Raw genomic sequence first — 57671 nt, forward strand, 5'->3', positions numbered from 1 at the left:
TCCGTCCGCCGGCTCTCCACACCTCTATCGCATCGTGCAGTCCGGACGCCGCCGCGGCTCCGTCGCAGAACCGCCGGTCCCCATGCTCACAGATTGATCTGATTCCCCTCGGCGAACAGCGAATCGAAAAGCTGACAGAGTTCCGACTCCAGCTCCTCTTCGTCCAGATCGCCGTTCAGGGTGAAGAATTTTCCCTGCGGGGTGCAATACCGCACCGTGCTGACGGCCTCGCAGGACCCCGCGCCGCAGACAACGACCGCATCGACATCGTCCTCGTGGCGCAGCATGGCGTTGTAAAACGCCAGCAGATACCGCGGGGCGCTGATCGACGGAACCATCACCATCGTCCCCGAGGCATCGAATTTGTCGGGCGAATTTATCAGTTTCAGACCGTAGCGGTCTGCGATCCTCCCGGCCGTCGCCGCCGGAACTCCGTACAATACGATATTCATAACCATTCGATTGAAAAAAAGGCGCGGCGACTACTAATCTCTATGCAATGACTTGTTATGGCAGTAACGGGTCTTTGTTCGCCGCGCCTTTTTGGGTTTATCCGAAAATCAGTATCAAAAGTTGGGCCGCCAGCACCCGCAGGAACATCGACAACGGGTAGACCGTGGCATATCCCACCGAAGGGGCGTCGGAGGTGGTCTGTTCGGTCGAATAGGCCAGCGCCGGCGGATTGGTCGAGGCGCCCGAAAGCACGCCGATCAGCGTATAGTAGTTGAGTTTGTAGCGATAGCGTCCGAAAATGCCCGCCAGCAGCAGCGGCACGACCGTGATCACGGCGCCGTAGGCGATCCAGACATATCCGCCCGCGACGAGCGTCGGCACGAAATCCTCGCCCGCACCCAGCCCCACGCCCGCGAGGAAGAGCGAAATGCCCACTTCGCGCAGCATCAGATTGGCCGACATCGTCGTGTAGGTGATGAGCCGGTAATGCGGCCCGTAGCGGCCGATCAGGATGGCGACGATCAGCGGACCGCCGGCCAGCCCCAGTTTCACGGGCTGGGGAACCCCCGGAATCCAGAACGAAATGCTGCCCAGGACGACACCCAGCGCAATGCCGATGAAAATGGGGATCAGATTGGGATGGTTGAGCCGTTTGAGCGAGTTGCCGAAAAGCCGTTCGGCATGGGCCACCGACAGTTCGGGGCCCACGACCGTCACCCGGTCGCCCAACTGCAACTGCAAGTTCCCCGCCGCCACCAGGTCGATGCCCGAACGGTTGATGCGCGTGATGGTGACGCCGCTCGTCGAGCGGACGCGCAGTTCGGCGAGCGTCTTGCCGTTCAGCTCGGGTTTGGTGATCAGGATGCGCCGCGAGATCATCTTCGGGTCCTGTATCATCTGCTCGGCGTCCACTTCGCGGCCGAGCAGAGCGACCAGCGCCTCGACATCCTTGGGCGCCGCCACGAGCAAAATCCGGTCGCCGCAACGGAGCGTCGTCGCAGCGTCGGCCAGTTCGGGAGCTCCGCCCGGACGGCAGATGCGCGACACGACGAAGTCGCGCAAGGCCAGATGCCGTATTCCGGAGATGCTTTTGCCCTCGATGGCCGGATTGCAGACTTCGACGGAGATCCGCCGGGTCGTCAGGTCTTTCAGAACGTCCGTGCCCAGCCCGGCCGCCTCTTCCTCCTGCCGCACGTCGATGCGCAGCAGATAGCGCAGCGCCAGCAGGGTCAGGATGGCCCCGATGACTCCGAGCGGATAGGCCAGCGCATAGCCCGTCGCAATATCCGGCGCATCGGCTCCGGCGTGCAGGTCGCTGAAAGCCTGCTGCGCGGCGCCCAGGCCGGGCGTATTGGTGACAGCGCCCGACATCACGCCGACCATCGTGCTCATCGGAAGGCCCGTCAAATAATAAAGGACGACCGTCGTGACGACCCCGAGCGCGACGACCAGGGCGGCCAGCTTGTTCAGCGTGACGCCGCCCTTGCGGAACGAGGAGAAAAAACCCGGTCCGACCTGCAAGCCGATCGAATAGACGAAGAGAATCAGTCCGAATTCCTTGAGGAAGTGCATCAGATGCTCGTCGATGTTCATGCCGAAACAGCTGAAAGCGATACCGACGAACAGAATGCCCGTCACGCCCAGCGACACCCCGGCGATCCTGATCTTGCCCAGCATGATGCCAAGGGCTATGACCAGCGCCAGAATCATCACCGAGTGGGCGACGCCGCCGCCCCAAAGCGAATCGGAGCCAAACAACAAACGTTCGATCAATTCCATACCGAATCCCGTTTTTATGCCGGACCGTCACCGCAAAGCGAAACCCTGTGCCGGAAAAGCACAATGCACCCTGCAATCGGGCCGGACTCAAAATATATCAGGCAATACACCACCGAAATCAAACGCCCATCCCTCGGGGTCCTTTGACATCGAATCGACTTGGCAGGTCTTCTGACTGACTCCTGTTCCGAAGCCTTCCCGACCCTTGCGGATCAGTGGCTGAGATGTTCGGAACCTTCGCGGAGCTTCACAGCAGCGGGACTGTCCGGGATTTGCACCCGATTCCCTTTTCATTTCCTCCCCGGCACGGGGAACGGAAAACCAAATCTGAGGGCAAAGATAGGGGTTAATTCCGAAAAACGGCATACGGAAACTGATTATTTTCAGAAATCGGCCTTACGAGCCGGCGAGAGGCCGATTTTCGCTCCGGAGATTTTCCGAGCGGGAAGAGGCGGCGAACGACTTTCCGGGAGCAGGGCTTCGGCATGCCGCGGCAATCCCGGCGGCCGGGAAACGCGCGGACACCGGGTGCAAAACAAAAATCGCCGACAAGTCATCCATTGACTGTCAGCGATTTACCTTGTACCCGGAGCCGCATTTGAATATATTAAATCCTATTAAACTTAAATAGAAGTAAAAAATGAATAAATTTGTATTTATTTTATTTATTATCAAGAGTATATAAATATTCAATCATTTTACCTGATAAATTCCAATTGAACATATTTTAGCAGATGTGGGGAAAATGTGGGGAATTTTTCGTATTTTTGCTCTGTCAATCCGGAATCTGGGTACTATGAAAATAACTCTCATCATCAAAAAGAGCGTAAAACGCTATGATACAGAATCGAAAGCGACCATTTACGCACGTCTGCGGGATGGCAGGCAGGTAGATATGGTCGCACCGACCCGGCTCACCATCAATCCCAACCTTTGGGATGACAAGGCCGAACAGGTCAAAAGCAAAATCGTTTGCGACGACGAAATGCGTTCCTATTACAACGATGAAGCCCGAAAACTCAAATCCCACCTCGAAAGAGCCTATCAGTCCCGACAGACGGCAGAACCGCAGAAAGAGTGGCTGAAAGAGGCATTGGAACAATATTACAATCCGCAAAAATACAATGTCGAAACGGCCTCAGAAGAAACCGCCAAGCCGACGTTGATCGCATTGTTCGACGAATTTCTCGAAAAGCACCGTCTTTCCGATGTCCGCAAAAAGAATTACCGGGTCATCAAACGAGGATTACAGCGGTATGAACTTTATGTCCGGACAACCAAGAGGGGGCAAAAAGCATTCGTATTGGACATAGACCATGTAACGGCCGACACCTTGCGGGATATTTGGGAATTTTTGGAAAATGAATACCGCTACCGCGCTCTTTACCCGGAAATCTACGAAGCTATCCCCGAAGCACGCACGCCACAACCCAGAGGGAAGAATACTTTATTGGATTGTTTCTCGCGCATCCGGACTTTCTTCTATTGGTGCAACAGCAACAAAAAGACCCGCAACCGACCGTTCGACGATTTCCCGTTGGAGGAATGCACATACGGAACGCCTTATTATATCACGATCGAAGAGTTGCACAAGATTTACGGCACGAACCTGAAGCGGCATCCGCAACTGGCCGTTCAGCGCGACATCTTCGTTTTTCAATGTCTGATCGGCTGCCGGGTGGGCGATCTGCTGAAAATGACGAAATCGAATCTGATCGACGGAGCCATCGAGTACATACCGCGCAAGACCAAGGAAGGGCGACCGCTGACCGTGCGGGTTCCGCTGAATCAGACAGCCAAAGAGATCGCAGCCCGTTACAAAGGTCTGGACGGCGACAAACTGCTGCCGTTCATCTCCGAGCAGAAATACAATATGGCGATCAAGCGGATTTTCAAAGCCGCCGGATTGAAGCGGTTGGTTACGGTCATAAACCCCACCACCCGCGAAGAAGAAAAAAGGGTACTTTACGAGATCGCCTCGTCGCATCTGGCCCGCCGGACATTCGTCGGAAATCTGTATAAGCAGGTCAAAGACCCCAATTTGGTCGGAGCTTTGAGCGGACATAAGGAAGGCAGTAAGGCTTTCGCACGTTATCGCACCATTGACGATGAAATGAAGCAACAGTTGGTCGATTTGCTGAAATAATATATTGCTTTTTAGAATTTACTGAAAAGAATCCATATTTTTGTCCTAACAAATTGAGAGCCGCATTATGTTAACACAGAAACAACTGGTACAAATACTTGGCAATCCGGAAAGCTACAACATCGAGATAACGACCTCGACAACCAATATGGACAAATTTTGCCAGGCGATTTGTGCTTTTTCCAATGATTTACCCGGCGATGACAAAAGCGGCTATCTGATTATAGGAGCCGAAGACAACGGGAAGTTATCCGGCCTGCGTGTCGATGATGGTCTACTACTCAAAATGACCAATATCCGCACCGACGGCAATATTCTCCCGCAACCGGTAATGACTGTCGAGCGCTTTGTTTTGGAAGGTGGCGATTTACTCGTGGTCGAGGTCAAACCGTCCGAATTTCCTCCGGTCAGATACCGGGGACGTATTTGGGTACGGATAGGTCCGCGCAAAAGCATCGCATCGGAAGCCGAAGAAAAAATATTGATGGAGCGAAGAATCTCTAATATTCGAACGTTCGATGCCATGCCGTGTATCGGAACGACGCTTGCCGACATTGATATAAACCTTGTTCGGTCAGAATTTTTACCAAAAGCCGTAGCCAGTGAAATTCTTGCAGACGATAAGCGCCCTCTTGAAGAACAGTTGGCATCACTCGGATTTTTCGACTTGCGATATAACTGTCCGACGAACGGATGCATTATTCTGTTCGGGGGAAATCCGGGGCGCTATTTTCCGGGAGCTTATGTCCAATATGTCCGTTTCAAAGGTGTGGATCGTGCAGGGGAAATCATCAATGAACACAAGTTCGGGAATAACCTTTGCCATGACCTCATTAAAATAGACGCATTCGTCGAAACGAGTGTGTCGCAAAAACGCCCGATTCCGATTAGTGTTCTCCGGGAAGAAACCGTTGCGAATTACCCATACTGGGCAACGCGGGAACTTCTGATGAATGCGATCATGCACCGGGATTATGAAACGAATGCCCCGATACAATTCTATGAATACGATGATCGTATTGAAATACAAAATCCCGGCGGTTTATATGGAAAAGTCAGTCCGGAGAATTTTCCGAATGTAAGCGATTACCGCAATCCGTTCATTGCCGAAGCGATGAAAATTCTCGGTTATGTCAATCGTTTCAGCCGAGGTGTTTATAGGGTTCAAAAAGAGCTGACGGAAAACGGCAATGAAAAAGCCGAATTCGACTTTTCATTTGTCACGGCATTTCGGGTAATTGAAAAAGCATCGAAACGATATTACGATGCAGGCTTCGGTGCTGAGAGAAACCCACAAGAAACCCACAAGAAACCCACAAGAAACCCACAAGAAACACCCCAAAATATTCGGGAAAGGATCATCTACGAAATCCAAAAGAATCCGGCAATCTCCGGCAGGGAATTGGAAGCGTTATTAGGACGTACCTCGAATAGCATTAAGCATTATCTACTGCAAATGAACAAAGAGGGGATTATCAGTCATGAAGGGCCGACAAAAGGCGGCAGATGGGTTGTCTTAAAAAAGTAGTACAATACTATGGGCCAGCAGGAATACGAGGCTTTCAAAGCGAAGTTGCGGGAATGGATGAACACCCACCCCGACGAATACGCCGCATTCGAAGAGGCGATGAACGCCCGTGACTATGCAGGGTGCCAGTCGGTCATATTCCAAGCCATGTCCCTTATCCCCCGGTACCGGCGCCTCATGTCCGACAAAGCCAATGAAGGACTGTTCGATCATGTCGATGAGATCGAACAGGCGGCCCGACAACACGACCTTGCCGGCAAGATCATCCGGGAGTGCGAACAGCCCGGCAAGGATTCCACACTCCCGGCAATGCTTTGCTGGCTCTACTTCGGCAAGAGTTTCGAACGGATGGTGGAGCGTTGCGAAGAGCTGCGGCGCTCGCCCGATCTGGGATTCTTGCAGAAGATGACCATGAGTGCCACGATCAGACTGCTGATCTCCCGCTCCATCAAATTAGAACTGCGCACCAAGCAGGACTGGGATGCCCACCGCGAAGCGATGCGGCTGGCCGAAAGCGACCGGGTGCTGGAATGGGCTACGGGTACTCCTCCGGCCGAAGATGCAGGTGAAAAGAGGAAACCCGGCCGGCCGAGTACGACCAAATCATTGATGGACATGTTTTCACCGGCTGTCACGCATCCCGACGTGTTGCGGCAAAAGATCGGCGAATACATCACGAAGAGACACACCCAGACCGACATCGCACGGTTGAAGATCGCACTCGATGAATTGCGCTATCTGGTAGTTCCAACCAACATCAAACCGTTCCGCGATGCCCTGCAAGCGGAATACGGCTCTGACATCCGCATCGTCCACGAGCGGGGCATACAGGAAGCATACAGCCGCCTGACGGAACCGCTGCTTATCGGATCGGCCGTCAGCAGTCGGGGCAGCGAGGCCCTTATCATCCGGGAAATAAAAGATTTTCTATCGCAATAAGGCTCGTTAAATTCGCCTTAACACACCGCGAATTAAACGCTTAAATATCGCTCAATCATAACATTATATTTGCGCCGTCGCTCGGATTTCCGGGCGGCGGCGTTGCTTTCCCATCCGCCGGAAGGCTGCGCCTCACAACGGGCGGAAAGCAATGTATGAAAGATTTGTTATCCATCCTCCGGGATGCTCCGGGCAGCATCCGGCTGGAGGTAAGCGGCGAGGATCTGTTGGCTTTCTCCAACAGCCTTATCGACCGTGCCAAAGAAGAACTGGCCGCACAGGTCGCCGAAGCCCGCAAGGAACGTTACCTGACCAAAGAGCAGATCAAAGAGCTATGCGGCGTTTGCGATGCGACGCTCTGGCATTGGAACCGCAAAGGGTATCTGAAAGCTGTAAAGGTCGGGAACAAGGTTCGCTACCGCACCTCGGACATTCAACGGATTCTCGGCGAACAAGATGGCAAATAAGGTGTCAGACAGCGTTGCAGTCCCCGGCAAGCAGTCCCGGAACGAGCGTATCGAGGAGTTCCTGCGGGAGCATTACGCCTTTCGCTACAACACAGTCAAAAGCCGTGCGGAGTTCCGCAGCAGCGACGGCGAGTTCCTCCCCGTGACCAAATACCGGCTTAACTCCTTCCGCCGGGAGCTCGACCGCACCATCGGCATCTCCACCTCGGCGGAGAACCTGCGCAGCATGCTCGAAAGCGACTTTTCCGAGCGTGTGAATCCCGTGCAGGCGTATTTTCATAAACTGCCGCCAGTAACGGGAACGCAGGCCATCGACGAACTGGCCGCGACCGTCACCGTGCGCAACGCCCTGCATTGGTCAGAATACCTGACCAAATGGCTCGTCGGCGTGGTCGCCAATGCGATGAACGATGTCGGGTGTCAGAACCATGTATGTCTGGTATTGACCGGCGAACAGGGAAAGTTCAAGACTACATGGCTCGACAACCTCTGTCCCCGCTCACTCGCCAGTTATCTTTTCACCGGAAAGATCGACCCGCAGAACAAGGATGTACTGACGCTGGTCGCCGAATACCTCTTCATCAACATCGACGACCAGCTGAAGGCGCTCAACAAACGGGATGAAAACGAGTTGAAGAACCTCATCACGGCTCCTTCGGTCAAATACCGGCGGCCCTACGACGTTTATATCGAAGAGTATCCCCACTTGGCGAGCTTCATGGCCTCGGTGAACGGGAACGACTTTCTGACCGACCCGACCGGCTCGCGGCGCTTCCTGCCCTTCGAGGTGTTATCCATCGACATCGACCGGGCGATATGGGTAGACATGGATCAGGTATATGCCGAAGCCCGAACACTCCTGAACAACGGATTCCGCTACTGGTTCGACGACACCGAAATCGAAGAACTGCACCGGGGAAACGTCGCATTTCATGTCCAGACCATCGAATACGAAATGCTGCTGAAAGGGTTCGAGAAGCCTCCGGAACATGCCGTCGCAGATTGCTTTATGACCACCGTGGAGATTCTGAACTACCTGCGCAGTTATTCGTCGCTGAACCTCTCCGAAAAACGCATGGGCGAAGCCTTGCGCAAGGCCGGGTTCGAACGACGCTCGAAGCGTATCAACGGAAATCCCGTCTACGGCTGGGTCATTGAAAAAATCTCACCCAACCCTTTCGTCTCTTACGGATTGTAGTTACTACGCTACTACACACTGCGATAAAACATTGAAAAAGAATAGGCTGCCATGTAGCAGAATACAAAATACACACCTTACGACATCTTACTACGCCACTACGTCAATTACTACGGTAGTAAGGTGACATAAACTTGGTTACTACACATAGCGAATTATTTATCAAACGATTACGCAAATGTAGTAGGTAGTAAGGCAATATCGGCAAACTTCGAAAAACAAAAATTATGAATGATCTGAAAAATATCGGCATCCGGCAATTCCTCTCCCAACGAGGTATTCAGCCCAAATACGAACGCAACGGCTACGGCATGTATCTTTCCCCTTTGCGTGAAGAGCGTACACCGAGTTTCAAAGTGGACTACGTGCAAAATCTCTGGTACGACTTCGGATTGGGAGAGGGCGGCACATTGCTCACCCTCGTGATGCGGTTGGAGCGGTGCGACAGCCGTGAAGCCGTCCGACGGCTGCAAAACGGTGAAAAAAGGGACGCCGGTTCCGTTTCTCTTTCACCGGGTGTTGGCGAGCGTCCAGCTGCCGGAGGTCCCTTGCCGGTCTTGCGTCCGGCCACCCTTCCCGCGTTCCGCATCCTCTCCGACGCTTCGCTCCGGCATCCGGCATTGGTCGGTTATCTCGCCTCGCGCGGCATCGTCCCGCCGGTCGCCGCGGCATTCTGCCGCGAGGTCCGCTACGAGGTAAACGGCCGCGCCTTTTTCGCCGTCGGGTTCCGCAACGATGCCGGAGGGTGGGAGCTCCGCTCCGCACGGTTCAAAGGCGGCTCCTCGCCCAAACATATCACCACCATCGACAACCGTTCCGACACGGTAATCGCTTTCGAGGGATTTATGGATTTTCTCGCTTATCTTTCGCTGAAATATCCCGAACGACTGCGCATCGACGCCACAGTTCTGAACTCGGTCGTCAACCTGCCCAAAGCCGTTCCGTTTATCTCCCGGCATCCGGTGATTCACGCCTTCTTCGACAATGACGAGGCAGGACGCAAGGCAACTGCCGATCTGATCCGTCTTTGCCCCCGCAGCGAGGTCATCGACCAAAGGCATTTTTACAACGGGCACAAGGACGTAAATGACTATCTGACCGCCCGCATAAAAGACCGAACACAAAAGCCTTCGACACAGAAGAACGCCCCCGAAACAAAGGCCGTTCAGACTCTTCGGAATAATCTGCAAGCCCTGAAAGCGGAAACGGCGGAAATTGAACCACCGCGTCGGAAAGGGGTAAAGATTTAAGAAAGGCAAGGTTGTGTTTTCGTAGACGAAAACTCCGCCTTCCCCGCTGGCCGGCGTAAAATCCCGCTGGTCTGAAAAAAAATGCTTACAAACCACTTATCATGGAAACACCGAAAAAAACATACGGCAAACAGGGCGGACGCCCGAAAGTCGGCATCGGCCGCATCCGCAAATACGTCGTCAGCACGCGGCTCAGCCCCGAACGGAAACTCCGCTTTTCGGCCCTCTGCCGCGAAGCAGGACAACCGCCTGCCGAAGTCCTGCACCAGCTGATCGACCGAGGAACGGTAAGAGCACGGATCACCCGCGAACAACTGGATTTCATGGCCCAACTCAAAGGCATTGCCCGCAACCTGAACCAACTGACCCGGCTGGCCAATGCCAAAGGTCTGGCGGCTGTCAGGGTACGGCATGCGGCGATCGTCACGGCCATCGAAAAACTCCTGAAACAGATATGCGATGGTCGGTAAGGTAATATCGGGATCGTCTTTTTCGGGGACGGTAGGCTACGTGATGAAAGAAGAATCCCGGATCTTGGAAGCCGAAGGAATTATGCCTCCGGAAGTGAAGGACATGGTGCAGGACTTCAAAGACCAGACCTTATTGAACCCGCGGCTGAAAAACACCGTCGGGCATATCTCGCTGTCTTTCTCACCCAAGGACGCTCCGCGGATGACCGACGCCCTGATGACGCAGATTGCAAAGGAGTACATGCAGAAGATGGGCATCACCAATACGCAATACCTATTGGTGCGCCATCTCGACCAGCCCCATCCGCACTGCCATCTGGTCTACAACCGGGTCGGGAACAACGGGCAGACCATTTCGGACAAGAACATCAAGATTCGAAACGCCAAGGTCTGCCGGGAGCTGACCGAGAAGTACGGATTGTATCTCGCACCGGGAAAGGACGACGTACGGCGGGAGCGGCTGCGCGAACCCGACAAGACCAAATACGAAATCTACGATGCAATCAAAGGCAGTCTTCCCAAGTGCAAGAACTGGAACGAGTTGGAAGGTAAATTAAAAGAACAGGGCATCAGCGTGCGATACAAGTATTGCGGTTCGACCGACCGCAAACAAGGGGTTTTGTTCTCGAAAAACGGCTTCGAGTTCTCCGGCTCGAAGATCGACCGGGCTTTCAACTTTACGAAACTCGACAACCGGTTCAACCATATTCAACAGCAGACCCAACACCGGGCCACGCTCTTCGGGAACCTCTCGGCGGCGGCAGGCAATTACCGTTCGGCATTTGCAGGTTTGTTCGGCGGTATGGGTAGCGGCGGCACGCGCGAAGAACTGCCTTCGGTAAATCTTGGAAAGGCAGGCGGGATTCCGCTGCCGCCGGCCGGTTCGCCCGTCGGAGTGTCCGCCGAGCAGTTACAGCGCAAGCCGGGAGAAAGCCCCGAAGAGCATATCGCACGAATCACGGCGCTGCTCAACGCTGCAGCCGAGGCGATGGCAATAGCTGCGATGGAACACCGACGCAGGATGGAAGAACAGAAAAGAAGAGCCAAAATGAAAATATAACCTTAAAACCGGAAAACCATGAACAACGAAAATAAGATCGACCTCTCGATCGAAATGTACGAAGACCTCAAGGAAACACTTGTCAAAGCCATTAAAAACGCCAAGACGGGAAAAACCGACGGCAGTATACATTCAGACAATGCACAAACCGAACGGATCGAGCGGCTGATAGAGGCCGCGGAACTTTCGCAGAGACAGATTGCACAGCTGCTCGAACACCTGCAACGGCATACGGCCTTGCCCGGAATAAAAACCGAGCAGGTACGAGAATTTACCGACAGATACAACACACTGCTGGCACAGTTGGCTGGGAAATTGGAGGTGATCGACAAAGAGAACAGGCAGACGCATACATTGATCGAGCAAGTCGGGCAAGCCGTCGAAACAGCGGCAAAGCCCGAAAACCTGCCCCTGCAGGAACACCGCCATACTTATACGCTCGATCTTAAATCCTCGAAAACATTTCTGACGATGTTCGTCATGCTGGGTGGTATTTTCCTGCAAGCTGCATTCATCTACCGAATCTCGAAGAATAATCGGCTGTTGGCCGTGAACGACCTGAAATACCGTTACGTGAAGATGTGCGGGAAAATCGGCGAAAAGGAGCTGACGGAGTTGGAAACCATATTTTGGGATGAGCAGCACACGGCCATACGCGATACTGTCCGAAACCAAGTCGAGCGGTACGAGGAAGCCGTAAGGCGGCGGGCCAAGCAATTAGAGCGGGCGACCGTTAAGGAGCGCAAAGCCCAAAAACTGCTCGAAGAGGCTATTAAATTAAAACAATAATCATCTTTATTGTATATTTGTCATTGTTTTATATTAAATATGAAATATTTATATACAATTTACTTTCTATTGTACGTTTCGACGCTTTCGGCACAAACGATCGATTCCCTTTATTCCGTTTTCCGTCACACGAACGGTTCCGAACGGACTGCTACTGCCAACCAACTTTTCGAGGAATTTTACAACCTCGGCCTGACCGACTCACTTTATCAATTCTCCGCCCGGAACCGGCATCGGGAAATAGAGGCACTTATAACGTATTGGATGGCAGAATACGCTTTCGACACCGAGGACTATAAAGCGGCTACAATCTGGGCCGAGGAAGCGCTGCCACTCTGCCGTGAATCGGGCGATGATATTCTTTTATCAGATTGCTTAAACCTATTAAGCGCCAGTCTTCAGCGACGAGGCGATTTCGGGCGGGCCCTGCCTTGGCAGGAGGCTTGTTACTGGATTGACAAACGTTTAGGCGATGCGGAACGGCTGAGTTCTTCACTCAATAACCTGGCAGCCCTCTATCTGGCGACCGAACAACCCAAAACAGCCGAAAAGTATATACTCGAAGCCATCGCCATAGAACGAACGCTCAACAGGCCGGCAATACTTGCTATTCGTCTGGGCATGGCATCGGACATTCTTCTGAAATCCCAACGTCCAAAGGAGGCCTTACCCTACGCCACCGAAGCGCTCGCTCTCGACCGTGCAGGAGGGCGCCAAATAAAGACGGCAATTCGTCAGTCACAACTGGCCGCCGTTTTATCAGCACTACAACGCGACGATGAAGCTCAGGAACTTCTACAAGAAGCAGTGTCCGTATTCGAACGAAATGGGAATATCCACTCTCAAGCGGTCTGTTGCAACCAGCTCGGGAACATCGCTCTGCACAAAGGCCGCAATGCCGAAGCCGCAGATTATTTCCACCGCAGCGTTCGTCTCTGTGCGCAAAACGGCAACCGCTTCATCGAAAGTAAAGCGCAGTACGGCCTATGGCGCGCTTTGCGCACAACCGACCGCTCTGCGGCATTGCGGCATCTGGAGCTCTATACGACACTGGCCGATACAATCTTTTCCGAACAGACAGCCCGGCAACTCAGCAATTTCCAGGCAAAATACGAATTGGCAGAAAAGGAGCACCGCATCGCCATACAACAAAATGAAATCCAGCACAGAAAAAACATGCTAATCGTCCTAATCATAATCATTATTCTTTGTATTATAGCATTAACCGTCATCGGGCGATTATTGGTCCTCCGCCAACGCCACAATGCCATGCTCCAACAAACTCTCAAGTTAAAAGAGCGACTGCTTGCATTATTGCCGCTGCACTCCAACAGCGCAATCCATAACGAAATCGAAACTATCGCAAAAGAGATAACTGTACCACAAATACATTTCACCCCGCGTGAACGAACAATCATTCACTTATGTTGCGAAGGTTTACAAACAAAAGAAATCGCAGACCGGCTCGGCATATCCCAGCGTACGGTCGACACGCACAAAACCAATATCTTCCGTAAAACGGGTATTAACAATACGGTCGAACTAATGCGTTATGCCATGCAAGTCGGGTTAATCGACACAAATCAAAGTTCAAAGACACCAACAGATACGTAATTTCTCGTAGATACAGTCGATTTTCAATTTACATTTTTTGTCAGGGGGGGGGAATCGCTATATTTGTAAATGTGAAAAATAACCCCTTCCTATTATGTTTTCCTTACCCCGAGTTTCACGTAAAACGATATTCGTCCTACTGTTTCTTGGCATAATTCAAGTTTCTTGTACCAATCATTCCTCCCCAGCACAATCTTTCGCAGAACGCGCATGCATAGACAGCCTCGTGCGCGCCAATCGCAACCTTGATTCAATGGAAATATGGCTGGAAAAGTTCTCCCGCGAACAAAACCATATCGGACTTATTTTCGTATGCCGGGAACTGGGGAAACGCTACCGCGAAAAATCACGTTTCTCCGAAGCATTAGCCATTCATAACCGAGGCTTAAGATTGGCAATAGAACTGGCCGACACGCTCGAGATTGCTGATGCCTACAACAATATCGGTACAGATCTGCGACGAATGGGAATGCTCTCCGAAGCAGCAGATTCCCATTATCTGGCCTTACATATAGCCGAACAATATACTGGCAACGAACCGCGCCAAAACCGCAAGAATTATGTCTATGCATTGAATGGTCTCGGCAACATTTATAAAGCACTCGACAACCGTAATGAAGCCGAACATTATTTCCGTCGGGCACTGAAGATCGAGACCGAAATGGGTAATGAATTAGGGCAGGCGATCAACTGGGCCAATTTAGGTAGCATCTATAAATACCGTCAACAATACGACTCTGCCTACCTATGCTTCACCCGCTCTCTCGAGCACAATGAACGGGCACGATCTAAACTCGGCATCGCATTATGCCACACTCATTTCGGTCAGATTCACGAGTGCCGTGGCGACTATGAACAGGCATTCGGCGAATACAACATCTCTTACCGGCTGCTGAAAGCAATTCCCGACAAATGGAATTTGCTCAAATCGTGTACAGCCCTGGCCAGCCTCCATTTTCGACGCGGGAATCTTCCTAAGGCAAAAAAAATTCTCGACGAAGCATTGATCACAGCACGTGAAATACACTCATTCGGCCATTTGGAAGAACTCCATCTGCTTCGCTCAGAATATTACGAACGATTAGGGATATGCCGCAATGCACTGCATGAACTCAAACTCAGCCATCAATACCGCGACAGTCTACTGACAGACCAAAACGAAAGCATGGTTTATGAAACCCAAATACGTTACGAGCGCGATAAGAAAGCACGCGAAATCGCCGAATTGAATGAACAGAACGAACGACAAATACGCAGCAGACGACAAGTAACCATTACATCGGGTATTGTCATATTGCTGACGTTCATGATACTCGGAGTTCTGGTCTACGCCCTGCGCATGAAGATCCGTTCACAACAGACCACACGGCGTATGGCCGCCATGCAGCAAAATTTTTTCACGAACATCACGCACGAATTCCGCACACCGTTAACTGTCATCCTCGGCCTGGCCGAACGTCAGATGGCAGCAAGCAGCGACAAGGCCTGCAACAAGGATATGCAGGTCATCATCAGGCAAAGCAACACCTTGCTGGAACTGATCAACCAACTGTTGGGTATCGCCCAAATACGTTCCGCCATAACTACCCCGGAGTGGCATACGGGTGATATCATAGCTCTGTTGCATCTGATACTGGAGAATATCCGCATTTGTTCAGAACAGAAACTCATCGAGATCGAGTTTGCACCGACTCTGTCCTCGCTTAAAATGGATTTCATCCCGGATTACATGCAGAAAATTCTACGCAACCTGCTGATCAATGCGGTGAAGTTCACGTCTCAAGGCGGCAAAATTCTCATAACCGTCACAGCAAACAAAGGACAGGCCGCCATCACCATTGCAGACTCAGGCATGGGAATTAGCCAGGAAGACCTGCCATACATTTTCGAACCTTTTTACCAAGGGAACAATCCCGAAGCATATCTCGGCACGGGCATCGGGCTGTCGATGGTGCGCCAGATGACCGAGGCGATGGGAGGTACAATCGAAGTATTCAGTATCGAGGGACAAGGCTCGTCATTCATCGTGCGGTTGCCATTGCATCATGGCAAAGGATTTCTAAGCGAATGGATCCCGGGAAACAATTCCCCTGAAAAATCGGGTTCCATCGTCGATGAAATACCGGAAAACAATTCTGTGACAAACTCCGACAATAAACAGAAGAATACGATTCTGATCGCGGAGGACAATTCCGATGTTGCCAGCTACATCAGCAGCGAACTCAGGAGCGATTACCACCTGCTTCTGGCTCGTAACGGCCGTGAAGCGCTGGCGAAAGCCGAAGCCTACATGCCGGACCTCATCCTCACCGACGTCATGATGCCCGAGATGGATGGCTATGAACTATGCCGTGCCATCCGAAATTCAGAAACTCTCAACCATATCCCCATCATCATTATTTCGGCCCGAAGCGATGAGCCGGATCGTCTCGCCGGTCTGGCGACGGGCGCCGACGCCTATTTGGTCAAACCGTTCAATACAGAAGAACTTCAGTTACAGATCCGGAAACTGCTGGAACAGCGACGCATCCTGCGTGAAAAATATGCACGGCAGATGCAAGTAGGAAACATGCCCCCTCAAGAGCTACCCGAAGCGAATCGGGAGTTCATGACACGTCTGCACCAAATCATCTACTCAGAGATGGCCGATCCGACGTTCAACTCCGAGACCATTGCAAATAAAATCTGCATGAGCCGTTCGCAACTCAACCGCAAGGTCAAAAGCATCACGGACATGGATACAGCAACATATATCCGACAAGCACGGCTGCAATTCGCCCGCAATCTGCTCGTCTCATCCGACAACGCCATCGGCGATATTGTTATCCGTTGCGGTTTTGAATATCAGAGCTATTTCAACCGGATTTTCAAGCAACATTTCGGGATGACCCCTATGGAATACCGCAAACGGAACCGAAAATAACCCTTTGACCGATGAATTCAGGCCGCTTCCCGTTCCCGGGGAGCGGCTTTTTCATATTCGTACTCCTCCTATGCTTTTTGCACCCGACAAATCACGCATATCACTAATTTATAGAAATTTAGAAATAATCGTGCGCAGGAAATTCAAATCACAACCAAGTAAATCGCGTCCCCAGTATAAAAATCAACGTCAAGATTATTAACACCGGCAGCCCTGTTCTGCGAACTTTGCAAACAGAACGAAAAACAATAGAAACGCCGCGGTACATAATTAACCCAAATTCAAATTCCTATGAAAAAACTTTTTTCTTTATTACTTCTTTGTGGAGCCTTGTGCACACTGGCTTCATGCGAGAAAGACAACGATAATCCCGAACCGGAGACCAACCGTTTCGTACTTTCCGGGAAGAACTACTCCAATTTTACTGTCTCTGTCGCTAAAGATGAACTGAACAAAGGTAATTACGACATTCATATACTTCCGGCAGAAGACAACACGATGGAGTTGTGTCTGCAATGTTCCATGCAACACGACGGGGTGAGTCTGGACCTTACGAAGGTAGACCCTCTACTGGCAGTTCAGGATTATAAGGGATGGTATTGGAATATTGAAGCCCAAACAAACGGAATCACAATATTGGAAGGTTGGGGAGGCGATGACCCCGATTTTGGAGTGGCAGGCGACATCCTGTATATCAAAAGTCTGAATAAGGACCACACTCAATTTGAGATCCGCTGTAAACTCACCGACCCCGAAAAACGTTCTTTGGTCTTCTATTATAAAGGAAACGTAACACTTGCCACCGAGTAAATTGCCAAAATACGACTTCGTGAATACACACAACCGCTAAACCACAATGCCTATGAAAATGATGCTGCAAAACATCCGGGAGCGGAGCGAGGCTCTGCTCGCTGACGGACAACGACAAAACGACACCGGAAACAAAGCCGCCGGCAGGCGCGCCCGCAAGGCGAGTCTTGAACTGGAGAAAATCCTGAAAGAATTTCGCAAAATTTCGCTTGCCTCCGGAAAAAGGGGATAATCCCAGATTATTTCTAAAACCGAGGCCCCATGAACACAGACCCTCCTAAACCGAAAAAAATGACCAGTGAGGAAGTGCAACGAATGTTGGCTGATTTCTATCAGGAAGTTGAACGCCGCGAACAGGAAGAGGGACGTCCCTTGCACATCTCGACAAACAAGGTACCCCGACCGACATGCTGGCAACGACTTCGCAGCTTGTTCTCCTCCAGTCGTCCGACAATCAACAAACGAAAAAAATAAAAACACTACAAACCCATTAAAACAGATTCAATCATGAAAAGAAAACTTTCCTATGCCATCGTCATCGCACTCTGCGGTATGATGGGATTCACCTCGTGCACGAAAGATTACGACGATGATCTGCGCATTCACCGCGAAATGATCGAAAACAACGAAAAGGAACTTCGCGCCACCATCGATGCATACCAGGTGCTGGTAAACAACACCATCGAACAGATGGAGATTGCTTACAAAAATGCCGATAATCTGATCAAACAGGAGATGAAGGCCGAATTCGATGCTGCCAAGGCCCGCCTGACGGCACTCGAAACCGCACTCGAAACCGCCAAAAACAACATCTCGGCCCTGCAAACCGATCTAACCACATTCAAAGCTGCGGTTCAGCTCGATTTCCAGGAGGTGAACAACAAGATTACGGCTATCAACGCACGCATCGACGATGCCGAATTGAAAATCACGGCACTCGATGGTCGTCTGACCTCGGCAGAACAAGCCATCATTGATTTGAAGGCGTGGAAAACTTTGGCCGAAGGGAAACTGGAGGATCTGAAAAACAGCCAAACGGCGACCGCAGCCGATGTGGAAGCTTTGAAGACCCGCATCAACACGGCTGAAGGCAAGATCACAGCACTCGAAACGCTTTGTAACAACCTCAAAGCGGAATTCGAAGCCGCCGACGTAGCACTCGGCCAGCGCATCGATGACCTGACGACGGCACTCGGAACGCAGGAGACCTCGCTCACGGCACTCATCACCAACACACAGAATGCACTCAACGCACGCATCGACGACTTCAAGAGCGAAATGACCACGGCTTGGAACGACTATAAAACGACGGTGGACGGCAAACTCGCCGCAATGGCGACGCAACTCACCGCAGTGATCGCCGATGTCAACACGCTGACCGGCAAGCTCGCTACGCTGGACGGCAAGGTAGGCACTCTCGAAACCGCCGTAGCCAACCTGACGGCTCAGATCGCAGGCCTCGCCTCGCAGACCGCGCTGGACGCCCTAACCACACGCGTAAACCAGCTCACCATAGATCTCGCCGCCAAAGAGGCTGCCCTGAAAGTGCTGATCGACGCCAATAAGGACGGTATCACGGCCAATAAGGCGGAAATCGAAGCGCTGAAAGTCGAAATCAACACGATCAAGGCCGACATGCAAGCGATGAAGACCGAATTGACGCAGGCGATCACCGATGCAGTATCCGACAAGGTAACCCAGACTGCTATGGATACCGCCATCGCACAACTCGAATCGGATTATAAGGCTGCCGACCAGGCCCTGCAAACGTTGATCGACACGATCAACAACACGACCCTTCCCGCCATGGACAGCAAAATTACGGCGCTCGAAGGCCGCATGGAGACCGTGGAAACCGATATCGAAGCCATCAAGAACCGCATCCAGGCCGTTCGGTGGATTCCCGCCTACAGTGACGGCAAACTGACGCTCTCGGCAAAGAAGACCGGTGGTACGTACGAATCAGCCAAACTGGAAGAGGAACTCTACGTGACCAGCGCCAACACGAACATTATCGCCGACATCCTCGACGCCTCAAAGGGTTATACGGTTGAGGTGATCGCCAATTCGGTGAATACCCGCGCCATTGTGACTTCTCCCTTCGGAACAGCAACCGTTACCGCCGGTACAGAGAATAATGTGCTGAAAATTGCAATGGGATATACCGACCTCGCAACCCTTTGGAGCAGTTTCAATACCGCAACTATTCCTACGCCGATCAAAGTACAGCTGGCAGTGAAGATTTCGGACGCCAAGGGTAATTCGGCCATGACCGACTTCGCCGACGTCGTAATCGTCAACAACTAACAAAAAACGATGATGTGCGGGGAGAGATACCCACAACTCCCCGCACTTTTTCTAACGTTAAAAACAAGGAACAATGAGTAAACTGATCGCACGGATGTTCCTATCTGCCATGTTGTGCACCGTGACGTTCTGGGGCGGAAATATCCGGGCCGAGGAGCTCCCGACCAGAAAGAGCACGGAACAGCAACCGACACGGTGGGAACACTACAACCAATATGCAAGATGGAGTTTCGGTGCAAACATCGGACTGCCGTTCTTCGCAGGAGATTTCCAGAGCAACTCCTATGACAAACTCTACTGGGGTATCATGGCCGATCTGCAAGGAGGCTACCAGTTCACGCCGGTAATCGGCCTGCGCGCCAATTTAGGCTATGCTCAGGGCAAAACCGGAGCCAAGGATTTCGAACAGGATTATTGGCTCGATCCCTACGGCTGGGGAGATTACCGCCCGTCACCGCTGTCCGGAAGCATGCAATACAAGGACCTTTACAGCAAAGTGCGGAGCATCAACTTCACACTCCATGCCGACATCAATCTCAACAACCTGATTCGGCCCGTACCCGTTGGAAAACGCCGATGGACTGTATCCGTAAGCCCGGGAATCTACTTCCAGAAATTCTACCCCGACATATTCACCCGAAACGGAGGCCACCATTTCGCCGTGGAGCACTTCAATCCGCTGACAGTCAGCCTTGGAGGTGAAGCCATGCTGCGTTGGAAAACAGGTCGTGCCATTGACCTGCAAGCCCGTTACGGCATCAACTGGATACACCAGAACGTATTTGACGGCATCGCCACCTATCGTCCTCGCGACAATCAAAATTTCATGATGCATTTCTCGGTAGGTGTAGTGTGGAAGATCGGCGCACGCCACAAGAAGAAGGATCACCTGATGTACGCACCTCGCTATGCCGCTCCCCCGAAAGACCGCGGACGCATCATTGACACGGTCGTGGTGAAGATGGAGCCACACGTGGTGATGCAGGAACGCACCGTAGAAACGCCGGTGGAAAAGGCCGTATGGTACTATATGCCGACTATCCATTTCGTTCGCGGCAGCGCCGAAATCGACACGAAGACCTACGCCGAAGAACTCGACGCCATGGTCCGCCTGCTGAACGAAGTTCCCGACACCCCGGTACGCATCTATGGATATGCCGACCACAGCGGTACGGAGCAGATCAACAAGCGACTGACCCAGCAGCGCGCTGAAGCCCTGCGCGACTACCTGATCGACAAGGGAATCGCTCCCGAACGTATCAAGACGGTTAAGGGGATGGGCATTGATTCGTCTCTCTCTGGCGGCGAAGCCTATTCGCTCAAGGCCCGACGCGTGGAAGTTTTACGATAAACAAGACTATTGCTCTGAAATCATCGTAAAATGCGGAAGTGTATGAAAATGTATGGCTTCCGAAAATAATCAGTATTCATAAACGAGAAATCACTTGCTCCTGCTATCTCGGAGCAAGTGATTATTTAACATCACCCTCACGCGTGGGGAATATATGGGGAAAATCCCTCTATTACAAACTGCCTAATTCATTGAAATCAATGAATTAGGCAGTTTTTCCTGTACCCGGAGCCGGGGTCGAACCGGCACGACATTGCTGTCATTGGTGTTTGAGACCAACGCGTCTACCGATTCCGCCATCCGGGCAAACAACCGCATCGCGCGGCGAATCGGGAGGGCAAAGATACGCGATTTTCACGAAATTTCAAAAAATCGCCCTATTTTTCGAAGAAAGCCTTGATTTTTTTCGCTTTCGCAGGCCCCACCAATGCCGAAAGCTCCTCGATATTGGCTGCGCGGACCTTCTCCACCGTGCGAAAATGGCGCAGAAGGGTCTGGACCGTCTTGTCGCCGATCCCCTCGATCTGCTCCAGCTCGCTGTGGATAAATGCCTTGCTGCGTTTCTGGCGGTGGAATGCGATAGCGAAGCGGTGCACCTCCTCCTGAATCTGCGACAGGAAGTGGAAAAGCGGCGAAGTGGGACGGATGCCGACCAGCAGGGGCGGGAATCCGCAGAGCAGTTCGGCCGTGCGGTGACGGTCGTCCTTGGCCAGTCCGGCGATGGGTATGTCCAGCCCGAGGCGTTCCAGCACCTCGTGGATCACCCCCATCTGCCCCTTTCCGCCGTCGGCGATGATGAGGTCGGGCAGCTCGGCCCCCTCGGCCATCAGGCGCGTATAGCGCCGGAAGACCACCTCGCGCATCGACGCGTAGTCGTCGGGGCCCTCCACGGTCTTGATGTTGAAGTGGCGGTACTCCTTGCGCGAGGGTTTCCCGTCGCGGAAAACCACGCACGAAGCCACCGGATGGCTCCCTTGCAGGTTGGAGTTGTCGAAGCACTCGATGTGCCGCGGCTGCCGGTCGAGGCGCAGCTCCTTCTGCATGGCGTTCATCAGCCGGTCGGCATAGCGTTCGGGATTCTTGATCTCCAGGTTTTTCAGCTGTTCGGCGCGGTAGATGCGGGCGCTCTTCTGCGAAAACTCCAGCAGTTCGAGCTTCTCGCCGCGCTTCGGCACCGTGAAGGTCACGCCGTCGAACAGCAGGGTCGTCGAGGGCAGGAACGGCACGATCACCTCGCGGGCCAGTCCGCCCCCGGCGATGTGTTCGACGATGTGCTGAATGGCCAGCGTCAGCATGTCGCGTTCGTCGCCCCCGACGCCCGTCGAGAGCTTCACCGTCGAGACGCCCACGATCGAGCCGTGGCGGATGCGCACGAAGTTGCACCACGCCACGTCGTCGTCCGGCAGCAGCGAAAAGACATCGACATCGACGATCTTCGCACTGACGATCACCGACTTGCCCGCATAGTTGTCGAGCGCGTCGAGCCGCTGCTTGTAACGCTGGGCCAGTTCGAATTTCAGCTCCGCGGCAGCCCGCGCCATCTCCCCCTCGAGGTATTGCCGCACGGGCCGCAGGTCGCCTTTCAGCACCGAAACGACCATCTCCAGCAGCCGTCCGTACTCCTCCTCGGACTGCCGTCCGACGCAGGGCCCCTTGCAGTTCCCGAGGTGGTATTGCAGGCAGACCGTGTATTTGCCCCGGGCGATCGCCCCGGGGTCGAGGTTGAGTTTGCAGGTGCGCAGCGGCACCACCTCGCGGATGAAATCGAGCACGCTGTGCTGCATCATCACCGAACCGTAGGGTCCGAAATACTGCGACCCGTCGCGCGTGAGGGTCCGCGTGGACTGCACGCGGGGGAAATGCTCCCGGCGGACCACGATCCACGGATAGGTCTTGTCATCCTTCAGCAGGATGTTGTAACGCGGCTGGAGGGTCTTTATCAGCGAATTTTCGAGCAGCAGGGCGTCCGTTTCGCTGCCCACGACGATATGGCGGATCGCGGCGATCTGCTTCACCAGCACGCGCACCTTGGGGCTGTGCTCCTTCGACTGCACGAAATAGGACGACACCCGTTTGCGCAGGCTCTTGGCCTTGCCCACGTAGATGATCGTCCCCGAGCGGTCCAGAAACTGGTAGACGCCCGGCGACAGCGGCAGCAGGGCGACCTGCTCCCGAAGGCTGTTGTTCTCGGTTCCGCCCATACGTTCGGCAAATGTAGCAATTTTTCGGCAAAATTCCCCGCCGGAGGTTTTCGCCGGCAGGGAAAGCCGGAACATACCGAAAAAAGTCCGGTATTTTGTTTTATTCGTCGGAACGTCTTATATTTGTGCCACCATCATTTTCAACGTAATCCAAGCCTATGAGAAAACTTTTTCTACCGATTCTGGCCGGCGCACTCCTCACCGCGTGCATCGACAAGGACTACGATCTCGAAAACGTCGATACCGACAACATCGCCATCGGCGGCGACGATTCGAAATTCGAGGTTCCGCTGGCCCGGGTGCTCGTCACCCTGGAAGACATCGCCAACGGCGATCTCAACATCCTGGAGCTCTGCGAGAAAGCCGACAAATGGCTTCCCTCGAAGCTGCCCGGGAACGCCGATTTCGTCGATCTCGTCCTGCTCTCCCGGAATTCCTACACCGACGAGCTTTTCGACGCCCTCGTCGCAGAAATGCAGTCGAGCGCAGCCAAACTCGATGTGATGACCGACATGATGTGGACCGATTACCGCCATAAAATCGCCGGCGCACTCGGGATTCCGGCGGAAGATCAGTACGAAACGCAGTTCAAGGAGGCGTTCCGGACGGCGGTCCGCACGGCCAAACGCGAAGTGCTCGAAGTGGTCAAATCGCAGTTCGACAGCTATCTGACGGAGGATCTCAGCGTGGAACCGATCGACTACAACATCGGACGCGTGGACATCAGCGACGACGTAATCGACATGATCGCCGACAACCTCGATCCCGAAGGGTCCGGCAGTTCCAAAAACTCGCTCTACCTCGCCGGGGAGATCGTCAGCAGACTGCCCGTATCGCTGTATCTCGAACCGGAATTCAAAACCGCGGCCGCCCCGTTCCTGAAATTCGACGTCACGGTGGACGCCACGAAGGAGATCAACGAGATCGAGGAGTCCGAAGACACCCGCCTTTATGCCGAGAGCCTGCGGCAGCTGATCGACAACGCCGCGATCAACATTCCCGTGACGCTCGAAAAATACTATCCGGGCAGGAGCTTCGAAACCGACAAGCCCCAGATCGAAATCAAACTGCACCTCATCAAGCACGGAGGTCTGAAACTCGACATCTAAACAGCACCATCGCATGAAAAAACCATACATCCTCATCGCGGCGGCGCTCCTTGCGACCGGCGCCGCTGCGCAGAATCCTTCGGCCTACTTCATGGAGGGTTCGACCTTCCGGCCGCAGTTCAACCCCGCCTTCGCGCCGCTGCGCGGCTACGTGAACATCCCCGTACTGGGCGGCGTGCAGGTCAACATGGCCGGCAACATGGCCCTCGACAACTTCCTCTATCCGCGCGACGGCAGGCTGGTGACGCTGCTCGACAGCTCCGTATCGGCCGCCGAAGCGCTGGGAAACCTCAAAACCGACAACCTGCTGGGACTCGATTTCCGCATGAACGTCATCGGATTCGGCGCCTTCACCAAGAACCACAAGAATTTCTGGTCGTTCGACCTCAACGTGCGGGTCAACGAGGACGCCAACCTGCCCTACTCGCTCTTCGAGTTCATCAAGCTCGGCAAGGAGGGGCAGATCCGGAACTTCGGAACCTCGATGGACGCCTACCTCGAAGCCGCGTTCAGCTACTCGTTCCCGCTGATGGACGACCGGCTCTATGTCGGCGTGCGGGGCAAGTTCCTCGCCGGACTGGCCCGGGCGAAGATGATCTACGACCGCTTCGACGTATCGCTCCAGCACGACCGCTGGGCTGTCAGCACCCAGGGTACGATCGATGTCACGGCCGCCGGAGCCGAGATCGACATGCCTGCGGAGGGCGACATCTTCGAGATCGGCGACATCGACATCAACCCCACCAAACCCGCCGGCTACGGATTCGCCGTAGACCTGGGCGCCACGTACGACATTCTGCCCAACCTGCAAGCGTCGCTGGCCGTGAACGACCTGGGCTTCATCAGCTGGAGCAAAAAGAACTCCATCTCGGGAACCTCGACGCAGGAGACCGAATTCACGGGCGTAACGGTGCCGGACGACGGTACGGAGCCCGCGCCGGATTTCGACTTCGAGATGCTGAAATTCAACCCGACCGACGGCAAGAGCGCATCGAAAATGCTACGCGCGTCGATCAACGCCGGTCTGGAATACGAGGTGTGGCGCCACAAAGTCGGCATCGGCCTGCTCTACACGGCCCGCTTCTGGGAGTACAAAACCCTGCACAACATCACCGGATCGGTCAATTTCCACCCTGTCCGCTGGTTCACGCTCACGGGCAGCTACTCGGTGATCGACAACCGCGGCGGCGCCGTGGGACTGGCCCTGAACCTCTGTCCGAGCTGGATCAACTTCTTCATCACCACCGACATGCTGGTCAGCAAGCACACGCCGCAGTGGATACCCGTCAAGCAGAGCACGATGAACGTGACCCTCGGACTGGGCGTGCCCATCGGCAAGCGCAGCCACCGCATCTCAGCCTATGTCCGGGAGCAGGACAAACGCTGAGCCCCGCTCCGCAACGAAAAACGCCCCGGAACCGTCTCGCAGGTTTCCGGGGTGTTTCTTTGTCTCTGCATGCAGGCGCAGAACCGGGAGTACAGCGCCGTAAGCGTCGGCCGCCCCCTAAATCCCGCCTCTCAGGCAGGCGAGCACCGTCCTGACGGTCGGATAACATGCGGCGGCATGCGCCGCGGCCTCCTCCGGGGAGCACCACGCCACGGCGTCGATCCCCTCTTCGGTCTGGGGTTTCAGGGCGGCGCAGGCCGGGGTGAAAAGTTCATACCAGCGGGTGCGTTTCAACTCCCAGCGCGCGGTTTTCGGGAAATAATAGGCGTGCAGCGTCTCGCACAGCGGACGCACGACCTCGGCCGCCACGCCGGTCTCCTCGCAGACCTCGCGCGCGGCGCACTCCTCGATGCGCTCGCCGCACTCCAGATGCCCTTTGGGCAGGTCCCAGCGGCCGTTGCGGTGAATCATCAGCCACTCCCCGCAGCCGTTCACCACGACGCCGCCCGCCGCCTCGACGGGCGTGAACTCCGCCGCGAACGCCGCGAACGCCACGTCGGGATCGGCCGCCACGACGGCCACGCTATTGTGCGATTCGAGAAAATTCAGTATCTTGTCCCGTGATAAGCCGTCCCCAGCGTCCGCTGAAACGGCGTACCACGCCCCTCCGGGGGTCTCGGCCGTGAATAACACGGCCTTGTCGGCGAAATAGACGGTACGGTTCATGTTCGAAAAGATTTGACGACAAAATTAAGAATAAATAAGGGAACCTCAATGAAAATGAAAAAACTTATCCTGATGATGGCTATTGCAGCTGCGGGAGCGGGCGGATGCGAAAAACGCCCGGAGCCCCTGAAGATCGACAATGCGCTGACGGCCGAAGAGATCGCCGCCGGACGCCTCACCCCCGAGGTGATGTGGAAGATGAGCCGCGCGGGCGGTTCGTCGCTCTCGCCCGACGGAAAGCGGCTCCTCTACCAGCAGACCGACTACAACATGGCCGAGAACCGCGGCGTGACGACGATCCGGGTCGAGGAGATGGATTCGAAGGCCGTGACATGCCTGACGGACTTCACGTCGAATAATCTCTCGCCGCAATGGAGCGCCGACGGGCAGCACATCTACTTCCTTTCGGACCGCGGCGGTTCGATGCAGGTGTGGCGGATGAACGCCTCGGGCGGCGACGCGACGCAGATCACGGGCGACGGCGACTACGAGGGCGTTCCCGACGTGGAGGGCTTCGGCGTGAGCCCCGACGGGAAGCACATCTGGTGGGTGCAGACCGTGCGGACGGCCGACCGCCGCTCGTCGGACATCTACGAGGACATGGACAAGTCGAAAGCCCGCATCTACGACGACCTGATGGCCCGCCACTGGGACTACTGGGACGAGGGCGAATACCGCCACATCTTCGTCGGCGAGCTGGGCAAGGGGCTCGTGACGGGCGGCAAGGACATCATGCCCGACGCACAGTGGGACGCCCCGCTGGCCCCCTATTTCGACATGGCCGAAATAGCCTGGAGCAACGCCGGCGACAAGCTGGCCTACACCTGCAAACCGCTCACGGGCACCGAATACGCCGTATCGACCGATTCGGACATTTTCGTCTACGACCTCGCGTCGGGCGAAACGAAGAACATCTGCAAACCGCTTACGGGCAAATCCGAATGTCAGGGTGAAGCCAGCCTCGACCTGGCCGAGATGGTCGGCTACGACAAATATCCCGTCTGGTCGCCCGACGATTCGAAGATCGCCTTCCTCTCGCAGCGCCGTCCGGGCAACGAGTCGGACAAGGCGCGGCTCTTCCTCTACGACTGCGCGTCGGGAGAGATGCAGGACCTGACGGAAGATTTCGACTACAACGCCATGAACATCGTCTGGGAGGGCAACGACCGTCTCTGGTTCATCACCCCGATCGAGGCCACGCACCAGATCTGCCGCATCGAGCCGTCGGTCGGCGAAGTGGAGGTCGTCACCCGCGGCGACCACGACATCAACGCCTTCACGATGGCCTCGGGCCGGATCGCCGCCGAGATGTGCACGATCTCGATGGCCACGGAGTTCTTCGACGTGAACCCGGCGGACGGCACGCTGACGCAGGTGTCGGCCCTTAACAAACCCGTTTACGACAACATCCGGATGGGCGAGGTGCAGAAACGCTGGGTGAAGACCACCGACGGCCAACAGATGCTCGCGTGGGTCATCCTGCCGCCCGACTTCGACGCCTCGAAGAAATACCCCGTGCTGCTCTACTGCCAGGGCGGTCCGCAGAGCGTCGTCTCGCAGTTCTGGAGCTACCGTTGGAACTTCCAGCTGATGGCCGCGCAGGGCTATGTCGTCGTGGCTCCCAACCGCCGCGGCCTGCCCTCGTTCGGACAGGAGTGGCTCGACCAGATCTCGGGCGACTACTCGGGACAGAACATCCGCGACTACCTCTCGGCCATCGACGACGTGGCCCGCGAACCGTGGGCCGACCGCGAACGCATGGGCTGCGTGGGGGCATCGTACGGCGGCTACTCGGTCTACTTCCTCGCCGGATGTCACGAGAAGCGTTTCAAAGCCTTCATCGCCCACTGCGGCATCTTCGATTTCGACTCGATGTACGGCGAGACCGAAGAGCTGTTCTTCGTCAACAACGACTTCGGAGGCCCCTACTGGGACGCGAAGAACGCCACGGCGCAGCGCTCCTACGCCAATTCGCCGCACAAGTTCGTGACGAAATGGGACACCCCGATCCTGATCTTCACCGGCGAGAAGGATTTCCGCATCCCCTACACCCAGTCGCTCGAAGCCTTCACGGCAGCCCGCATGCGGGGCATCCCGGCACGGCTCGTGGAGTTCGAGAACGAGGCGCATCAGGTCTTCAAACCCCAGAACTCGCTGGTCTGGAACCGCGAGTTCTTCGGCTGGCTCGACAAATACGTGAAATGACAAGCCCGAACCCTGCAATTCAGGCCGTCCGACTCCCGGGCGGCCTTTTTTGCGCGCCGGAGTCGGAGAGCCCCCGCACATACGCACGCCGCCCCGGCGGAACGGCTTTTCAGGGATACGATCCTTCCGGAAAAATTTCCGGAAACAGGGCTTTTCGTGATGAAAAACCGGGTGTTCATTGAATTTATTTCCACTAAACCGGGCGTGTACCTATTTTTGCAGACATTCAGGTAAAAGAACTTACGCTATGCGACGAATCTGGACAACCTTGCTTGCGCTGCCTCTGGTGTTCGCGTCATGCTCCGAGACTCCCGCAGCAGACACGAAACCCGCAGCAGGTACCATCGAAGTTTCGATAGGCTCGGGCCCGAAGATCGGGATTCGGACCGGGGCGCAGACCCGCACCGAACTGGACGAAGACGGCGAATCGGTCCGGTGGGCCGACAACGACCGGATCGTGCTCTGGGCCGTCAACTCCCAGGCGCAGACGACGATCGACCGGCAGGTTTTCAAGCTCTGGCACTACAATGCGGAGTACAATACGGCCAAATTCACGGCCACCGTCCCGGAGATGCCGGAGGACACCTACGTCTACTATGCCGTATCGCCCGAACCCGTCTCGGCCGAGGGTCTGAAGGCCAGCTACCGGATTCCCGCCGAGCAGGACGGCACGTTCAGCGGCGACTGCGACATCATGGTCGCGGCCCCGGTCGAAGGCACGGCCCTGCAACAGGGCGACAACAGCGAGATGGTGAACCTCGAATTCGATCACAAGGTCCACGTGCTAATGATCCGCATTCCGTCGAACGACCTCGGCGAAGAGATTTCGAAGATCACGCTGACCTTCCCCGAACCCGTCGCGGGCACCCTGACGGTGGACGCCGCCGATCCCGCCGCCGCACCGCAGCTGACCGACGGCAGCAACATCCTGACACTCAGCTTCGACACTCCGAAGAAGCCCGGCGATACGGTCTATGCCGTCATCGCGCCGGTGGAACTCACGTCGGAGCAGGAGGTGACCATCACGGCCACGGGCACCACCCGCGAATCGCGGCCGAAGACGTTCCCCGGGAAGCATTTCGCAGAGGGGCACACCACCCCGATCTCTTACAGCATTCCGCCCGTCGGCCCCACCACCCTGCGCGTCAGCCTGCCCGACACCGGCAAGAGCACCCTCGGTGAAAATATCACCAGCTTCACGCTGACCGCCGCCGAAGGTGTCGATCTGAGCGGGGGGGGGTCCAACGTGCTCACCTTCCCGGTGGAGACGGCCGGCAATTTCGACTTCGTGTTCGACGAATTTCCCGAAGCCCTCGCGGGTCAGTCCGTCGCCGTCAGCTACGAATCGGAAAACGCCCTGCTCAGCGGCGGTTCGTTCGTCATCCCGGAACTGATGGCAGGAGGCACGAACACCATCGCAACCTTGAGCGTACCTTATCTGATGGAGGAGGATTTTAACAACATAACAGGCTACAGCGACCATGACAATGCTGAATACGGGACTACGATTGACGGAACTACTACGGCCTCTGATCTTTCTCAATACGGGCTCATTGGCTGGACTGGAGCTCGCACCGGAGTTCAGGAAAAAGGTGAAGGAAATGAAGGATCAATTCGTGTCTGCTGCCGTTCGCAAAATGCCTTTGGCGTTTCCCGATACCACGGACGTTTGGATTCGGCTCCGCTCAATGGCATAAAACCAGACAAAACCCCTACGGTAAAAATATCATTCAACTATGGCGGTGGCCGTGGTGGTAACGATAGTTACAGTCCGATCGCCGCATACGGATATACAACTACGCAAGGCAAGATAGACAGCAAATCGGACAGTAAGCAAAATTGGTATATCAGTGGTGCCACGGTCTTCGACGACCTTCCGCTCGACTCAAATTTCAATTCTATACCGAAAGAAAAAACATACACTATCGAGAATTGCACCAATCTGCATCGTTTGTCCTGGGAGGTAAATTCTACAGGAAGTGCATGGGCTGCCAATGCCAATTCGTGGCTCTACCTCGACAATATCAAAGTATCCATCGCCAACGAATAACCGCCATGAAAAGACATCTTATCAGCATCCTTGCATCGGCGGCCGTCGCAGTCGCGGGATGTAACGAAACGAATGAAACGAACGCGGGGGGGGGTTGCGGCACGATCCGCATCGCCTGCCGAACCGATCTCTCGATCGACGCCGAGGCAAAAGCCTCCCCGAAGGCAACCCGCACCGAAATCACGGCCCCGGACGGCAGCGAATTCGCCCTGCGGATCACGGGCGCCGATTTCGACCGCTCGTGGGAGAGCGTCGCGGCTTTCGAGGCCGAAGAAAATGTCTTCGCCGAAGGCCCCTACAAAATCGCCGTCGAGCACGGCGATCCCGAAACCGAAGGACCCGACAAGCCCTATTTTTCCGGTTCGACCGACATCGACGTAGCGGCCCGCCGCGTCAACACCGCCCAAGTGACGGCCCATGTCGCCAAATCGCAGACCTTCGTCCGGATTACGGAGGCTTTCGCTAAATTCTACCACGATGCGGAGTTTACCGTGACGACCGGTTCGGGCAACGAATTCACGTTCCGTCCCGACGGAACCGGAGACCCGGAGCGCATCTGGGTGAAGACGGGCACGACGCTCACGGTCAGCGGCACGGCCCGCAGCCAAAGCCAGGACGGCGAGAAGGAAGGCCCCCTCTACACCTTCCCCGCCGAGACGCTCGACGCCACCGTGGCGGCCACCTGCCACATCTTCACCTTCGACGCATCGAACGCCGGCAGCGCCTCGCTGAACATCGTCCTCGGCGAGGGCGAAGGCGAAACGCGGGTAATCCCCGTCGAACTGAACGAAGAGGCCATTCCAAGCAAATAAAAAACGACGAAATATGAAGACTTTTTCCATTATCCTGACGGCAGCCATCACGGCGATTCTCTTCGCGGCAGGCTGCGTGAACGAGGAACCGGCCTACAAGAACGAACCCGGCACCACCCCTGCACCGGAGGACGGCACGGGCTATCTGTCGATGGCCGGCATGACGATGCGCGTCATCTACGACGACCAGACCGACACGCAGCCCGACGACACGTCAAGCGAAACGGTCAAGCCTCAGACGCGCGCCGAAGAGGCACAGCCCGATGTCGATGAATTCATCGTCGAGATCTTCGACGCCGAAGGCACGACGGTCTACAAGGACACGTATGCCAATCTGCGAACCAAAACGGCGGATACCGACGGCAAGATGGAGCTTCCGACGGGCAGTTACAAACTGGAGGTCCGTTCGGAGGAACCCTCCTCGAAACTCGCCGACTGGGACCATCCGGTCTATTTCGCGGCACGCGATTTTGCGATCGAGAAAAACGAGGACACCGTCCTCGAAGAGATCGTCTGCACGCTGAGCAACATCAAGGTGACGCTCACGTGCTCGAAAGACCTCGCGGACCAGTTCACCGCCGAAACGATCTCCACGATCTCGCTGGGCGAAACGCCGATGGTCTTTGTCAAGGGTGAGACGCGCGCGGCCTATTTCACCTCCCTCGCAGAGCTCAACACGCTCAAGTTCAACCTGACGGGAGCTTTCGCCGACACGCCCGAAACACCCCTTCAGTTCAACAAGGAGATCCCCAACGTCAAGGCCGGACAGTGGCGCAAGATCACGCTCGTAATCACCTATGCCGACAAGGGCGGGATCAAATTCGACATCGACGTTAAGAATTTCATAATGGACGAGGAGATTCGGATCGACGGCACGGCGAACGTCTGGGAACCGGTCTTCGAAGAGGGTCCCGACCCCTTGGCCCCGGCGATCGAATGGCCCGGGCACGACCTCACGGAACCGTTCCGGATCACCTCCTCGATGTTCGACGCCGACGGCAAGTGCACCGAGCCCTTCGCGCTGAATCTGACCGCCCCCAACGGCATCGAATCGCTCGTGCTGACTTTCTCATCGACGAACTCCGCCTTCATGGACGCTCTCACGGAGATTCAGATTCCCCATTCGCTCGACCTCTGCGCCACCACGCAGGGCCCCGCCTATGCGATTCTCTCGGGCTTCGGGCTTCCGCTGGGCGACAAGCTCCGCGGCGCGACCTCCAAACAGTTCGACATTGCGGGACAGATTCCGATGCTCTACGCCGATCCCGGGTTCGAAGGCACCCACACCTTCGCCTGCACGCTGACCGACGCCAAGGGCCTCTCGACCTCGGCGGAGCTCCGCCTCGTGGTCAGCAAAGGCACGGCAAAGCCGACCGTCGCCTGGCCGGGGCACGACCTCACCCAGCGGCACGAGATCTTCGGCGGTGAAACGATCGACATCGACATCACGGCCGAAGCGGGCATCCAATCGCTGGTCGTGGAGATCATCTCCGAAAAACTGACTCCCGAAGAGTTGCTGAGCGTAGGCATCCCCGCCGTATTCGACCTCTGCAACGTTCCCGCCGCCGGAAGCAACAGCCCGGAGGAAGTCGCCGCCATCCTGAGCGGATTCGGGTTCCCGGTCAACGAAGAGGTTGCGGGCAAAACCGTCTTGCCGACGATCTCCATCACGCCATTCGTTGCGCTGATGCAGCAGGTCGCCTCCGACTGTAACAACGACTTCAAACTCACAATTACGGACAAGGCGGGACAAACGACCATCGCGACCCTTCAACTCTACGTTCATCCCCTGCCCTAACCCGTCCGCACCATGAAAAAGCATATCACACACGCCGCTCTGCTGCTCTGCACGGTCTTGACCGTCGCCGCATCCTGCTCCAAGGAGGCGACGGGCGAAAGCGGCGCAGCGGGCACGGGCGTACTCGAAATGAACATTTCGACCACCCGCGCCGAAGCCGACGCGGAATACGACCCGAAAGACCATCTGGTCGCACGCATCTACAATTCGCGCAACGAACTGATCCGCAAATACACCTCCGAAACCTTCGTGAAGCAACTGGAGCTCATCGCCGGGGAATACCGGATCGCCGTCGAAGCCGGGGAGGCTGTCCCCGCCTCGTTCACCAAACGCTTCTACAAAGGCGAAGAGACCTTCACCGTCACCCCCGGGGAAACGACCCAAGCCGACGTGAACTGCCGCATGCAGAACACCGCCGCCGAAGTGAAATTCGACGCCTCGGTCGCCACGGCTTTCGGCACGAATTTCCGCTTCTGGATCGTCGCCGACGACGCTTTCGACGAGGAAAAAGCCGAGCAGGAGGCCGTCCCGGCGCTGAAATACACCTCCGACGCCACGGGTTACTTCACCCTGCCCGAAGGGGTGACGACTTTCGTCTGGCATTTCGAAGGCACCCACTCCGAACGCGGGCAGATCGTCATGGAGGGCCGGCAGGAGAACATCCAGGCCGGAGGCAAGTATGTCTTCACCTGCCTGTTCTCGAAGGACCTGCCGGGGTTCATCCAATGCGTCGTCATCAAGGTCAACACCAACCCCGACGAGCAGGACGACACGATCATTTTCAGTCCCGACCCCACCATCGAGGGCGACGGCTTCGACATCGCCCAGCCCCAGGGCTACATCCCCGAAGAAACCTGGACGCGAAGCTACAAACTCGCGGCTATGGCGCCCCTGAAAACCGCGGAACTCCGGTTCGGCGAACAGATCTACGACCTGATGATGAGCGACGCTCCGGCCGAGGGAATCACCGTCGTCCGCGACAACGACCTCAGCCTGACGGTCACCCTTTCCAAAGCGTTCCTCGCAGGATGTCCCGCAGGCAGTCACTCCGCCTCGTTCCGCATCGCCGACACGAAGGACGCCGAAGCCACCGTCGCCTCGGAACTCCGCGTGCAGGGAATCCTGCCGGTCGGAAAAGAGGATTACGACCTCTGGGCCAACACGGTCACGCTGCGGGCCGTGGTCGTCGATCCGAACGTCTCGGCCGTCACCTTCGGGCTGAAAAACGGGGAATCGTGGCTGGAAACGGAGGGAACGGCCGACGGAAACGGCTGTTACACCGCCACCTACCGACCCGAATGGACCGAATCGACGAACGAAGCCGGGCTGAAGGTCTACACACCGGAACCCGGTAAAGAAGGCATCACCGCCGGCAACGATTATGAATTACGAAGCATGATCGGCGATCGAACCTATTCCGCATCGCTGACGACTCCCGCAGGCGACACCATTTACAATGCCGGAATGGACTACTGGACGACTTATAATGTCACGGGAAGCTCGATCACAGGCGGAACCGTCCCGTATCCGAATGAGAACAGCAGCACCGTGTTCTGGGTCGGCGGCAACAACAAGCAAACCAATACCCTCTGCACCGGAGTTAATGTCAATGACAACGATGACAGCGACAAGTGTGCACAACTGAAACCCGATGAGAAATTCGGCATTTTTGCCGCCGGCAATCTCTTCACCGGAACATTCGACTGCGGAACCGGATTCACGGACACGTTCGGCTACGCCCGTTTCGGCGTGCAATACACGTTCACGGCCCGTCCCCGGGCCCTGCGGCTCCGCTACAAGGCAACCGTAACCAATATCACCAATACGGGCAACAGCGGTCTGACAACGAACGACATCGACTCGGCACGCGTCTTCGTCTGCGTCATCGACTGGACCGGACGCCACGCCGTAAAATCGGGAGCATCGTCCGACGAATCCACATTTTGGGACCCGGAGACCAAGTCTCTCTTCAACGAAGGCCCGATCCTGGGCTATTCATCGAAAAAACTCGGGAAGTCAACGGAAGGTTGGGAGACGATGGAACTGCCGCTCCTCTGGTATGACAAGGACAAGGCCCCGACCGCAGGCAACTATTCACTGGTCATCTCCTGTGCTACGAGCTACAAGGGAGACTATGTGACGGGAAGTACATCCAATCTCCTCTGCGTGGAAAACTTCGAATGGGTCTATTAACCAAATAAACGCAATCCGATGCGCAAACTATTCATCCGCCCGCTCGTCCTCGTGCTGTGCCTCTCGGCCGCGGCGCAGGCCCTGCGCGCACAGGAAACAGCCCCGAACACCGATGCGGCCGGCCCGGTTCCGAAAACAATCAACGAAATGCGCCGCGAACGCGGACTCACCGACACCCACAACCTGTTCGTCCCCAAAGGACAATGGGTCTTCGGCGGCACGGCGTCCTACTCGACCCACACCAACGACAACTACAAATTCCTGGTGGTCGAGGGCATCGACTCGAAAGGCTACACCTTCCGCATCAGCCCCCTGATCGCCTATGCCGTGCGCGACAACATGGCTCTCGGAGGCCGTTTCATCTACTCGCGGACGCTGCTCAAACTGGACAACGCCGAACTCCACTTCGGCGACTCGGAAACGGGCACGAACATCGTGGCCAAAGACTACTACGCGCTGCGCCAGACCTATTCGGCGGCGGCGATCTGGCGCCAGTACATCCCGCTGGGGCGCAACAAACGTTTCGCGCTGTTCAACGAGATGTCGCTCTCGGCCGGCGGCACGCAGGCCCGATTCGCCAACGATTCGCCCGTGAAAGGCACCTACGAGACGGGCTACACCCTCTCGCTGGGCATCTCGCCGGGCATCGTGGCCTTTGCGACCAACAACATGGCCGTCGAGGTGAACGTCGGCGTGATGGGTATCACCTACAACCATGCCAAGCAGGTTCACAACCAGGTCACCGTAGGCAACCGCAACACGAGCATGATGAACTTCAAGGTCAACATCTTCTCGATCGGCCTCGGCATGGCCTTCTACCTCTAAAAACGGCACAGCAATGACACGAATCATACTTTTCCTCCTTTCGACATGCCTCGCCTTCACGGCCGCCGCCGAAACGCCGTCGGTTCCGGTCCCGGAGAACGCCCCGGCGACAGAAAACGCCCCGGCGGCCTCCGGCATCTCCGCGTCTCCCGCCGAGCCGAAGAAACAGCAGCGCTTCCTGCCCACGCGCCGGCGCATGGACCGCGAGATCAACAAGCTCAAATTCGCCTACAAGGGCGAGGTGATAATGGGTCTGACCGCCTCCTACGGCACGCTGTCGAGCGACGACACGGACATCATGCTGCTGATCGACGGCATCAACGCCGACGGTTCGATCGCCACCGTAAAACCGTTCGTGGGTTACTTCTACCGCGACAACAGCTGTCTGGGCGTGCGTTTCGGCTACCGCCACATGGGCGGAAGCCTCGACAACGCCCGCTACGACCTCGGCGAAAGCAACGACGCCTCGGGGCAGATTCCCAAACTCGACATCAACAGCGACAACTATTCGTTCGGCATTTTCCACCGCTCCTATGCGGGGCTCGACCCGAAGGGGCGTTTCGGCCTGTTCGCCGAGTTCGAACTCTCGCTGGCGACCGGCTCCTCGAAGTTCTCCTACCAGCCGAACACGTCGAACGACGAGATGAAAACCACGTACAGCGACAATACGCAGGTGAAATTGGCGTTTAATCCGGGAGCGGCCGTCTATATCTTCCCCAACGTCTGCGCCACGGTGTCGTTCGGGCTGGGCGGCATCCAGTACAACTCCGTCACGCAAAAGGACGAGAGCGGCAAAAAAACCGGCTCGCGCGAGGCTTCGAACATGCGCTTCCGGCTCAACATCGCCGCCATCAACTTCGGCATGACGATACACCTGTGGGACAAGAAAAAGAAGTAAAGTTATGACCAGATACCTGAAAACAGCATTCGCAGCGGCCGCGGCGCTCCTCGCAGCGTCGTGCATCAGCAACGATATTCCCTACCCCGTCGTCGAACTGCGCATCGCCAACGTCGAGGGAGAGGGCTTCTCGGTCTCGGAAAACAACGTCACCTCGCGGGTCGTCACCCTCACGCTCGACGAAGCCACCGACATCCGCAACGTGAAGATCGACGCCGTGACCTACGACGCCGTCGTACACAGCATCGAGCTGAACAAGGCGGAACTTCTGGATCAGGTGCGCAGTTCGCAGGAGCTGACCGGCACGTTCAACCTGCTCTCGCCGATCTACACCACGCTGTCGCTCTATCAGGACTACGACTGGACGATCCGCGCCGTGCAGACCATCGAGCGGCGCTTCAGCGTGACGGGACAGATCGGCGCCACGGAGATCGACACCGAAAACCGCATCGTCAGGGTCTATGTCCCCGACGACACCGATCTGGGGCATATCGAAATCGAGGAGCTCAAACTCGGCCCGGCGGAGATCACCACCTATTCGCCCTCGCTCGAAGAGCTTTCGGGCAGCAGTTTCGAATCGGTGCGCTTCGTGGACGTTACCTGCCACGGCGTCACCGAGCGGTGGATGCTTTACGTGGAGACGACCAACGTGAAAGTGGCGCTTCGGGAAGCCGACCTGTGGCAGAATACGGGTACGGTCACGGCGCTCATCTCCGCCGAGGAGTATGCCTCAGGCGCCGCGCTGGAATACCGCATCAAGGGCGACACGGAGTGGCAGCCGATGCAGGAGAGCGGCTACGACGCCGGCATCCTGACGGCGACGATCGCCCCCGAATGGAAAACGGAAACCAATCCGAACGGACTGACCGTTTACAAACTGGTGCCGAAAAAGGGATTGTTCGCAGGCCACACCTACGAATTCCGGCTGCTGGTCGGCGGCAGCGAGCAGGGCGCACCGTTGGAGTACACGGCCCCCGCGGGCAACACCATCCCCAACGGCGACATGGAAGACGCCTCGATGAGCTGCTGGACGCAGAACAACAAGACGGCCGAATTCTGGGGCAGCGGCAACAACACCTTCACCAAGGGACTGTGTACGCAGGCATCTTTCGCCGGCGGCACGCGCGCCAAATTGCAGGCCACCTCCGCCGTGGGAGTCCTCGCCTCGGGCAACCTCTTCACGGGACTTTTCCAGAAGGACCTCATCACCCGGGGCGTCGTATCGTTCGGCCAGACCTACGCCTGGAAAGCCCGTCCCAGGGCCCTGAAGGTGCAGTACTTCGCCGAGCATATCGGCCCTGTTGACATCGACAAGAAGTTCGGCGCGCCGATCGGCATGGGGGACCAGGACCGGGCCCGCATCATGGTCGCCATCGTGGACTGGAACGCCCGCCGCGAAGTCGGATCGGGCACGGAACCTCCCACCGGCACCTGGGACCCGCAGGAAGCCGCTTCGACCGAACAGGGTAAGATCATCGCCTACGGGTCGCTCTTCATCGACGAGAGCTCGACCGGCGACCGGATGATCGACACGGAGCTCGAACTCCACTTCTACGACCGGGAAGCCAAGCCCAGCGGCCTCTATCAGCTCGTCATCTCCTGCTCGACGAGCGCCTACGGCGACTTCATGACCGGCTGCAAGTCGAACGTCCTCTACATTGACAATTTCGAGTGGGCATACTGACGCCCCTCCCGTCACCGAACGCAAAAAAAGCAGGGTCCGGAAACGGTTCGGTATTTGTAGGTAAACGAAGGTGTAGGAAAGAGTAAATATCTTGTTTGCAGGTGTTTAATTCTCTGTTCTGCATATGCTCCGAGCAATAAAATTGCAGAATCGGGCAGGATTAACGGTGAGTTGTGTTACTTATCCGTTACCTGCCCGAAATGCTTTTGTTTGCATTAAGGCGTTTGTTTTCAGTTTGTTGCATCGGATTTCCGCATAACAAATAACTTGACTTAACGTTTAACCCATCCACAAAGTTCAAGTTATTATGCAACGCAGCACTTTCAAAGTCCTTTTCTACGTGAAAAGGCAGTCGGAAAAACATGGTCAGGTTCCCGTCATGGGTCGTATCACGATTAATGGTACGATGTCGCAGTTCAGCTGCAAACTCACCGTTCGCTCCACCCTTTGGGATGCCAAGGCGAACAAGGCTTCCGGTAAGAGCCTCGAAGCTCAGCGTCTCAATGAAAAACTGGAAAATATCAAGACCAATATCGGCAAGCAGTACCAGCGGCTCTGCGACCGTGATTCGTATGTTACGGCCGAAAAAGTCCGCAACGCCTTCCTCGGTATGGGCGACGACTGCCGCCTGCTGTTGCAGACCTTCGACGAATACCTTGCAGGGTTCCTCAAACGTGTGGGCAAAGACCGCGCCTATTCGAGCTATGACAATTACCGCAAACGCCGTAACCGGCTTGCCTCTTTCCTCGAATACGAATACCGTGTAAAAGATATTCCTTTCAAAGAGCTGAAGCGGGATTTCATCGAAAAGTTTGTAGTCTACCTCTCCTCGGTACAAGGGATGCGTTCCGGGACGATCCATTCGACTATCAAGAAACTGAAGCTGATGACCTACACGGCGTATAAGAACGGCTGGATTCCCACCGATCCTTTCGCAGGTTTCTACGTCAGGCCGGAGTACTCGGAACGTCGCTACCTCTCGGCTTCGGAATTGCAGGCTGTCATGGATGTCAGGCTCCCCAACTATCGGACAGGCATCAACCGGGATGCCTTCGTCTTCTGCGCCTTCACGGGCCTGAGCCATGCGGACGTAGTGAAACTCACCCACGCGGACATCCATACGGACGATAACGGAGAGCGCTGGATTATCGACAGGCGCCAGAAAACAGGTACGCAGTTCCGGGTCAAACTGCTTCCCGCCGCTGAAATGCTCTACAAGCGTTATAAGGATACATATCGCACAAGCGAGAAGGTTTTTCCGCTTAAAGGCACTTATAAAACACTGAACATGTCGTTACGGCATGTTGCCAAACATGCCGGATTGTCGTTCAATCCGACGATCCACATGGCGCGTCATACCTTCGCTACGACGGTTACGCTCACACAGGGTGTACCTCTGGAAACGGTCTGCAAGATGCTGGGACATAAACGGATCACCACGACCCAAATCTATGCCAAAATCACCAATGACAAGATCGGACAGGATATGGCGGCATTAAGCGAGAAACTCAGCAGCGTCTTCAAGGTCGCACAGTAATGGCCTACGATCTTACAGCTAGTTCGATTTCCGATCTTGCTTCGTCAATGGCAGGGTAATTTTCGATGTAAGTTTTCCCACCGGCAGGGAATTAAACGCCGGAGATGAAAATACGCAAGGCCATGCGAATCGCCCAAAGGGCGAGCCTTGCGTATTTCCATCTCCGGCATTTTGCTGAACGCTACCGTCGGAAAAGGCGATATTCTGCGGCTCCTGACGATCCGGTTCTGATGTTCAGCCGCGGTCGTGTGCTGATCGCCGACCTTACGGACAACCTCCAATACTTTACGTTTGGTTTCGCTGCTGACATAAAGAGTCGAGCGGGCACGAATGCTTCTTGGCTGCAGGAACATTCGGTCGAAATCGCCGGTGACGATGTCGTCATCAGACCGCAGAGGCCGGAAGGGCGCCGGAAGCGGCATTTCCCGTTTATTGGGCTCTTCCCGCTTTCGATCCCGGATGAAATCCTCACGGTCATCGGCCGGAAGAGGTGCCGGGGCATCGGGACGCTCCGGGCGCCGCCAATGCTGTATCAAGGAACTAATCCCGGAAAAAATACTCCAAAGGAGTATCGATCCGAACATAATAAGACCCAGCGTTTCCCAAAAGTGCAGGTCGGATAAATAGTCGTTCAACATGATTGAAAAATTTTAGATGATGTTATGGTAATTCTGTTCTTGATGTATGCGATTGATCTCGTCGCGGAATATTTCGAGATGGTGCCGCAGGATATTATCTACATAAGATGTCGCGGTCAGTCGCTCGCCGCCGATTTTTTTCAGGACTTCAAGGATTTTCCGTTTCGTAGGGGCACTGACATAGAGCGAGGCGCGGAGGTCGTAATCCACCCGGACAAGAAATGTTTTTTTGCAGTCGGGCAATGTCATCGAACGTCGCCGTCGTATGTCCGGTACGTGAGCACTCTCCGGCTTCACATCCTGCCTTTCGGATACGACCGTTTCGGAAGACTGGGAATCGGGATTTGAGGAATCTTCAGGTGCGGCGACAACGGATGCAGGAGCGTCGGGAACGGACGCTGTCTTGAGTGACGGGTGCATACGCGCAAAACAGTTCTTTTTCATTTCAGATAAGGTTTTTGGTGCTTTTCTGTTTATAAATTCTATTGATGTCGTCTTTGTATAGTTCGAGATGCTGCCGCACGATATTCTCGACATAGGACGTGGCAGTCATATATTCGCTGCCGATTTTCTTAACTACATCCAATACCTTTCGCTTGGTGTCGATACTTACATATAAGGCCGAGCGGACGTGTATATCATGGCGAGTCATATAGGTCTGCTCGAAATCCGGAATGACCATTGTCCGTCGCCGCCGGGGCTCCGGTGCCGGAGCAGGACTATCTTGTGTTTCTTCTCCGGAATCCCGGGCAGCGACATCCGGTTCTGCCTGCGGCTCTTGCTGCGCAGGATCTTCTATCTCGCGTGTAACTTTCGTCGTGAGGGGCAGCTGTCCTGCGATCACCTGTCTTACAAGACCTTCGTCTACTTCGACTTTGGTTTTTTTAGCCATTGTCAGCGGATGTTAAGAAGCGTGAGAATTTCCGTTGCGAGGGTCTCGATCCGTGCTTCACGGGCAAAAGTCCGTTCCGGCGCCAGCAGCGTCGAGCGGCCGACTCCTGCATTGTCCGGAAGCAGCTCCTTGTTGAACTTCGAGCGGTAAGGAATGTGAGTTGTCATAAGCGACAGCCCGAGCTTACGGATAACGGCCTCGTATTGGTCGTAAAGCGGCGTGCGTTCACGACGATCTATCATCGTCCAGAAAAGATAGACGCTCTGTAAAGTGAGGGCCGGATTCCGGGCAAGGTTAGTGGTGAGACTCCGGGCAAAGGAGAGCGCACTTTCCATGACGACCTTGTCGGCTTTCAGGGGCACGAAGACAGCGTCCAACGACGCGAGGAGCCGAATGACGCCTTCGGCATTGACCGTTCCCGGTAAGTCGTAGAGAATGATGCGGGGATTGTAGCCGTTTTGCAGTAGCCGCCCGACTTCATCGGGGGCTTCGAGCGGCATGCATTTCAGCAGCGGCCAGAGCTTGCGGCCCGTGGCTTTGAATTGACGTATCAGCAACAGCTTGTGATAATCGTCATGCTCGATGAGCGATAGTTCCCGCTCCCGTTGGGCATGGATCGACCATTGGGGATAGTCGCAGTCCACGACCAACACGTCGTGCCCGACGATGTAATGCAGGTAACTGGCGAGCAGTACCGTGAAGGTTGATTTTCCAACGCCGCCTTTCTGATTGCAGACGGCAATGCTTGCAGGGGTGATGTTCATAATACAGAGTTTAAAAGATTCGACAACTCGCGTTTGGGGATAGTCATTCTATCGAATTTTGCATTTTTGCTGCATTCAGAGATGCACTCTTTCAGAGATTCAGAGTTTATGAATATCTTTTCTTCCGAAAAAGAGAAAGAGCGATTTTAACAACGAATTTCGTCTCGGAACAATCGCCATCGCGCCGACACGATATCCCAACAGGATGATTCGATTTCATGGCTCACAAACGCTTTCTTTTATTCCTGACGCAATATACAACAGGGTAAAACGCTTCGGTTTCGATGTCCGCTCCAGTCCGCTCCAGTCCGCACCGATGGATTTTTTTTGTCTGTCCCGAAACGGTTGTAATATTGCACCGGGAACAGACCCGCCCGGAAGCCGTAATGGAGGATTTTCGGAACTTCGGTCAGAGATTCTCCGCCGCGGATTTTTCCCATCGCCAGATGGGAGCGAGCTGTACCTTTGTCCGACAAATTGGCATTTGTCCGACAAAGGTGCTCGCTCTGCGAGGCCGGGCGTTCTCCCGAGTTGAACGCCTTTTTAACTGATATCATGAATACCGACCCAAAACAGACAAACAGAAATGCCCGGAAATCTGAAACACCAAGCTACAAGTACTCTTTCTGGTTCAATGAAGAGCAGAACATCCGCTTCAACGAGTTGCTCTGCAAAACTGGTTTGGAACATAACCGCAGCCGGTTTATCGTAAAACGCATTTTCGGAGAAGAGTTCGTCGTCATCAAACGCGACCCGTCAAAGACGCAGTTCGTCGCCCGGCTGAATGATTTTTATTTCCAATTCCAGAAACTTGCGAACAACTACAATCAGATTGTAAAGGCTGTCAATTCGCACTTTTCCAACGTTGCTATCCCGCATCAGATCGCCGCATTGGAACAGCGGACCCGCGAGTTGAAAGCCCTGAGTATCGAGATTCTCAACCTTGCAAAACAAGCTAAGGAATGGTTGCGAATATAAGATCCGGAGCAACACCCGGCGGGGCTTTGCGCTATAACAAGGAAAAGGTCGATAAAGATGAAGCCGAGGTGCTTTTCTGGCAGAAGATGTTAGAACCCTTCGACAAACACGGGCGACTGGATATCGACGCTTGCATGGAGAGTTTCCGACCGTACCTCGAAGCTAACTGGAAAACCCAGACGCGGATGCTCCCTGCGACCAAAGTTGAAATGCCTCTGAAAATATTTTATTAATGCCCCCCCTAAAAAGTTTGGCCGACGGGGGCAGTTTTATTTTGGATTATCTACCTTTGAAGGCTTTGAGTTTGCGTACGCTTTCGCCGGTCAGCGTTATGCAGTGTGCAGTGTGGATAATACAGTCAAGTATCGCATCCGCCACCTTAGAATCTCCGATTGCATTGTACCAGTCCAGTTCGGGCAGGCAGATTGTGGGAGGGCTTCGTTGTGTATTCGTACGGGGCGTCGTTGCGGTGATGCGTTGCCACATGGGTGAAGCCATGGAAGATGTCGATTGTGTCGGTGTCAAAGACCATATCCACTCGCTTGCCCACATATTGGACCGGCACGCTGTAATGGCGCTTGTTGAGTGTTACGTAGCTATTGCGCTGGACGGTGGCTACAGCACGCTGTCTCATCTGATAGCGGTTCGCGGACAATGGCCGCAGACAGCCCCGCTCAACAGAATCGAAGAGTTGACTGCGTGATTCCCTGCGACGGGGCAGATTGCGGGCATTGAACTTCTCCAGAGACCTGAGGATGGCTCCGTTGAGCCATTCCAGAGCATGGAACACCATTCCTTCAAGATACACATACGCAGACCGGTACATCAGCTTTACCGCGTTTTCCACGAGCGCCTTGTCCCTGAGATGACGCACACGGGCTGGAACCACGGCGCAGCCGTAATGCTCCGCAAAGGATTCGAAGTCCGGATTGATCACGGGCTCGTTGCGGTCGCTGCGCGTCACGACCGATTTCAGGTTGTCCGGCACGATCGCACACGGAGCTCCGCCGTAGAAACGGATGGCGTCCTCGCATGCCCTGATCAGATCTTCCTTCTTCTGTGTCCGCACCGCCTCGCAGTATGTGTAGTGGCTGCATGGAAGTATCGCGACAAACATTTCCACTTTCCTCTCTTCTGCTGTAGTCTTGTCGACTATCTCCAGTCTGTCTCCGGTAAAATCGATATACATTTGGTCTCCCGCACGGTGCTCGACATGGCTTATAGCGTTGGTATGCAGCATGATGCCCCAGTATCATTCCGAATGACGTTTTCTGATATCCGTCCGGATGCTCTGTGTGATACTCTTCGTACAGCTTGTTGACCGTCATACCCTTCCGGGAAAGCCTTGCGGCATATTCCGGCAAAAGGGCCTTGAGCCGGATTTGTCGTTCTGACGGCCTGGCTCTCTCGCTCCGGGTATGGCGAACAGTTCCTGAAGCCGCGCGTCGCTCAGCGACGGCAGTTTCTCTGCGGGTATGCCGCTGTCCTGATACATTCTCACATAGCGGCGCACCGTGTTCCGGGAAATGTCGAATACACTGCTGTGCTTTTTATTCCATTTCCGATGCGTGACACAGGAGAATATTTTTTAACTTTATGTTCATGTTTCTTTGGATTTTATCCCCCGTCGGCCAAAACGAAATTCAAGAATACATATAAAATCCCCTGCTGACACTCTGTCAACAGGGAGTATTTTTATTGGGGCCAAAGGGATCAATTTTTTTTTGGCTCAGAGGGGCATTTCAATTTGGTCGCAGGGGGCATCCGCGTCTGGGTTTTCCAACCAATGTCGTTGTTGTTACAATTCGATTCGTATCGTCGTGCCGTTGTCTGCGGTGTATTTTCGGATGCAGGAGCCGTCGCGTTCGATGCGTACATGGAGTTTTTTCCCGGCGCGCTTCACGACGATGTCGTAAGGCCGTTCCGCACAGGCGTACATCCGGCGCAGGGCCATCTGGTTCCATGCGTCGGGCAGTTGGGGGGTGAGCGTGAACGAGCGGAATCCCGTCGGCCGGAATCCGAACATGCCTTCGGTGACGATGCGGCAGTAGAGTCCGCTCTCAGCCGAGAGGTGGCGCTGATCGCCCTCGGGCCACGCTTCGACGGCATAAGGCACATGCTCGCCGAGGAGCCGGGTCTGCGAGTAGAACCGCAGGCATTCGGTGGCCTCTTCGCGGAAGCCCGCGGCATAAATGCCTCGCAGGGCATAGAGCGTGGTGCGGTCCCAGAACGTGTCGTTTCCGGCTGCGGTCAGCATTCCGTTTTCGGTCCAGAGCCGCGGGGAGAGCAGGGCCGCCACGGTCGCCTCCCGGCGTTCGAAAATATCCGTAACCAGCGGAACGCAGATCCACGAACGCAGGATGTCGTTGCCTTCGTAATAGCGGTAGGTGGCGTACCCCTCGACCGTCGCACCGAAGAAGCGTTCGATGTTTTCACGCAGCGTTTCGGCCCTGCGGCGGTATTCGTCGGCCAGTCGTTGCGGCCGTCCGGTCTGCTCGGCGAGCCATGCCGCGGAGCGTAAGGCGTCGTAGTAGAGCGACGAGGTGCAGAGATTGGCATCGCCTGCCGGAAAACGTTTTTCCAGTTCGTCGGCCTCGGAAGCGACGACGCCGTGTTCGTTGAGTTTGCGCCGGCAGTATTCGAGCGTCCATTCGATAAGCGGCCACAAGGCTTCCGCCGTGCGGGTGTCGCCCGTTTGGAGGGCATAGCGTCCCGCGCCGTAGGCCAGCATCGCTGCATCGCCGCGGTCGAATGGACCGTAGGTGTCGTATCCCTCAGCGATCACCGACCATGGAATGTACCGGTATTCGGGATTCATGTAGCGGGCGAAATGCAGGAAACTGTTCAGGGCCGCTTCGTTGCCTTTGGCGTAACCTAACTGCGGGAAGAAAGGATTCACATACTCAGGTTGGTCATTGCACCAGATGGCGGCGTAGTAGACGCCTCCGGGAGCGTGGAGGAGTCCTCCGCGCGTGCGGAAAACGGACTCTGCGGTGCGGACCTTGGCCAGTGCGAACATCGTGTTGAGCACGGGTTCTGGCGACTCTAAACTCAGATTGTCGCACACCTCGGCGACAAAGGCTTCGCGTTGCGCCCGTTCGGCAGAGATGTCGAGGGGCAGTTCGACTTCGGGCATTTTGAGCCCGCGCACCGAAGCTCCGAAAACGCACGTTTCGCCCGGAGCAAGCCGGAGGGTTCTGCTGCGGACGAAATCCGTCGCCGCAATGAGCGTATAACTGCCCTCGACTCCGGCGTCGGCGTCGGTGTGAACTTCATCGCGCACGGGGTTCAGCTCGACGGCGACGGTGGTCGGGCCGTCATTGCGGAGAGTGTATTGCTCACAGAATGCCGCCCGTGCGGGTGAGGGGAACAGGCAGCGCGTCACTTCGATGTCGCCGTATCGGCTCACGACGGTCAGCAGGCCGTCCAGCCGGAGGTATTCGACTTGCTCGGCAGCGAGCGCTTTCCCGTCGATGCGTACGGCGTCGAGGAAATTCTGCGGGAAGTCGCGGGTCAGTCCGCCGAACGTGTCGTTGGGAAGCATGCGCAGCATGGGCCATACGAGCGTGCGGGTCAGCGTGAAGCGTCCGTCACTCTCCACGCCATAGTGCAGTCGTGCGGATATTTGTTCTCCGCTCATCTCCACATGGTCGTTATGGGGCAGTCGGCTGCCGTCTACTGTCCAACGAATAGCGTGGTCGTTGGCGATGGTCCAGCGGGGCTGCGTAGCAGGGGCTTGGGACGGTACCGTCAACAAGGCGCAAAAGGCAAGAAGGGATAGATATTTTTTCATGATTCGTAACTCGTTGGTTGAATTAAAGTTCTAAACATTTACAAATGAAAAAGTTGCACAAATTGGTCAACCATTGCCCGATTGACTAAATAAAATGTGCATTGATCTAATTCAATTAACAGGTTTATTGTATCTATTCCGCAATCCGCGGCGTCGCGTATTCAGGTGCGATTTCCATCAGAGAGCGTCCCTGCTGCAAACGGAAGCGCACATCGGAGATATACATTTCACGGGGATGAATCGAATCCTTGCTTTTGTGGGCATGGAAGACGACCTTCAGGTTACCCGCCTTGTCACGGAACATTGCACTGTGCCCGACGCCGACCAACTCGCCGGGATTCTGCAACAAGGGGTTGTGATCGTATTTGGTCCAAGGGCCCAGCGGAGAATCGGCCGTTGCGCATCCGATACCGTAGAAAGGACTTTCATAGCTGTTGGCCGAATAGGTCATGTAATAAGTCCCGTTCTGCCGGATCACGAAGCAGCCTTCGTTTACGCGGGGCCACACCTCTTCCCACGCCTGCGAAACATGGATACACGGACGCATCGTCCCTTTTTTCATCGTCACGTAATCGTCCTCCATCTCGACAACCCAGATATTCAGGCCGTCGTTGAACTTATCGAAATACATGTACGCCCGGCCATCGTCGTCAATGAACAGCGTGTTGTCGATACACCTTTCACCGGGGATCATCGGCGCCTTCTCCCGCTGCACGAAAGGCCCCAGCGGAGAATCGGAAGTGGCGACGCAAATATGCTCCTCGGCCGTAAAATACATGTAGAATTTGTCTTTCAGCCGATAAACCTCGGGCGCCCAGAACCATTTATCGCCCCAGACATCCCCACGGTACAGAGCCAGTCCGTCGCGGGCGCCACCTTCGGCTCTCTTCCAGGAAACCAGGTTGCAGGAGGTCCACACCTCGATGCCATTCTCGGCTCCCGTGCCATAGGCATAATAAACCCCGTCGTAAAGTAGGATGAACGGGTCGGCCAAAGGAATCTTTACCGGAGCATCCACCGAGCGGGGTCCAGACGCCGTACAACAGGCGATAGCGAACAGGGTAGGAATCAGCAAAAACAGTCGTTTCATAGCGAATAAAATTTAAAGTTGTTTTTTGAGTTCGGTCCGGGTTACCGCCATCGAACGGCGTACCGCCGTTTTCCCGGTGATGCAAAGATAGGCGGGCACTCCCGGACAAACTGGAAAAATAGTTCCATAATCTGTAACTATTCGGTCAATTCCGGTCGGTCGATTTTCCGGAGGCCGTCCCCTGCATTTGTCGGTCGGCCTTTTCCGGAGCGTGCTCGGCGAGGAAGTCCGTCGGTGTCATGTTGTAGGCCTTGAAAAAAGCTTTGGTGAAATAGGAGGCAGAATTGAACCCCACTTCAAAAGCCACTTCGTTGATCCGCATGTTGCTTTCCAGCAACAAGTGGCAGGCCCGTTTCAACCGGTAATTACGAAGGTATTCGCCCGGAGTCGTTCCGCTGATTATCTTGACTTTGCGCTGAAGACTCGAACGGCTGAGGCTGAAGATGTCGGCCAGCGATTCCACTGAAAAGTTTTCGTCGGCCATATGCTTCTCGATCTCTTCATTCAGTTTTTTCAGGAAAATCTCATCGCTTTTATTCGTTGCCAGCGCCGAATAGGGCATCAGCGGCGAACGGTTGAAAGCGTCCAGAATGCTCTTGCGGTTATTGAGCAGACTGGCGATCTGGGCTTTTAGGTACTTCATGGAAAACGGCTTTTCGATGAAGACGTCAGCGCCGGCATAAAGCCCTTCGGCTTTTGAAACATTATCGGTTTTGGCCGAAAGCAAGATGATCGGGATATGACTGAAATTTATATTGTTACGAAGTTGCCGAGCAAATAATATTCCATCAGTGCCGGGCATCATGATGTCCGAGATGATGAGTTCGTAAGAGTTTTTCTCCAGTAATTTCAGGGCTTGGGAGACATTGTCCGCTACGTCGACGTGATAATTTCCACCAAGGTTCTGGCTGATAAAAAGGGTCATATCGGGATTGTCGTCGACGGCTAACAGGCGCGGCAGGTGCTCCGCCGCCGGGTCCTCCAGAAGGGATTCCTCGTCTACGGATACGGATGACGGGCTTTGGGAAGTTACGGACGAGAGGTTGGCGAATGTGACCGAGAAAACAGTTCCTCCGCCCGGAGCGTCGGACACCCTGATCTGCCCCTCAAGCACTTCGGAAAGGTTTTTCACCAGCGACAGCCCGATGCCATACCCACGTTTCTCGTCTTGCTTGTCGATTTGGTAGAAGGGGTCGAAGATCAATTTCTTCAACCGGTCGGGGATTCCCTTGCCGTTATCGGTTACACGGATAGTAAACGACCGGTCGGCATTGCGCTGCAACTGCAAAAGAATACGGTCCGAGGTGAATTTGAGGGCATTGGCCAGCAGGTTGTCGGTTATCTTGATCAGCGCATCGGAATCGGAAATCACGGAAGCATCGCCTTCGGGAAGTTCGAAGAGCATTTCGATGTGTTTGGTATAGGAGGTCTTGAGGAAACGTTCGTATATATCAGAGAGAAGTTTTTTTAGGTCGATTTCTTGCCGCATGGCGATGTGTTTGCGGGAATCGATCTTTCGGAAGTCGAGCAGTTGATTGACGAGCGTCGAGAGCCGTTCGCGGTTCTTGTCGATGATCCGCAGGTTCTGGCGCATTTGGCCGGAAGCATCCCCCGAAGCGATGATCTCTTCGAGCGGGGCGCTGATGAGGCTCAGCGGGGTCCGTATTTCATGTGCGATGGAGACGAAGAATTCAATCTGAGACTGAAACGTTTTTTTCTCCGCTTCAGCCGTGACGCTTTCCAATTCGGCGGCCCGTTTGCGTCGGAGCCTCTGTAACAGATGGCGGATTGTCAGGAAACAAGCCAGAATAAAAGCCAGGATATAAGCCGTTATCGCAAAGGCGGAACGCCACAACGGCGGCAGGATGCGGATGTCGATACGGGCAGCTTCCGTATTCCACATCCCATCATTGTTGGAACCTCTCACCTTGAAGGTATACTTGCCAGGCGGAAGGTTGAAATAGGAGACGCTCCGGTTGTTGCAGACATCGTGCCAGTCGGTGTCAAAGCCCTCGAGCATATAGGCATAGCAGTTGTCTGCCTGCGACACGTAGCTCAGGCTGACGTAAGAAATGGTGAACGAGGCTTGTTTATAGGAAATTTCGATGGGATTCCCGTGGTAGAACGATGTTGAGATTGTTTTCGTCTCCAAGGCTTTTTTACCTCCCTTCAAGAAAGTTATTCCCGTAATTACGACCGGTGGCACGAACTGGTTTTTCACGTCGGCCAGTTCTTCAGGATAGAAACAGCTAAAACCGTTGATGCCCCCGAAATAGAATTTGCCGTCCCGAGTTTTGTAGCTGGCCCTGAAATTGAACTGAGCGCTCTGCATTCCACTGGTCTTGTTATAGATGCGGCTATCGTGCGGGGCCTTCGGGTTGAAGCGGATAATGCCTACATTAGAACTCAGCCACAAGTTGCCGAACTGATCGTCCAGCACTCCGTAGATGACGTTGTCGGGAAGTCCGTCGGCAAGCGAGATGTTTCGGAAACTGTCTGTTTGGTGATCATAGAAGAATATTCCGCCACCCTGGCTGGTATAGATGAGATTTTTGTGGGCGTCAATATATACACTGCAAAGTTTCTGGCCCACGATGGGATTGCTACGGTAGTTCACGGAGTCGTAGTGGATCCATTCGCCTTCGGCGAGTTTCAGCCGTATAGCTCCGGCGTTCAGTGATGCCAGCCACAGGTTGCCGTATTCGTCCTCCAGCATATCGCGTACGCACCCGGCGTTTCCCAGAATCCGGTCAAAACGGTGGTGCTGTCGATCGTAGCGGTTCACTCCCTCGCTCGTCCCTACGAAAATCTCCCCGCTACGCGTCCGGTAAAGCGAGAAGATACAGTCGTTGTCGATTGAGTGTTCGTCCGCCGGGTCGTGCCGCAAATGGTTTACATGTCCACTTTTCAGGTTGTGAATATCGAGCCCGCGGGACAGTGTGCCGATCCAGAGGTCGTCGCCGTCCAGCAATAAGGCCTGGATGTTGTGGTAGGAGGTCTCGATAGGCTGTGTGATCCAGTTGGTCTTCGTGTTGAAATAGTTCACGCCGCCGTCCTCGGTGGCAATCCAGAGGTTGCCCGCAGGATCCTCGCAGAACTGCCCTACAGCCCGGCCCGAAAGCATCCCCGGGACATTGCCCGGCACAAAGGTCTCCACCGACGAAAGTAACGGGTTGAAGTAGTTAACGCCGCCGAAATAAGTTCCGATCCACAAACCGTTCTCCCGGTCCTGGAAAATCGAATAAACATTCTGGTCGCTCAGGCTTTGCTGACTGCGGGGGTTGTCGATCCTCCGGAGCCCGTCAGACGTGACAGCATAGAACCCGTCATCGGCCCCGATGAGCATTATCTCCTTCGAGTACGGGAAGACGGCCCGGACATGGGTAATGTAGTTTTCCGCCCCCTTGCCGCCGTAAGACGCGTAGGTTCGGGTATCCTTATGATAACAGAGCACCCCGTCCTCCCAGGTTCCCAGCCACAACTGGCCCCGTTCATCTTCGGAAATATTCAGTATCTCGATTCTGGTTTCGCCCGAAAACGCTGACTCCGGATTGAGTACCCCGCGACCGGAATCATACCGCAGCAGCCCCAGCCGGCTTCCGACCCACATAACGCCCGAACGATCGCGTATGACGCACCATGCAGCATTTTGCCTAAGGTCCAGCCCGACGGATTCGACCCGGCTCAACGTATTCGTGCCGGGGTCGAACGTAAACACGCCTTGGATCATCGTCGCCAGCCAAAGACGGCCCTTGTCGTCGAATTGCATGCTGTTGACGCCGGAGGTTACCTCTATCCCGTCAGCGGTCTTGACGTTCAGTTTCGTGAACTTTTCGTCTGCCATGCGCATGATATAAAGTCCGGCGTCCGTACCCACGTACAGAACGTCGGAGGGCCCCAGCAACAGGCTCCGGATGTAGTTGTTGCCCAAGGAGAGATTTTCGTTGGGATCGTTGCGGTATATCCGGAACTCGGTCCCATCGTAGCGGTTCAGTCCCGCTTTGGTGCCGAACCACATGAAGCCGCACGAGTCCTGGATAATACACTGCACGCTGTTCTCCGACAGTCCGTCGTCGACATCGATCTTGCGGAATTGGAACGGGAACAACTTCTGGCAGTAGATGTCTCCGACAGTAAAAAATGATACGAATAAGAGGAGAAAGAGTTTCTTCATACGGGACATGTAGTAATTTTTCATCAACAATGGTAAAATTCAGTAAAATTTAAGTTAATCGCAAGCAAAAGGGCCTAAATAGTCGATTATTACAAGATTTGAATAAAAAATATTAGCCCCGAACGGCTCCCGGCGATTAATTTTGACTTAACCAAAATCAACCGGCCTATGGGCAAACTTTACTTTTTCGTGCTGTGTCTGCTTCCGGTGTTCGCCGTCTCCTGCGATACTGCGTCCGAGAAGACAATCGCTCCCTCTTCGGTCCCGCTCGCCGACCCCAACATCCTGCTGTACGACGGCGTCTATTACGCCTACGGAACCAATCCCGACAACCAGATCGGCGTCTATACCTCGCGCAACCTACGCACCTGGAAAACGGCGCACGAGGCGCTACCCACCGACGGGATGTGGGGCGAGCATCTTTTCTGGGCTCCGGAAGTCTATTATATAAAGGAGCGGGGACGCTTCCTGATGTATTACTCTTCCGACGACCGGATTTGCGCCGCATGGTCTGATTCCCCGCTGGGACCGTTCGTGCAGGATGAAAAAAAGACGATGCTCGACGAACGGTGTGTCGACAACACGCTATTTATGAACGACGACGGGCAGGCTTACATTTTCTTCAACAAATTCGACGACGGAATGACCATCTGGGGCGCGGAATTGGAAAACGACTTGGTCACAATCCGCCAGGAGACGCTCACACGCTGTCTATGTACTACCCAGACCTGGGAAGAGGTGTGGCCGAGAGTCATCGAAGGCGCTTTCGTCGTCAAACACAAGGGAATTTACTATATGATTTATTCGGGCAACAGCCATGTCAGCCAATATTACGGCATCGGGTTCGCCACCGCGACCTCGCCGCTGGGCCCATGGACCAAGTACGACCAGAACCCGGTGTTGCAGAAACCTGGCAACCTGCTTGGAACCGGACACAGCACATTGTTCCGGGATAAACGCGGCCGGCTGAAAATCGTCTTCCATGCACACCACGACGATAAGGGGTTTCATCCCCGGGCCATGTACACGGCCGACATTTCGTTCAGCGACGACTCCATTCCGGTCATACACGTATCGGATGTCGCTTCCGCCCGCTTGAAATGATAACTTACAGCACTAATTACTAACCATTAATTTCATGAAAACTAAACTTTTGGTTGCGGCATTATGCTTTGCGGCATCTGCTTTCGCACAACAAAAACTCGAATTTCCGACGGCAAAATTCAAAGTCGGGGATGACATGGTCTGGCGCTCTCCAGACTTCGACGACAGCCGATGGAACTCGATCAACACTTTCTATTCCTGGGAGATGCAGGGATATGACTACAACGGTTTCGCCTGGTACCGGATCCGATTTACCCTGCCCCGCGAGATGCGCGACAAATCCTACTATAAGGATTGGCTACACATCTATATGGCGAAGATCGACGATGCGGACGAGACTTACCTTAACGGCAAACTTATCGGCAAGACGGGCGCTTTCCCGGGCGATTCTGGTGGTTATACCACGGCGTTTACCGTCGAGCGTAACTACAAGATCGCCGTGGACGATCCCATTCTCCGCTGGGGCGAAGAGAATGTGATTGCCGTACGGGTATACGACGACTCCGGCATCGGAGGTATCGGGAACGGCACACCGCGTCTCTACATCAACGACCTAATCGACATGCTGACGGTATCGTCCGAATTTGAATCGTCGGACAATGCTGCACAGTGCCGGATCGTAATGAAGAACGATGCTGCCGAGAACCAGAAAGGCCAATTCCGCATCGTCACGACCGACACCAATACCGGCAAGATGCTGGCCTCCGTATCCGGGAAACTCAACCTCACGCCGGGCAAAGAATTGGTGCGCCGCATATCCTATCCAAAAAACGAGCGAATCGAAGTGCGGGTCCAGTATACCGATGGCCGGACGGGTAAGCAGACCGATACCCGCATCATCACTCCGTATATCCTGACGCCGCCGCCCGCTCCCGAACCTCGGATCAATAGTCCGCGCGTGTTCGGCGTACGCCCTTCCTCCCCCATCCTGTTCAAAGTAGCGGCATCGGGCGAAAAGCCCCTTGTTTACAGCGCCCGGAATCTGCCCGAGAACGTTACAATAGATCCCGCCACAGGTGTTTTGGAAGGAAGTGTCGCTCAGAAAGGCGATTATGACATTGAGGTAGAGGTCAGCAACGCCCGTGGCAAGGCAGTTCAGCATTTTGTGTTGAAAGTAGGCGACAAACTGAGCCTGACTCCTCCGATGGGCTGGAACTCATGGAACTGCTGGGGCGAGAGCGTAACGCAGGAAAAAGTGGCTGCCTCGGCCCGTGCGCTTATCGATAAGGGGCTTATTGACTACGGTTGGAGTTATATCAACATCGATGATGTATGGCAAGCGAAAAAGCGGACGGCAGACGGCAGACTGCTTCCGGGACCGCATTTCCCCGACATCCGAGACATCAGCGACTGGCTGCATTCCGAAGGACTGAAACTGGGCATCTACTCTTCACCCGGCCCGACGACATGTGCACACCAACTCGGATCGTGGGGCTACGAGGCGCTCGATGCCGCGACTTATGCGGAATGGGGGATTGATTACCTGAAATACGACTGGTGCGGCTATGACCAGATTTTCCATCAGCAGAAAGAGATGTCGATCACGGCGTTCATGAAACCCTATTTGGTCATGGAGCGTGAACTCCGAAAGCAGGACCGCGACATCGTTTACAGCATTTGCCAGTACGGCATGCGGGACGTATGGCAATGGGGCGAAGCCGCCGGGGGCAACTGCTGGCGGACGACCGAGGATATCGTCGATACCTGGGAGTCGCTGCGCAGTATCGCCATGCGCCAGCGGGATCTGGCCGATTTCGCCAAGCCGGGTCATTGGAACGATCCGGACATGCTGGTCATAGGAAAAGTAGGTTGGGGCCCGAACCTCCATCCGACACGGCTGACGGTAGACGAACAATACCTGCACGTAACCCTTTGGAACCTACTTGCATCCCCGTTGTTAATCGGATGCGATCTCGCCCAGATAGACGACTTCACGCTGGGGTTGCTTACGAACCCCGAAGTGAACGAGGTGAATCAGGACCCGCTCGGAAAACAGGCCCGGGTGCGGAAAAAAGTCGGTGAGACCGACATTTGGGTGAAAGAGATGGAGGATGGCAGCCATGCCGTAGGAATCGTCAACTGGGCGGAGCACGATGTTGAGTTGGAATGGAATCCTGGCGAGGCCGGTTTGGAAGGCATTAGCAGGGTCCGGGATCTCTGGCGACGGACGGATGTGCCGTTCGACAGCAGCAGCCTCAAAACCAACGTTCCGAAACACGGGGCCGTACTTTACCGATTTTACTGATAAAAATAATTAATCTGCGAACACATGAAACGTAACGAGGATTTTAAGTTCGGCACCAGCCGGTTGGCGCGGCCTGTATGCAGATTCGTGATGTTGTGCGTGTTGTTTTCTCCAAACACGGCTTTATTCGCTGTATCGGTTGCGGAAACAACGTCTGGGGCGGCTTTGCAGGCCAAGGCCGAACTCCATACCGTGACGGGAACCGTCGTCGACAACAACGGTTCCCCGATGGCCGGTGCGGTCGTTCAGATAAAGGGCGGCACTAAAGGCGTAATAACGGACACGGCAGGACAGTTCTCCATCGAGGTGGAGGACGGCGCACAGCTCGAATTCAGTTTCCTGGGATATGAGCCGGTAATCAAGACGGTTTCCGGAACCGAAAAACTGACTGTCACGCTCACCCCGAAAGCCAACGAAATGGAAGAGGTAACCGTCGTGGCCTTCGCCAAGCAGAAAAAGGAGAGCGTCATCAGTTCGATTACCACCATCAATCCGACGAATCTGAAAGTACCGAGCAGCAACCTCACCACAGCCCTCAGCGGCCGTATGGCCGGTATGATCTCCTACCAGAAGAGCGGGGAACCGGGTGCCGACAATGCGGAATTCTTCATCCGTGGCGTTACGACATTCGGCTACAAGAAAGACCCGCTGATACTGATCGACAACATCGAATTGTCGGCTGATGACCTGGCGCGGCTCAACGTGGACGACATCGCCAGTTTTTCGATCATGAAAGACGCTACCGCCACAGCCCTTTACGGGGCTCGCGGCGCCAACGGAGTCATTCTGGTAACGACCAAGGAGGGGCGCGAGGGACGGGCCAAAGTGTCCCTGCGTCTGGAAAATTCGTTCTCTATGCCGGCCGACATGGTAGATATGGCCGACCCGATCACCTACATGAAACTGGGGAACGAAGCCGTCATCGCCCGCAACCCGCTGGGGGTAACGCCGTATTCGCAATCAAAGATCGCCAATACGGCCAAGGGTACGAATCCCTACATGTTCCCAGCAACCGACTGGTACAACGAACTCTTTTCGAAAGTGGCCGTCAACCAGCGGGGCAATATCAGTGTGAGCGGCGGCGGGCAGGTTGCCCGGTATTACGTCGCAGCGGCTTTCTCCAAAGACAACGGGCTTTTGAAAGTGGACAAACAGAATAATTTCAACAACAACATCGATCTCAAAAAGTATTCGGTACGTTCCAATGTCAATATCAACCTGACGAAGAGTACGGAACTTGCGATCAAGGTCCAGGGTAATTTCGACGATTACATCGGACCGCTCAACGGCGGCGATGTGATGTACTCCCTCGCCATGAAGTCGAATCCGGTCCTTTTCCCGAAATACTATCCCAAGGAGGGCGAATACAAGGAGGCGACGCACACGCTCTTCGGTAATTATGACAACGGGCTCTATATGAACCCTTACGCACAGATGGTCAAGGGCTACAAGGAGTACAGCCGAACGCTGATTCTGGCTCAGGG

At 55.1% G+C, this 57671-nt stretch carries 43 protein-coding genes, 1 tRNA gene, 1 pseudogene and 1 riboswitch (1 of these 46 cut by a window edge); of the genes and pseudogenes, 31 read left to right on the plus strand and 14 right to left on the minus strand.

What is annotated here, in order from left to right; genetic code table 11:
* Positions 1 to 86: 86 nt before the first annotated feature.
* Together NQ519_RS02920 and NQ519_RS02925 are read right to left on the minus strand one after the other, a co-directional pair.
* Positions 87 to 452, minus strand: a complete 366-nt coding sequence (locus NQ519_RS02920) for a hypothetical protein (protein ID WP_019149561.1) — start codon at positions 450 to 452, stop codon at positions 87 to 89.
* A gap of 97 nt (positions 453 to 549) precedes the next feature.
* Entirely contained in the window at positions 550 to 2232 is a 1683-nt protein-coding gene (locus NQ519_RS02925; protein WP_019149560.1) for a putative transporter, read from the minus strand.
* A gap of 144 nt (positions 2233 to 2376) precedes the next feature.
* Positions 2377 to 2573: riboswitch (cobalamin riboswitch) on the minus strand.
* Between the two features lie 455 nt (positions 2574 to 3028).
* Here NQ519_RS02925 and NQ519_RS02930 point away from each other — a divergent pair.
* The 15 genes from NQ519_RS02930 (at position 3029) to NQ519_RS03000 (ending at position 21084) form a co-directional block, all read left to right on the plus strand.
* The gene (locus tag NQ519_RS02930; protein ID WP_019149559.1) at positions 3029 to 4378 is read left to right on the plus strand and encodes a site-specific integrase; all 1350 of its coding nucleotides are present in this window, start codon (positions 3029 to 3031) and stop codon (positions 4376 to 4378) included.
* A gap of 67 nt (positions 4379 to 4445) precedes the next feature.
* Entirely contained in the window at positions 4446 to 5906 is a 1461-nt protein-coding gene (locus NQ519_RS02935) for an ATP-binding protein (RefSeq protein ID WP_019149558.1), read from the plus strand.
* 9 nt (positions 5907 to 5915) lie between these two features.
* The gene (locus NQ519_RS02940) at positions 5916 to 6845 is read left to right on the plus strand and encodes a DUF6043 family protein (protein ID WP_019149557.1); all 930 of its coding nucleotides are present in this window, start codon (positions 5916 to 5918) and stop codon (positions 6843 to 6845) included.
* Between the two features lie 155 nt (positions 6846 to 7000).
* A complete protein-coding gene (locus NQ519_RS02945) occupies positions 7001 to 7312 on the plus strand; it encodes a helix-turn-helix transcriptional regulator (RefSeq protein ID WP_019149556.1) in 312 nt (103 codons plus the stop codon).
* A complete protein-coding gene (locus NQ519_RS02950; protein WP_019149555.1) occupies positions 7302 to 8510 on the plus strand; it encodes a virulence-associated E family protein in 1209 nt (402 codons plus the stop codon). Before NQ519_RS02945 ends, NQ519_RS02950 begins: the two co-directional genes overlap by 11 nt.
* A 227-nt stretch (positions 8511 to 8737) precedes the next feature.
* Positions 8738 to 9760, plus strand: coding sequence for a toprim domain-containing protein (locus tag NQ519_RS02955; protein WP_044118576.1), 1023 nt, complete (start codon positions 8738 to 8740; stop codon positions 9758 to 9760).
* 101 nt (positions 9761 to 9861) lie between these two features.
* Positions 9862 to 10230, plus strand: coding sequence for a MobC family plasmid mobilization relaxosome protein (locus NQ519_RS02960; RefSeq protein ID WP_227901037.1), 369 nt, complete (start codon positions 9862 to 9864; stop codon positions 10228 to 10230).
* Positions 10220 to 11290: a relaxase/mobilization nuclease domain-containing protein gene (locus NQ519_RS02965; RefSeq protein WP_227901036.1), complete on the plus strand. Its 1071-nt coding sequence runs from the start codon at positions 10220 to 10222 to the stop codon at positions 11288 to 11290. The genes NQ519_RS02960 and NQ519_RS02965 overlap by 11 nt, the downstream gene beginning before the upstream one ends.
* 18 nt (positions 11291 to 11308) lie before the next feature.
* Complete coding sequence (locus tag NQ519_RS02970; protein WP_019149550.1) at positions 11309 to 12079, plus strand: hypothetical protein; 771 nt, start codon at positions 11309 to 11311, stop codon at positions 12077 to 12079.
* A 39-nt stretch (positions 12080 to 12118) separates the two neighbouring features.
* Positions 12119 to 13693: a tetratricopeptide repeat protein gene (locus NQ519_RS02975; protein WP_019149549.1), complete on the plus strand. Its 1575-nt coding sequence runs from the start codon at positions 12119 to 12121 to the stop codon at positions 13691 to 13693.
* Positions 13694 to 13946: 253 nt separating this feature from the next.
* Complete coding sequence (locus NQ519_RS02980; protein ID WP_019149548.1) at positions 13947 to 16616, plus strand: hybrid sensor histidine kinase/response regulator transcription factor; 2670 nt, start codon at positions 13947 to 13949, stop codon at positions 16614 to 16616.
* 291 nt (positions 16617 to 16907) lie between these two features.
* Positions 16908 to 17426, plus strand: coding sequence for a hypothetical protein (locus NQ519_RS02985; RefSeq protein WP_147513132.1), 519 nt, complete (start codon positions 16908 to 16910; stop codon positions 17424 to 17426).
* Between the two features lie 52 nt (positions 17427 to 17478).
* Complete coding sequence (locus NQ519_RS02990; protein ID WP_019149546.1) at positions 17479 to 17658, plus strand: hypothetical protein; 180 nt, start codon at positions 17479 to 17481, stop codon at positions 17656 to 17658.
* Between the two features lie 275 nt (positions 17659 to 17933).
* Entirely contained in the window at positions 17934 to 19733 is a 1800-nt protein-coding gene (locus NQ519_RS02995; protein ID WP_019149545.1) for a coiled-coil domain-containing protein, read from the plus strand.
* Between the two features lie 73 nt (positions 19734 to 19806).
* Positions 19807 to 21084, plus strand: a complete 1278-nt coding sequence (locus tag NQ519_RS03000; protein ID WP_083870898.1) for an OmpA family protein — start codon at positions 19807 to 19809, stop codon at positions 21082 to 21084.
* Positions 21085 to 21306: 222 nt separating this feature from the next.
* On the opposite strand, the gene NQ519_RS03005 is transcribed toward NQ519_RS03000, so the two are convergent.
* Positions 21307 to 21390: transfer RNA gene (locus NQ519_RS03005), tRNA-Leu, on the minus strand.
* Positions 21391 to 21461: 71 nt separating this feature from the next.
* Positions 21462 to 23285 carry an excinuclease ABC subunit UvrC gene (uvrC, locus tag NQ519_RS03010; protein ID WP_019149543.1) on the minus strand — a complete coding sequence of 608 codons (1824 nt, stop codon included), beginning with the start codon at positions 23283 to 23285 and terminating at the stop codon, positions 21462 to 21464.
* 158 nt (positions 23286 to 23443) lie between these two features.
* Here uvrC and NQ519_RS03015 point away from each other — a divergent pair, with 158 nt between their 5' ends.
* Together NQ519_RS03015 and NQ519_RS03020 are read left to right on the plus strand one after the other, a co-directional pair.
* Positions 23444 to 24394: a hypothetical protein gene (locus NQ519_RS03015; protein WP_019149542.1), complete on the plus strand. Its 951-nt coding sequence runs from the start codon at positions 23444 to 23446 to the stop codon at positions 24392 to 24394.
* 13 nt (positions 24395 to 24407) lie between these two features.
* A complete protein-coding gene (locus tag NQ519_RS03020; protein ID WP_019149541.1) occupies positions 24408 to 25781 on the plus strand; it encodes a DUF5723 family protein in 1374 nt (457 codons plus the stop codon).
* Between the two features lie 117 nt (positions 25782 to 25898).
* Here NQ519_RS03020 and NQ519_RS03025 read toward each other — a convergent pair whose 3' ends face one another.
* The gene (locus NQ519_RS03025) at positions 25899 to 26507 is read right to left on the minus strand and encodes an NUDIX hydrolase (RefSeq protein WP_019149540.1); all 609 of its coding nucleotides are present in this window, start codon (positions 26505 to 26507) and stop codon (positions 25899 to 25901) included.
* 48 nt (positions 26508 to 26555) lie between these two features.
* Here NQ519_RS03025 and NQ519_RS03030 point away from each other — a divergent pair, with 48 nt between their 5' ends.
* The 9 genes from NQ519_RS03030 to NQ519_RS03070 all read left to right on the plus strand — a co-directional run bounded on the left by NQ519_RS03030 (position 26556) and on the right by NQ519_RS03070 (position 40509).
* Positions 26556 to 28712, plus strand: a complete 2157-nt coding sequence (locus NQ519_RS03030; protein ID WP_019149539.1) for a S9 family peptidase — start codon at positions 26556 to 26558, stop codon at positions 28710 to 28712.
* A gap of 247 nt (positions 28713 to 28959) precedes the next feature.
* Positions 28960 to 30762 (plus strand): fimbrillin family protein, encoded by a 1803-nt coding sequence (locus NQ519_RS03035; RefSeq protein WP_147513131.1) that lies wholly within the window; start codon positions 28960 to 28962, stop codon positions 30760 to 30762.
* 5 nt (positions 30763 to 30767) lie between these two features.
* The gene (locus tag NQ519_RS03040) at positions 30768 to 31574 is read left to right on the plus strand and encodes a DUF4493 domain-containing protein (RefSeq protein ID WP_019149537.1); all 807 of its coding nucleotides are present in this window, start codon (positions 30768 to 30770) and stop codon (positions 31572 to 31574) included.
* 13 nt (positions 31575 to 31587) lie between these two features.
* Positions 31588 to 33372 carry a DUF4493 domain-containing protein gene (locus tag NQ519_RS03045; RefSeq protein WP_019149536.1) on the plus strand — a complete coding sequence of 595 codons (1785 nt, stop codon included), beginning with the start codon at positions 31588 to 31590 and terminating at the stop codon, positions 33370 to 33372.
* 12 nt (positions 33373 to 33384) lie between these two features.
* A complete protein-coding gene (locus tag NQ519_RS03050) occupies positions 33385 to 35565 on the plus strand; it encodes a DUF4493 domain-containing protein (RefSeq protein WP_019149535.1) in 2181 nt (726 codons plus the stop codon).
* 18 nt (positions 35566 to 35583) lie between these two features.
* Positions 35584 to 36390 (plus strand): hypothetical protein, encoded by an 807-nt coding sequence (locus NQ519_RS03055; RefSeq protein WP_019149534.1) that lies wholly within the window; start codon positions 35584 to 35586, stop codon positions 36388 to 36390.
* Positions 36391 to 36403: 13 nt separating this feature from the next.
* Positions 36404 to 37288 carry a hypothetical protein gene (locus tag NQ519_RS03060; protein WP_019149533.1) on the plus strand — a complete coding sequence of 295 codons (885 nt, stop codon included), beginning with the start codon at positions 36404 to 36406 and terminating at the stop codon, positions 37286 to 37288.
* 4 nt (positions 37289 to 37292) lie between these two features.
* Positions 37293 to 38972, plus strand: a complete 1680-nt coding sequence (locus tag NQ519_RS03065) for a PCMD domain-containing protein (RefSeq protein ID WP_019149532.1) — start codon at positions 37293 to 37295, stop codon at positions 38970 to 38972.
* Positions 38973 to 39279: 307 nt separating this feature from the next.
* Entirely contained in the window at positions 39280 to 40509 is a 1230-nt protein-coding gene (locus NQ519_RS03070) for a site-specific integrase (protein WP_026076290.1), read from the plus strand.
* Positions 40510 to 40553: 44 nt separating this feature from the next.
* Here NQ519_RS03070 and NQ519_RS03075 read toward each other — a convergent pair whose 3' ends face one another.
* The 4 genes from NQ519_RS03075 to NQ519_RS03090 are packed head-to-tail and all read right to left on the minus strand — an operon-like array spanning position 40554 to position 42803.
* Complete coding sequence (locus NQ519_RS03075) at positions 40554 to 41147, minus strand: DUF3408 domain-containing protein (RefSeq protein ID WP_083870896.1); 594 nt, start codon at positions 41145 to 41147, stop codon at positions 40554 to 40556.
* Positions 41148 to 41159: 12 nt separating this feature from the next.
* Positions 41160 to 41591: a DUF3408 domain-containing protein gene (locus NQ519_RS03080; RefSeq protein ID WP_227901035.1), complete on the minus strand. Its 432-nt coding sequence runs from the start codon at positions 41589 to 41591 to the stop codon at positions 41160 to 41162.
* Position 41592: 1 nt separating this feature from the next.
* Positions 41593 to 42039 (minus strand): DUF3408 domain-containing protein, encoded by a 447-nt coding sequence (locus tag NQ519_RS03085; protein WP_019149528.1) that lies wholly within the window; start codon positions 42037 to 42039, stop codon positions 41593 to 41595.
* 2 nt (positions 42040 to 42041) lie between these two features.
* Positions 42042 to 42803, minus strand: a complete 762-nt coding sequence (locus tag NQ519_RS03090) for a ParA family protein (RefSeq protein ID WP_019149527.1) — start codon at positions 42801 to 42803, stop codon at positions 42042 to 42044.
* Positions 42804 to 43268: 465 nt separating this feature from the next.
* On the opposite strand from NQ519_RS03090, the gene NQ519_RS03095 reads away from it, so the two are divergent.
* Positions 43269 to 43781, plus strand: coding sequence for a plasmid mobilization protein (locus NQ519_RS03095; protein WP_019149526.1), 513 nt, complete (start codon positions 43269 to 43271; stop codon positions 43779 to 43781).
* On the plus strand, positions 43766 to 44014 hold the full coding sequence (locus tag NQ519_RS03100) for a hypothetical protein (protein ID WP_019149525.1): 249 nt from the start codon (positions 43766 to 43768) through the stop codon (positions 44012 to 44014). The genes NQ519_RS03095 and NQ519_RS03100 overlap by 16 nt, the downstream gene beginning before the upstream one ends.
* Positions 44015 to 44060: 46 nt before the next feature.
* Here the strand turns inward: NQ519_RS03100 and NQ519_RS03105 are convergent.
* From NQ519_RS03105 to NQ519_RS03125, 5 genes and pseudogenes are all read right to left on the minus strand, one after another.
* Positions 44061 to 44198, minus strand: a pseudogene (locus NQ519_RS03105) (ATP-binding protein); the annotation flags it as partial.
* A complete protein-coding gene (istA, locus tag NQ519_RS03110) occupies positions 44161 to 45021 on the minus strand; it encodes an IS21 family transposase (RefSeq protein WP_019149524.1) in 861 nt (286 codons plus the stop codon). The pseudogene NQ519_RS03105 and the gene istA, both read right to left, overlap by 38 nt.
* A gap of 558 nt (positions 45022 to 45579) precedes the next feature.
* Complete coding sequence (locus NQ519_RS03115) at positions 45580 to 47574, minus strand: glucosidase family protein (protein WP_026076288.1); 1995 nt, start codon at positions 47572 to 47574, stop codon at positions 45580 to 45582.
* A 133-nt stretch (positions 47575 to 47707) separates the two neighbouring features.
* Positions 47708 to 48664, minus strand: a complete 957-nt coding sequence (locus tag NQ519_RS03120) for a glycoside hydrolase family 43 protein (protein ID WP_026076287.1) — start codon at positions 48662 to 48664, stop codon at positions 47708 to 47710.
* Between the two features lie 145 nt (positions 48665 to 48809).
* The gene (locus tag NQ519_RS03125) at positions 48810 to 52838 is read right to left on the minus strand and encodes a two-component regulator propeller domain-containing protein (RefSeq protein ID WP_147513130.1); all 4029 of its coding nucleotides are present in this window, start codon (positions 52836 to 52838) and stop codon (positions 48810 to 48812) included.
* Between the two features lie 168 nt (positions 52839 to 53006).
* On the opposite strand from NQ519_RS03125, the gene NQ519_RS03130 reads away from it, so the two are divergent.
* The 3 genes from NQ519_RS03130 to NQ519_RS03140 form a co-directional block, all read left to right on the plus strand.
* Positions 53007 to 53942: a glycoside hydrolase family 43 protein gene (locus NQ519_RS03130; protein WP_019149520.1), complete on the plus strand. Its 936-nt coding sequence runs from the start codon at positions 53007 to 53009 to the stop codon at positions 53940 to 53942.
* 34 nt (positions 53943 to 53976) lie between these two features.
* On the plus strand, positions 53977 to 56187 hold the full coding sequence (locus NQ519_RS03135) for a putative Ig domain-containing protein (RefSeq protein ID WP_044118573.1): 2211 nt from the start codon (positions 53977 to 53979) through the stop codon (positions 56185 to 56187).
* 90 nt (positions 56188 to 56277) lie between these two features.
* Positions 56278 to 57671: the beginning of a SusC/RagA family TonB-linked outer membrane protein gene (locus tag NQ519_RS03140; RefSeq protein WP_147513190.1), read on the plus strand. 1780 nt of this gene lie beyond the right edge of the window; only the first 1394 of its 3174 coding nucleotides appear in the window; it begins with the start codon at positions 56278 to 56280; its stop codon lies beyond the right edge, outside the window.

The sequence above is a fragment of the Alistipes senegalensis JC50 genome (assembly GCF_025145645.1).
In the GTDB taxonomy this organism is placed as follows: Bacteria; Bacteroidota; Bacteroidia; order Bacteroidales; family Rikenellaceae; genus Alistipes; species Alistipes senegalensis.

Coding starts and splice junctions, on each gene's coding strand:
- NQ519_RS02965 (WP_227901036.1), top strand. CDS start 10,220: ATGGTCGGTAAGGTAATATCGGGATCGTCTTTTTCGGGGACGGTAGGC.
- NQ519_RS03000 (WP_083870898.1), top strand. CDS start 19,807: ATGAGTAAACTGATCGCACGGATGTTCCTATCTGCCATGTTGTGCACC.
- NQ519_RS02970 (WP_019149550.1), top strand. CDS start 11,309: ATGAACAACGAAAATAAGATCGACCTCTCGATCGAAATGTACGAAGAC.
- NQ519_RS02930 (WP_019149559.1), top strand. CDS start 3,029: ATGAAAATAACTCTCATCATCAAAAAGAGCGTAAAACGCTATGATACA.
- NQ519_RS03135 (WP_044118573.1), top strand. CDS start 53,977: ATGAAAACTAAACTTTTGGTTGCGGCATTATGCTTTGCGGCATCTGCT.
- NQ519_RS02945 (WP_019149556.1), top strand. CDS start 7,001: ATGAAAGATTTGTTATCCATCCTCCGGGATGCTCCGGGCAGCATCCGG.
- NQ519_RS03045 (WP_019149536.1), top strand. CDS start 31,588: ATGAAGACTTTTTCCATTATCCTGACGGCAGCCATCACGGCGATTCTC.
- istA (WP_019149524.1), bottom strand. CDS start 45,021: ATGCTGCATACCAACGCTATAAGCCATGTCGAGCACCGTGCGGGAGAC.
- NQ519_RS03050 (WP_019149535.1), top strand. CDS start 33,385: ATGAAAAAGCATATCACACACGCCGCTCTGCTGCTCTGCACGGTCTTG.
- NQ519_RS03115 (WP_026076288.1), bottom strand. CDS start 47,574: ATGAAAAAATATCTATCCCTTCTTGCCTTTTGCGCCTTGTTGACGGTA.
- NQ519_RS02925 (WP_019149560.1), bottom strand. CDS start 2,232: ATGGAATTGATCGAACGTTTGTTGTTTGGCTCCGATTCGCTTTGGGGC.
- NQ519_RS03060 (WP_019149533.1), top strand. CDS start 36,404: ATGACACGAATCATACTTTTCCTCCTTTCGACATGCCTCGCCTTCACG.
- NQ519_RS02940 (WP_019149557.1), top strand. CDS start 5,916: ATGGGCCAGCAGGAATACGAGGCTTTCAAAGCGAAGTTGCGGGAATGG.
- NQ519_RS03035 (WP_147513131.1), top strand. CDS start 28,960: ATGCGACGAATCTGGACAACCTTGCTTGCGCTGCCTCTGGTGTTCGCG.
- NQ519_RS03040 (WP_019149537.1), top strand. CDS start 30,768: ATGAAAAGACATCTTATCAGCATCCTTGCATCGGCGGCCGTCGCAGTC.
- NQ519_RS03130 (WP_019149520.1), top strand. CDS start 53,007: ATGGGCAAACTTTACTTTTTCGTGCTGTGTCTGCTTCCGGTGTTCGCC.
- NQ519_RS03030 (WP_019149539.1), top strand. CDS start 26,556: ATGAAAATGAAAAAACTTATCCTGATGATGGCTATTGCAGCTGCGGGA.
- NQ519_RS03070 (WP_026076290.1), top strand. CDS start 39,280: ATGCAACGCAGCACTTTCAAAGTCCTTTTCTACGTGAAAAGGCAGTCG.
- NQ519_RS03080 (WP_227901035.1), bottom strand. CDS start 41,591: ATGAAAAAGAACTGTTTTGCGCGTATGCACCCGTCACTCAAGACAGCG.
- NQ519_RS02995 (WP_019149545.1), top strand. CDS start 17,934: ATGAAAAGAAAACTTTCCTATGCCATCGTCATCGCACTCTGCGGTATG.
- NQ519_RS03100 (WP_019149525.1), top strand. CDS start 43,766: ATGGTTGCGAATATAAGATCCGGAGCAACACCCGGCGGGGCTTTGCGC.
- NQ519_RS03015 (WP_019149542.1), top strand. CDS start 23,444: ATGAGAAAACTTTTTCTACCGATTCTGGCCGGCGCACTCCTCACCGCG.
- NQ519_RS02975 (WP_019149549.1), top strand. CDS start 12,119: ATGAAATATTTATATACAATTTACTTTCTATTGTACGTTTCGACGCTT.
- NQ519_RS03025 (WP_019149540.1), bottom strand. CDS start 26,507: ATGAACCGTACCGTCTATTTCGCCGACAAGGCCGTGTTATTCACGGCC.
- NQ519_RS02950 (WP_019149555.1), top strand. CDS start 7,302: ATGGCAAATAAGGTGTCAGACAGCGTTGCAGTCCCCGGCAAGCAGTCC.
- NQ519_RS03065 (WP_019149532.1), top strand. CDS start 37,293: ATGACCAGATACCTGAAAACAGCATTCGCAGCGGCCGCGGCGCTCCTC.
- uvrC (WP_019149543.1), bottom strand. CDS start 23,285: ATGGGCGGAACCGAGAACAACAGCCTTCGGGAGCAGGTCGCCCTGCTG.
- NQ519_RS03125 (WP_147513130.1), bottom strand. CDS start 52,838: ATGAAGAAACTCTTTCTCCTCTTATTCGTATCATTTTTTACTGTCGGA.
- NQ519_RS02985 (WP_147513132.1), top strand. CDS start 16,908: ATGAAAAAACTTTTTTCTTTATTACTTCTTTGTGGAGCCTTGTGCACA.
- NQ519_RS02955 (WP_044118576.1), top strand. CDS start 8,738: ATGAATGATCTGAAAAATATCGGCATCCGGCAATTCCTCTCCCAACGA.
- NQ519_RS03120 (WP_026076287.1), bottom strand. CDS start 48,664: ATGAAACGACTGTTTTTGCTGATTCCTACCCTGTTCGCTATCGCCTGT.
- NQ519_RS02935 (WP_019149558.1), top strand. CDS start 4,446: ATGTTAACACAGAAACAACTGGTACAAATACTTGGCAATCCGGAAAGC.
- NQ519_RS03020 (WP_019149541.1), top strand. CDS start 24,408: ATGAAAAAACCATACATCCTCATCGCGGCGGCGCTCCTTGCGACCGGC.
- NQ519_RS02980 (WP_019149548.1), top strand. CDS start 13,947: ATGGAAATATGGCTGGAAAAGTTCTCCCGCGAACAAAACCATATCGGA.
- NQ519_RS03090 (WP_019149527.1), bottom strand. CDS start 42,803: ATGAACATCACCCCTGCAAGCATTGCCGTCTGCAATCAGAAAGGCGGC.
- NQ519_RS03085 (WP_019149528.1), bottom strand. CDS start 42,039: ATGGCTAAAAAAACCAAAGTCGAAGTAGACGAAGGTCTTGTAAGACAG.
- NQ519_RS03075 (WP_083870896.1), bottom strand. CDS start 41,147: ATGTTGAACGACTATTTATCCGACCTGCACTTTTGGGAAACGCTGGGT.
- NQ519_RS03055 (WP_019149534.1), top strand. CDS start 35,584: ATGCGCAAACTATTCATCCGCCCGCTCGTCCTCGTGCTGTGCCTCTCG.
- NQ519_RS02920 (WP_019149561.1), bottom strand. CDS start 452: ATGAATATCGTATTGTACGGAGTTCCGGCGGCGACGGCCGGGAGGATC.
- NQ519_RS02990 (WP_019149546.1), top strand. CDS start 17,479: ATGAAAATGATGCTGCAAAACATCCGGGAGCGGAGCGAGGCTCTGCTC.
- NQ519_RS02960 (WP_227901037.1), top strand. CDS start 9,862: ATGGAAACACCGAAAAAAACATACGGCAAACAGGGCGGACGCCCGAAA.